Annotated in this window: 51 protein-coding genes, 1 pseudogene and 1 riboswitch (1 of these 53 running past the window's edge); of the genes and pseudogenes, 23 read left to right on the plus strand and 29 right to left on the minus strand. The window is 71.7% G+C overall.

The window, feature by feature from the left end:
* Nucleotides 1-261, minus strand: a 261-nt coding sequence (locus tag Air01nite_RS07980) for a response regulator (RefSeq protein ID WP_203701315.1), incomplete at its 3' end; no start/stop codon positions are given.
* A 76-nt stretch (nt 262-337) separates the two neighbouring features.
* Between Air01nite_RS07980 and Air01nite_RS07985 the strand changes: the two genes are divergently transcribed.
* On the plus strand, nt 338-1,306 hold the full coding sequence (locus tag Air01nite_RS07985; RefSeq protein WP_203701316.1) for an Acg family FMN-binding oxidoreductase: 969 nt from the start codon (nt 338-340) through the stop codon (nt 1,304-1,306).
* 3 nt (nt 1,307-1,309) lie between these two features.
* On the opposite strand, the gene Air01nite_RS07990 is transcribed toward Air01nite_RS07985, so the two are convergent.
* Nucleotides 1,310-2,266, minus strand: a complete 957-nt coding sequence (locus Air01nite_RS07990; RefSeq protein ID WP_203701317.1) for an Acg family FMN-binding oxidoreductase — start codon at nt 2,264-2,266, stop codon at nt 1,310-1,312.
* Nucleotides 2,267-2,431: 165 nt separating this feature from the next.
* Between Air01nite_RS07990 and Air01nite_RS07995 the strand changes: the two genes are divergently transcribed.
* The gene (locus Air01nite_RS07995) at nt 2,432-3,226 is read left to right on the plus strand and encodes a universal stress protein (RefSeq protein WP_203701318.1); all 795 of its coding nucleotides are present in this window, start codon (nt 2,432-2,434) and stop codon (nt 3,224-3,226) included.
* A gap of 42 nt (nt 3,227-3,268) precedes the next feature.
* Here the strand turns inward: Air01nite_RS07995 and Air01nite_RS08000 are convergent, their stop codons facing one another.
* Nucleotides 3,269-3,820 carry a hypothetical protein gene (locus Air01nite_RS08000; RefSeq protein WP_373310348.1) on the minus strand — a complete coding sequence of 184 codons (552 nt, stop codon included), beginning with the start codon at nt 3,818-3,820 and terminating at the stop codon, nt 3,269-3,271.
* 254 nt (nt 3,821-4,074) lie between these two features.
* Between Air01nite_RS08000 and Air01nite_RS08005 the strand changes: the two genes are divergently transcribed.
* Nucleotides 4,075-6,996, plus strand: coding sequence for a putative bifunctional diguanylate cyclase/phosphodiesterase (locus Air01nite_RS08005; RefSeq protein ID WP_203701320.1), 2,922 nt, complete (start codon nt 4,075-4,077; stop codon nt 6,994-6,996).
* On the opposite strand, the gene Air01nite_RS08010 is transcribed toward Air01nite_RS08005, so the two are convergent.
* Both Air01nite_RS08010 and Air01nite_RS08015 read right to left on the minus strand, forming a co-directional pair.
* Nucleotides 6,980-8,632, minus strand: coding sequence for a RecQ family ATP-dependent DNA helicase (locus Air01nite_RS08010; protein WP_239090586.1), 1,653 nt, complete (start codon nt 8,630-8,632; stop codon nt 6,980-6,982). The genes Air01nite_RS08005 and Air01nite_RS08010 overlap by 17 nt on opposite strands.
* Before the next feature lie 16 nt (nt 8,633-8,648).
* Complete coding sequence (locus Air01nite_RS08015) at nt 8,649-10,037, minus strand: short-chain fatty acyl-CoA regulator family protein (protein WP_239090570.1); 1,389 nt, start codon at nt 10,035-10,037, stop codon at nt 8,649-8,651.
* A 225-nt stretch (nt 10,038-10,262) separates the two neighbouring features.
* Here Air01nite_RS08015 and aceA point away from each other — a divergent pair, with 225 nt between their 5' ends.
* The gene (gene aceA / locus Air01nite_RS08020) at nt 10,263-11,528 is read left to right on the plus strand and encodes an isocitrate lyase (protein WP_203701323.1); all 1,266 of its coding nucleotides are present in this window, start codon (nt 10,263-10,265) and stop codon (nt 11,526-11,528) included.
* Between the two features lie 2 nt (nt 11,529-11,530).
* Nucleotides 11,531-13,069: a malate synthase A gene (aceB, locus tag Air01nite_RS08025; protein WP_203701453.1), complete on the plus strand. Its 1,539-nt coding sequence runs from the start codon at nt 11,531-11,533 to the stop codon at nt 13,067-13,069.
* 61 nt (nt 13,070-13,130) lie between these two features.
* Here aceB and Air01nite_RS08030 read toward each other — a convergent pair whose 3' ends face one another.
* On the minus strand, nt 13,131-13,499 hold the full coding sequence (locus tag Air01nite_RS08030; protein WP_203701324.1) for a hypothetical protein: 369 nt from the start codon (nt 13,497-13,499) through the stop codon (nt 13,131-13,133).
* Between the two features lie 37 nt (nt 13,500-13,536).
* Between Air01nite_RS08030 and Air01nite_RS08035 the strand changes: the two genes are divergently transcribed.
* Nucleotides 13,537-14,115: a cadmium resistance transporter gene (locus Air01nite_RS08035; RefSeq protein WP_239090571.1), complete on the plus strand. Its 579-nt coding sequence runs from the start codon at nt 13,537-13,539 to the stop codon at nt 14,113-14,115.
* Between the two features lie 3 nt (nt 14,116-14,118).
* Here Air01nite_RS08035 and Air01nite_RS08040 read toward each other — a convergent pair whose 3' ends face one another.
* The 4 genes from Air01nite_RS08040 to Air01nite_RS08055 are packed head-to-tail and all read right to left on the minus strand — an operon-like array spanning nt 14,119 to nt 21,127.
* Complete coding sequence (locus tag Air01nite_RS08040; protein WP_239090572.1) at nt 14,119-14,985, minus strand: aldo/keto reductase; 867 nt, start codon at nt 14,983-14,985, stop codon at nt 14,119-14,121.
* 44 nt (nt 14,986-15,029) lie between these two features.
* On the minus strand, nt 15,030-15,548 hold the full coding sequence (locus tag Air01nite_RS08045) for a 2'-5' RNA ligase family protein (protein ID WP_203701326.1): 519 nt from the start codon (nt 15,546-15,548) through the stop codon (nt 15,030-15,032).
* Entirely contained in the window at nt 15,549-17,159 is a 1,611-nt protein-coding gene (locus tag Air01nite_RS08050; protein ID WP_203701327.1) for a SpoIIE family protein phosphatase, read from the minus strand.
* Between the two features lie 59 nt (nt 17,160-17,218).
* Nucleotides 17,219-21,127: a ThuA domain-containing protein gene (locus Air01nite_RS08055; protein ID WP_203701328.1), complete on the minus strand. Its 3,909-nt coding sequence runs from the start codon at nt 21,125-21,127 to the stop codon at nt 17,219-17,221.
* Between the two features lie 202 nt (nt 21,128-21,329).
* Here Air01nite_RS08055 and Air01nite_RS08060 point away from each other — a divergent pair, with 202 nt between their 5' ends.
* Nucleotides 21,330-22,223: an oxidoreductase gene (locus Air01nite_RS08060; protein ID WP_203701329.1), complete on the plus strand. Its 894-nt coding sequence runs from the start codon at nt 21,330-21,332 to the stop codon at nt 22,221-22,223.
* 287 nt (nt 22,224-22,510) lie between these two features.
* The gene (locus tag Air01nite_RS08065; RefSeq protein WP_203701330.1) at nt 22,511-24,871 is read left to right on the plus strand and encodes an SGNH/GDSL hydrolase family protein; all 2,361 of its coding nucleotides are present in this window, start codon (nt 22,511-22,513) and stop codon (nt 24,869-24,871) included.
* 48 nt (nt 24,872-24,919) lie between these two features.
* On the opposite strand, the gene Air01nite_RS08070 is transcribed toward Air01nite_RS08065, so the two are convergent.
* Genes Air01nite_RS08070 through Air01nite_RS08130 form a run of 13 tightly spaced genes read right to left on the minus strand, consistent with a single transcriptional unit; the run spans nt 24,920 to nt 37,332 of the window.
* A complete protein-coding gene (locus tag Air01nite_RS08070; protein ID WP_203701331.1) occupies nt 24,920-25,807 on the minus strand; it encodes an NAD(P)-dependent oxidoreductase in 888 nt (295 codons plus the stop codon).
* Nucleotides 25,798-26,775 carry a phytanoyl-CoA dioxygenase family protein gene (locus Air01nite_RS08075; protein WP_203701332.1) on the minus strand — a complete coding sequence of 326 codons (978 nt, stop codon included), beginning with the start codon at nt 26,773-26,775 and terminating at the stop codon, nt 25,798-25,800. Before Air01nite_RS08075 ends, Air01nite_RS08070 begins: the two co-directional genes overlap by 10 nt.
* Nucleotides 26,772-27,854, minus strand: coding sequence for an amidohydrolase family protein (locus Air01nite_RS08080; RefSeq protein ID WP_203701333.1), 1,083 nt, complete (start codon nt 27,852-27,854; stop codon nt 26,772-26,774). Before Air01nite_RS08080 ends, Air01nite_RS08075 begins: the two co-directional genes overlap by 4 nt.
* Entirely contained in the window at nt 27,847-28,590 is a 744-nt protein-coding gene (locus Air01nite_RS08085; RefSeq protein ID WP_203701334.1) for a sugar phosphate isomerase/epimerase family protein, read from the minus strand. Before Air01nite_RS08085 ends, Air01nite_RS08080 begins: the two co-directional genes overlap by 8 nt.
* Nucleotides 28,590-29,390: a VOC family protein gene (locus Air01nite_RS08090; protein ID WP_203701335.1), complete on the minus strand. Its 801-nt coding sequence runs from the start codon at nt 29,388-29,390 to the stop codon at nt 28,590-28,592. Before Air01nite_RS08090 ends, Air01nite_RS08085 begins: the two co-directional genes overlap by 1 nt.
* Nucleotides 29,387-30,346: a 2-hydroxyacid dehydrogenase gene (locus tag Air01nite_RS08095; protein WP_203701336.1), complete on the minus strand. Its 960-nt coding sequence runs from the start codon at nt 30,344-30,346 to the stop codon at nt 29,387-29,389. The genes Air01nite_RS08090 and Air01nite_RS08095 overlap by 4 nt, the downstream gene beginning before the upstream one ends.
* A 57-nt stretch (nt 30,347-30,403) precedes the next feature.
* Complete coding sequence (locus Air01nite_RS08100; protein ID WP_203701337.1) at nt 30,404-31,417, minus strand: tripartite tricarboxylate transporter substrate binding protein; 1,014 nt, start codon at nt 31,415-31,417, stop codon at nt 30,404-30,406.
* 49 nt (nt 31,418-31,466) lie between these two features.
* Nucleotides 31,467-32,960, minus strand: coding sequence for a tripartite tricarboxylate transporter permease (locus tag Air01nite_RS08105; protein WP_203701338.1), 1,494 nt, complete (start codon nt 32,958-32,960; stop codon nt 31,467-31,469).
* A 9-nt stretch (nt 32,961-32,969) separates the two neighbouring features.
* Nucleotides 32,970-33,503, minus strand: coding sequence for a tripartite tricarboxylate transporter TctB family protein (locus Air01nite_RS08110; protein WP_203701339.1), 534 nt, complete (start codon nt 33,501-33,503; stop codon nt 32,970-32,972).
* Nucleotides 33,503-35,191, minus strand: coding sequence for a UGSC family (seleno)protein (locus Air01nite_RS08115; protein WP_203701340.1), 1,689 nt, complete (start codon nt 35,189-35,191; stop codon nt 33,503-33,505). The genes Air01nite_RS08110 and Air01nite_RS08115 overlap by 1 nt, the downstream gene beginning before the upstream one ends.
* Before the next feature lie 2 nt (nt 35,192-35,193).
* Complete coding sequence (locus Air01nite_RS08120) at nt 35,194-36,243, minus strand: Ldh family oxidoreductase (protein WP_203701341.1); 1,050 nt, start codon at nt 36,241-36,243, stop codon at nt 35,194-35,196.
* A 10-nt stretch (nt 36,244-36,253) separates the two neighbouring features.
* The gene (locus Air01nite_RS08125; RefSeq protein WP_203701342.1) at nt 36,254-36,526 is read right to left on the minus strand and encodes a NifU family protein; all 273 of its coding nucleotides are present in this window, start codon (nt 36,524-36,526) and stop codon (nt 36,254-36,256) included.
* 2 nt (nt 36,527-36,528) lie between these two features.
* A complete protein-coding gene (locus Air01nite_RS08130; RefSeq protein WP_203701343.1) occupies nt 36,529-37,332 on the minus strand; it encodes an IclR family transcriptional regulator in 804 nt (267 codons plus the stop codon).
* 86 nt (nt 37,333-37,418) lie between these two features.
* Here Air01nite_RS08130 and Air01nite_RS08135 point away from each other — a divergent pair, with 86 nt between their 5' ends.
* Complete coding sequence (locus Air01nite_RS08135; protein ID WP_203701344.1) at nt 37,419-38,150, plus strand: RraA family protein; 732 nt, start codon at nt 37,419-37,421, stop codon at nt 38,148-38,150.
* Here the strand turns inward: Air01nite_RS08135 and Air01nite_RS08140 are convergent.
* On the minus strand, nt 38,143-38,967 hold the full coding sequence (locus tag Air01nite_RS08140; RefSeq protein WP_203701345.1) for an SAM-dependent methyltransferase: 825 nt from the start codon (nt 38,965-38,967) through the stop codon (nt 38,143-38,145). The two genes, Air01nite_RS08135 and Air01nite_RS08140, sit on opposite strands and share 8 nt — an antisense overlap.
* A gap of 562 nt (nt 38,968-39,529) precedes the next feature.
* On the opposite strand from Air01nite_RS08140, the gene Air01nite_RS08145 reads away from it, so the two are divergent.
* Nucleotides 39,530-40,051 (plus strand): hypothetical protein, encoded by a 522-nt coding sequence (locus tag Air01nite_RS08145; RefSeq protein WP_203701346.1) that lies wholly within the window; start codon nt 39,530-39,532, stop codon nt 40,049-40,051.
* A 154-nt stretch (nt 40,052-40,205) separates the two neighbouring features.
* Entirely contained in the window at nt 40,206-40,592 is a 387-nt protein-coding gene (locus Air01nite_RS08150) for a VOC family protein (RefSeq protein ID WP_203701347.1), read from the plus strand.
* A 317-nt stretch (nt 40,593-40,909) separates the two neighbouring features.
* Here the strand turns inward: Air01nite_RS08150 and Air01nite_RS08155 are convergent, their stop codons facing one another.
* The 4 genes from Air01nite_RS08155 to Air01nite_RS08170 all read right to left on the minus strand — a co-directional run bounded on the left by Air01nite_RS08155 (nt 40,910) and on the right by Air01nite_RS08170 (nt 45,751).
* A complete protein-coding gene (locus Air01nite_RS08155) occupies nt 40,910-42,079 on the minus strand; it encodes a barstar family protein (RefSeq protein WP_239090573.1) in 1,170 nt (389 codons plus the stop codon).
* A 9-nt stretch (nt 42,080-42,088) separates the two neighbouring features.
* Entirely contained in the window at nt 42,089-42,745 is a 657-nt protein-coding gene (locus Air01nite_RS08160) for a DUF1275 family protein (protein ID WP_203701348.1), read from the minus strand.
* Nucleotides 42,746-43,112: 367 nt separating this feature from the next.
* Entirely contained in the window at nt 43,113-44,228 is a 1,116-nt protein-coding gene (locus Air01nite_RS08165; protein WP_203701349.1) for a DUF1996 domain-containing protein, read from the minus strand.
* A gap of 161 nt (nt 44,229-44,389) precedes the next feature.
* The gene (locus Air01nite_RS08170) at nt 44,390-45,751 is read right to left on the minus strand and encodes an MFS transporter (RefSeq protein WP_239090574.1); all 1,362 of its coding nucleotides are present in this window, start codon (nt 45,749-45,751) and stop codon (nt 44,390-44,392) included.
* Between the two features lie 189 nt (nt 45,752-45,940).
* On the opposite strand from Air01nite_RS08170, the pseudogene Air01nite_RS08175 reads away from it, so the two are divergent.
* From Air01nite_RS08175 to Air01nite_RS08185, 3 genes and pseudogenes are all read left to right on the plus strand, one after another.
* A pseudogene (locus Air01nite_RS08175) lies at nt 45,941-46,948 on the plus strand (glycoside hydrolase family 5 protein); the annotation flags it as partial.
* A gap of 11 nt (nt 46,949-46,959) precedes the next feature.
* Nucleotides 46,960-48,765, plus strand: coding sequence for a glycoside hydrolase family 15 protein (locus Air01nite_RS08180; protein ID WP_203701467.1), 1,806 nt, complete (start codon nt 46,960-46,962; stop codon nt 48,763-48,765).
* A complete protein-coding gene (locus tag Air01nite_RS08185) occupies nt 48,765-49,247 on the plus strand; it encodes an MSMEG_6728 family protein (protein WP_203701351.1) in 483 nt (160 codons plus the stop codon). The genes Air01nite_RS08180 and Air01nite_RS08185 overlap by 1 nt, the downstream gene beginning before the upstream one ends.
* Here Air01nite_RS08185 and Air01nite_RS08190 read toward each other — a convergent pair.
* Complete coding sequence (locus Air01nite_RS08190) at nt 49,160-49,750, minus strand: hypothetical protein (RefSeq protein ID WP_203701352.1); 591 nt, start codon at nt 49,748-49,750, stop codon at nt 49,160-49,162. The genes Air01nite_RS08185 and Air01nite_RS08190 overlap by 88 nt on opposite strands.
* Nucleotides 49,751-50,000: 250 nt before the next feature.
* Nucleotides 50,001-50,113: riboswitch (TPP riboswitch) on the plus strand.
* On the opposite strand from Air01nite_RS08190, the gene Air01nite_RS08195 reads away from it, so the two are divergent.
* From Air01nite_RS08195 to Air01nite_RS08235, 9 genes are all read left to right on the plus strand, one after another.
* Entirely contained in the window at nt 50,103-51,422 is a 1,320-nt protein-coding gene (locus Air01nite_RS08195) for a cytosine permease (RefSeq protein WP_203701353.1), read from the plus strand. Its footprint overlaps the riboswitch before it by 11 nt.
* A complete protein-coding gene (gene thiE, locus Air01nite_RS08200) occupies nt 51,419-52,030 on the plus strand; it encodes a thiamine phosphate synthase (RefSeq protein ID WP_203701354.1) in 612 nt (203 codons plus the stop codon). Before Air01nite_RS08195 ends, thiE begins: the two co-directional genes overlap by 4 nt.
* Nucleotides 52,027-53,133 (plus strand): glycine oxidase ThiO, encoded by a 1,107-nt coding sequence (thiO, locus tag Air01nite_RS08205; protein ID WP_203701355.1) that lies wholly within the window; start codon nt 52,027-52,029, stop codon nt 53,131-53,133. The genes thiE and thiO overlap by 4 nt, the downstream gene beginning before the upstream one ends.
* Nucleotides 53,130-53,327, plus strand: a complete 198-nt coding sequence (gene thiS, locus Air01nite_RS08210; RefSeq protein ID WP_203701356.1) for a sulfur carrier protein ThiS — start codon at nt 53,130-53,132, stop codon at nt 53,325-53,327. Before thiO ends, thiS begins: the two co-directional genes overlap by 4 nt.
* Complete coding sequence (locus Air01nite_RS08215; protein WP_203701357.1) at nt 53,320-54,099, plus strand: thiazole synthase; 780 nt, start codon at nt 53,320-53,322, stop codon at nt 54,097-54,099. The genes thiS and Air01nite_RS08215 overlap by 8 nt, the downstream gene beginning before the upstream one ends.
* Before the next feature lie 17 nt (nt 54,100-54,116).
* Nucleotides 54,117-54,671 carry a thiamine phosphate synthase gene (locus Air01nite_RS08220; RefSeq protein WP_275408188.1) on the plus strand — a complete coding sequence of 185 codons (555 nt, stop codon included), beginning with the start codon at nt 54,117-54,119 and terminating at the stop codon, nt 54,669-54,671.
* Nucleotides 54,668-55,480, plus strand: coding sequence for a bifunctional hydroxymethylpyrimidine kinase/phosphomethylpyrimidine kinase (thiD, locus tag Air01nite_RS08225; protein WP_203701359.1), 813 nt, complete (start codon nt 54,668-54,670; stop codon nt 55,478-55,480). Before Air01nite_RS08220 ends, thiD begins: the two co-directional genes overlap by 4 nt.
* 74 nt (nt 55,481-55,554) lie before the next feature.
* Entirely contained in the window at nt 55,555-56,277 is a 723-nt protein-coding gene (locus tag Air01nite_RS08230) for an alpha/beta fold hydrolase (RefSeq protein ID WP_203701360.1), read from the plus strand.
* Between the two features lie 8 nt (nt 56,278-56,285).
* Nucleotides 56,286-57,671, plus strand: partial view of an FAD-dependent oxidoreductase gene (locus Air01nite_RS08235; RefSeq protein ID WP_203701361.1) — the 5' portion only. It continues 210 nt past the right edge of the window; only the first 1,386 of its 1,596 coding nucleotides appear in the window; it begins with the start codon at nt 56,286-56,288; its stop codon lies beyond the right edge, outside the window.

Here is a 57,671-nt window from a genome sequence, read left to right on the forward strand (position 1 = left end):
ATCATCCTCGTACGACGTCAGAATCAAGCCCTTGATCGTCGGGTCGACCGCCCGCACGTCCCGACAGACGTCGATACCGCTCCCGTCCGGGAGCCGGGCGTCGAGGATCATCACATCGGGCCGCAACGCCGGGATCCGCGCGGTCGCCTCGTGCGCGAGCCCGGACTCACCGACCACCTCGATGTCACCCTGGCTCTCCAACAGGTCGGTCAGGCCACGACGGACCACCTCGTGGTCGTCGAGCAGGTAAACGCGAATCACGCCCCCACCTTAGGTCCCTGGGCGTCGGGACTTCCGCCCCTGACGGGTCGCCGAACGCGCGGCGCAGGCTGGGGTCATGCAGGCGACGACGACCGGGTACGCCATGGACGAGCTGACCGAGGCGGCCGCGCTGGCCGTCCGGGCGCCGTCCATGCACAACAGCCAACCGTGGCGCTTCGCCCTCAACGACGGCGCGATCGAGGTCCGCCTCGACCCGGCCCGGCTGCCCGACATCCCGGCGCGGGCCTGGGCGGGCCGGGTGAGCTGCGGTGCGGCCGTGTTCAACCTGCGGCTGGCGCTGGCCGCGCTGGGCCGCCCGCCCGCCGTGGTGGTGCGGCCGGTCGACCGCGACGTGATCGCCGAACTGGTGCCCGACGTCCCGCGACCGCCCTCCGGCGCCGAACGTGCCCTCCACGCCGCCATCCCCCGCCGGTGCAGCAACCGCATGCCGTTCCGCACCGAGGCGGTGCCGGCGGACCTCCGGGCCCGCCTGGTCGCCGCCGCCCGCGCGGAAGGCGGCTGGCTCGACCTGATCATCGGTGCCAGCGCGGTCAACGCGCTCGCCGAGGTGGTCAACGCCGCGAACCGGGTGCTGCGCCGCGACCCCGCCTACGCGGCCGAGCTCGCCCGGTGGCGCCGGGACGGCGGCAGCGCGGAGGACGGCGTCGCCGAGCGGGCCGCGGGCTACTCCCCCGAGCCGCAGGACCTGTTGCCGATGCGCGCCTTCGGCGCCCGCACCCGGCCGCCGGGCCGGGACTACGAACCCGAACCGCTCGTCGCGGTGCTCGGCACCGCCACCGACCGCGAGGCCGACCAGGTGACCGCCGGCCAGGCGCTGGAGCGGGTGCTGCTGACGGCGACCGACGCCGGCCTGGCCGTGTCGATGTTCTCGCAGGCGATCGAGGTGCCGACCGCCCGGGCCCGGTTGCGGGCCGCGCTCGGCCGCCAGGGCGTGCCCCAGCTCGTGCTCCGCATCGGCTACGGGCAGCCCGGACGGCCCACACCACGCCGGCCGGTCGCCGCCGTCATCGACCCCGATGTCTGACCCTCAGCCGCGCTCCACGGTCTGGTCGACGGGCAGGCGGGGTGTCCGCGGTGTCTCACCCGGAGCGCCGACACCGAGCCGGATCACCAGGTACGGGTATCCGACGCCCGACAGGATCCCCCGCAGCACCGTCCGGGTCGTGGCGACCTCGACGACGCCGCTGAGCGGCACCACCGACACTCCCCGCTGGACCGCGGTGAGCCAGACGGCCGCGAGGGCCATGCCGGCGCGCAACCAGGACGCCGGTGCGTCGTCGTCGCCGTAGAGGAGCACGTACTCCGCGTCCTTGTCGTGGCCGGGGCCGATCGGCAGCGTGCCCTCCACGCCGAAGTCGCGCGCCGGGACCGTCGTCTCGGGCGCCCGCCCCGGCAGCACGTCCGGCGGCAGACCGGTGCCCTCCGGCGCGGACCGGCTGGTCCAGTAGGCCAGCTCGGCCCGGATCAGTGGGTCGTCCGCCTCGATCTCGGCGGCCCGGTGTGCCGCAGCGGCCAGCTCCAGGACCTGGTCGCCGGTGAGCCGGTGCAGTCTCGCCAGACCGTGGGCCGCGGAGACGATGGCCGCGTCCGCGTCGGCCGGCAGCGCGGCGGAGACCGGCCGCCGGTCCGTGTGCCGGACTGGCATCGCGTCCACCATGCGCACCGCTTCCGGCGTGACGTCGACCCGTTCGCCCGGCACCAGTTCGGCGAGCAGGTCCGGCCGCGCCGGGTCCGGCAGGTAGTCGACCCGTGCGGCCCAGCCCTGTGCCAGCAGCGCGAGGCGGGCGTGCTCGAGCGCGGTGCCACAGCTCAGCAGCATGAGCCGGCCGTCCGGGTCCGTGGCGGCCAGTTGCCGGCCGCGGTCGGCCGACAGCGCCAGCCGGTCCGGCAGCACCCGCCAGGCCCACGGTTGGGTGTTGTGGATCGACGGCGCGTAGCCCGCCGCGTCGGCGGCCGCCGCGAGCGGCTCTGCGATGCCCGACATCGTCCTGTCCTTTCCTCGGCCTCACCTCCAGCCAACCCCTTCGGCGGCGGTCCCGGCAGGGCCGGGCGGCATCGGTTCGCGGGCCGGATGGCCCACGCCCGGGCCCAGAGTTGCCGCTGGTGCCGACGGTTCCGTGCCACGCTTGAAGAAGAGGGGGCGACGCCCGTGGACCACCGAGAGATCGTCGTCGGTACGGACGGTTCCGCCTGCGCGGCCGAGGCCGTCCGGTGGGCCGCCGCGGAGGCCGCCCTCCGCCGCGTCCCGCTGCGCGTGCTGTCCGCGCACGAGCCCGACCAGCCGGCGACGACCGCCGAGGAGGCGGCGGCCCGCGTGCGGCGCGGCGTCCGGGTGCGCGCGCAGGACGTGGCCGGGCCGGCGGTCCAGACGCTGCTGGACGCGGCCCGCGATGCCGCGATGCTCGTCGTCGGCAGCCGCGGCCGTGGCGGCGTCCGCAGTCTCCTGCTCGGCTCCGTGAGTTGGCAGGTCGCCACCCGCGCGCCCGGCCCGGTCGCCATCGTGCGCGGCGGCGAGCGCACCGGCCCGGTGGTCGTCGGCTGCGACGGCTCCGACGCGTCGCGACCCGCGGTGGAGCTCGCCTTCGACTTCGCGGCCGCACACGGCGCCGCGCTGGTGGGCGTGCGCGCCTACTACCCGCCCTCGCCGGCGCTCGGCTTCGGCTACCAGTCGCTGGTGTACGCGCTCGACGACCGGGACCAGTCGGTGGCCGCGGACCTGACCCGCGAGCTCGACCCGTGGCGGGAGCGGTACCCGACGGTGGACGCCCGCGTCCTGGTCACGCACGGCGGTGCGGCGGACGCGCTGGTCGCGCACTCCCGCAACGCGCGGGCGGTGGTCATCGGCAGCCACGGCCACGGTCCGGTCGCCGGCACGCTGCTCGGATCGGTGTGCCCGCAACTGCTGCACCACGCCCGGTGCCCGGTCGTGGTGACACACGACTGACGGGGCACCGCCGGCCGGCGGTGCCCCGAACGTGGTGCGGTGCTACTTGAGCCAGGGCAGTCGCCGCACGATCGGCAGCGTCTCCCAGTAGCCGCCGAGGCCCAGCGTGCGGCCCGCGCCGACGAGCGCCAGGCCGACCATCACGGCCGCGCTGATCAGGTGCTCGTCCAGGAAGGGGTTGCTGGCGGGCGGCAGCGCGACCGACCACATCAGCACGTAGAGCAGGGCGCCCGAGACCGCCGCGACCCGCATGCCGATGCCGAGAGCGAAGGCCAACCCGATGCCGAGCAGGCCGAGCATGAACGCCCAGTTGGCGAAGGCCGTGCCGGCCAGGTTGTGGTAGAGGCCGGCGAACGGGCCCTCGGCCCCGCTCAGGAAGCCCTTGGTGGGGCTGCCGCCGTTGAGCCAGGAACGCTCCGCGGGGGTGGCGAAGCCGAGCCCGAAAACCTTGTCCAGGAACGCCCACAGGAAGGTGAACGCGAACGCCAGGCGGACGCCCGCCCACACGTACCGCGCCGCCCTCCCCGCGGTCGTCTCGCCGGTGACCGCCGGAGCGGTCGTCCGCGCGGTGTGCCGCTCTGCCATCGCGGTCATGGTGCCCACGTCCTCTCGTGTCCTCCGGGTCCTGTCTGGACCCACGTCGATTCCACGCCCTTCACGGCCGGCACAGCAGTGCCGCTGGACCACACCTGCACGGGACTCCCGTCCCGTACCCGCCGGGACCTTCGCCCCGCGCCGACATTGGCCGGACGGGCCCGGAGGCATGCGAGGACCATGGGACGAGGGGCCTTGTCGCCCAGCCCCGCGTACGAGAGGAGGCCCCGTCGTCGATGTGGGGCCGATGGTCCATGGCCGTCTACGCGTGCCTCTGCCTGGCAGGCGTGTTGCTCTACGCCGTCGGGCAACTCACCAGCGGGGTGGCAGTGGTCGGTGTGACGTCGACGGCCGCGGTCCTGCTGGCCGTCCGGCACTACCAGCCGCGCCGGCGAAACTCGTGGCTGGCCCTGGCCGCCAGCCTGTTCCTGACGATGCTCGGCAGGATCGTCTACGACGCGCTGCCAGGCCAGTACGGCCAGAAACCACTGACGTGGATCGTCTGGCTGATCCACCTGACGACACTGGTCCTCTTCACGGCCGGCATGGTCGGGCTCGCCCGGCACACCCGGGAGCGCACCGTGACCCTGGTCCTGGACACCGCGATCGTCGTGCTGGGAGCGGGGCTGCTCTTCGGCATCCTGATCGGCGTGCCGTACGCCATCGCTCCGGCCGGTGGCATATGGGCGGCGGCCCGGATCGGCTACGTCGCGCGTGACGTGGTCGTCATCGCCGCCACGATCCATCTCGTCACGTCGGCCCGGTGGAGTGTCTCGTCGGCGCTGCTGGCGACCGGCCCGGTCGGCCTCGTCGTCTACGACGTGCTGTACCGACTCGGCCGGGTCCGCGGTGACTTCCTCCAGCAGAGCCCGATCCTGCTGGGCTTCCTGGGGTTCTTCGTCGCGATCGGGGCGGCTGCCCTCGTCCCGTCGATGCGCTCGTTCGACGAGCCCGACGGCGAGCAGGACCTCGATCGGGACCCCAGGCTCCGGCTGGGGTTGGTGGCGCTGCTGGCACTGCTCCCGTCCGCGCTGCTGCTGTCGAGCGCGGTCGACATGGCGCCATGGGTGCGGCCGCTGGTGACCGCGGTGTCCACGGTGATCCTGGGGCTGGCGCTGTTCCGGCTCGTCGATGTGTCGTACCAGTTGCGCCGACGGGTCGCCCGGGAACGGATCGCCGGCCGGGCGACAGCCGATCTCGCGGACGCGCGCGACTCAGGTGGCGTGACAGCGGCGACCGAGCGCGCCGCCGGCGACCTGTTGGCCGGCCCGGTCCAGGTGACGGTCGGCGGGGACGTGCCGGACGTCCAGCCGGCGGCCGGGGTCGTGCTGGTCGGTGGGCCCACGGACGACGGCCGGCCGGCCGTCTCGATCAGCGGCGACCCGCAGCGGATCAACCGCGTCCGCGCGCCGCTCGCGTCACTCGCGCAGCAGGCGAGCGACGCGCTGGAGCGGATCCGGCTCAACCAGTCCGTGATCAAGTACGCCAGCGAGAGCTACTTCCGCACGCTGGTCCAGAACGCCACCGACGTGATCATGATCGTCGACCAGTCGACGGTGATCCGGTACGCGAGCCCGTCGTCGCTGGCGATCTTCGGCGCCCACGTCGCGCCGTCGCTGCGGGTCACGGACCTGCTCGGCCCCAAGGACGAGGCGGACGCGCTCGCCCTCTGCGACCGCGCCGCCACGGCCGCGCCGGGCGAGGAGGTGCGGGCACAGCACGACTGGACGGTCCGGGCGCCGGACGGCCAGGTCTCGCACCTCTCGGCCACCTGCCGTGACCTTCGCGAGGAACCCTCGATCGGTGCGTTCGTGCTCACGCTCCGGAACGTCACGGCGCAACGCACGCTCGAGCGGGAGCTGACCAGGCAGGCGTACGTGGATCCGCTGACCGGTTTGAGCCGGCGGGAGTACTTCAGCGAGCGGCTCGAGTCGCTCGGCCGCCACGTCCGCGAGGACGGCAAGCTCGGCGCGGTCTTCTTCATCGATCTCGACGACCTGAAGCTCGTCAACGACAGCTACGGACACAACGTCGGCGACGAGGTGCTGCGCGTGGTCGGGCACCGCTTGCAGGGTTTCACCAGCGGCATGCCGGACGGGGTCGAGTCCATGGCCGCCCGCATCGGTGGTGACGAGTTCGCCGTGCTCCTGGGTGGCGCGTCGACCGAGGCCGAGCTCGCCGGCACGGCGGACCGGCTGGTGCAGCTCCTGGGGCAGCCCGTCCAGGTCGGCGGCCAGGAGATCCTGTGCGCGGCGAGCCTGGGCCTGGCTACCACCGACGACGCCAGCGACGGCGTCGAGTTGCTGCGCGACGCGGACATCGCGTTGTACGCGGCCAAGAACGCGGGCAAAGGCCAGTGGCGGCGGTTCCGGCGGTCCATGCACGACTCGCTGGCGGCGCGGATGGAACTGCGCACCGCGCTCGACCGGGCGATCCGGCACGACGAGCTGCGCCTGGCGTACCAGCCGATCGTCGGGCTGTCGGACCGGTCCGTGGTCGGCTACGAGGCGCTCGTGCGCTGGCGGCATCCCCGCCGCGGAGCCCTGCGCCCCGCGCAGTTCATCGGTGTGGCCGAGGAGTCTGGGCTCGTGCTGCGGATGGGCGAGTGGGTGCTGGACAACGCCCTGCGGTTCGCCAGCGGGTGGCGGGGCAACGGGCGACGGCCGGACCCGTACCTGGCCGTGAACGTGTCGGGCCGCCAGCTCGTCAACACCGGCTTCGTGGACATGCTGCGCGGCAAGCTGGCCGACCACGGTATGCCGGCGGAACGGGTGGTCATGGAGATCACCGAGAGCACGCTGCTGCGCGAGGGCAACGCCGTGTGGAACGACCTGAGCCGGTTGCGCCGCGCCGGGATCCGGGTCGCCGTCGACGACTTCGGCACGGGCTACTCGGCGCTGAGCCACCTCACCGACATCCCGCTCGACATCGTGAAGCTGGACCGCTCCTTCGTGAGCTCCCTCGTCACGTCGGCCAAGCAACGACAGCTCGTGCGCGGCATCGTCGACATCGCCGACGGCCTGGACCTGACCGTGGTCGCCGAGGGCATCGAGACCGAGCCCGAGTCCGCGGCCGTGACGGAGGCCGGCTGCCGGTTCGGGCAGGGCTACCTGTTCGGCCGCCCGATGCCACCCGACGCCGTCGCCGCCGACATGTCCCCTAACTCTCGACGGTGAGGATGCCGTTCTCCAGGACCGCCGGGGTCAGGTGGCGGTAGCCGACCGTGTCGAAGGCCACCGTCAGCTCGTGGTCGTCGCGGGACAGCAGCGTGCCCTCGCCCCACAGGCGGTGCCGGACCCGGGTCGCCGTCGCGGCCGGCTCGTGGTGCCGGCGGCCCACCTGGGCCTTCGACGGCTGGCGGCGCGCCGCCGCGGCCGCCTCGTCGTTGTCGCACGCGCCGCACGGCGGATCGTAGTGCTCGCCGAAGTAGCCCAGCAGCTCCGCGCGGCGGCAGCGGTCGGTCTCCGCGTACTCGCGGGCCGCCTCGATCCTCGACCGCAGGATCGACTGCTGGCGCCCGCCCTCCTTGGACACCAGGGCGAACGCGTCCGGCGGGAGCTGGTCGGGCTTGACCACGCCGTCGCTGCCGTCGGGTTCCAGGAAGCCCAGCTCCACGAGCTCCTCGACCACCCGCAGCACCTGCTGGCGGCTCACGCCGCTGGTGTCCACCACGGACTTCACGGTCAGCCGGCCTGGCGCCGCCTCCAGGGCGTCGACCACCTTGTGCACCGTGGCCGGCGCCATCCGCGAGCGCGCCGCGAGCAGGCGCGGGATGCGGATCGTGCGCGGGTCGTAGACCACCACCGCGCGGGACGGCTGCCCGTCCCGGCCGGCGCGGCCGATCTCCTGGTAGTACTCGTCCAGGCTGCCGGGCACGCCCGCGTGCACGACCGTGCGCACGTCCGGCTTGTCGATCCCCATCCCGAACGCGCTCGTCGCCACCACCACGTCCAGGCGCCCGGCGAGGAAGTCGTCCTGCACCTGCGCGCGGCGCGCCGCCGGCAGGCCCGCGTGGTACGGCGCCGCCTGGTACGCGTCGAGGTCCAGCCGCGACGCCAACTCCTCGCAGCGGGCGTGCGTCAGTGCGTACACCAGCGCCGGCGAGTCGTGCGCCAGCACCACCTCGACCGTGCGGTCGTCGATCGCCCGGTCCTCCGGCAGGTCGTGCCGCGCCCGTCGGACCGCGAGATGGATGTTCGGCCGGTCGAAGTCGGTGACCACGACGCGCGGCGAGCGCATCTTCAGCTCCCGCGTGATGTCGGCCTGCACCGGCGGCGCCGCGGTCGCGGTCAGCGCGACGATCGTCGGGCCGCCGAGCGCCTCACCGACCATCGGCAGCCGCAGGTACTCCGGCCGGAAGTCGCGGCCCCACTGGCTGACCAGGTGCGCCTCGTCGATCGCGAACAGGTTGACGCCCGAGAGCGCGCCGACGGACTCCTCGTTGGCCAGTTGCTCGGGGCCGAGCATCACGAAGTCGACCTGCCCGGCCCGCAGCGCCGCGAGCGAGGCCCGCCGCTCCCCCGCGTGCAGCGACGAGTTGAGCTGCACCACCCGGACCGGCTCGCCGGACGGCTTCGACCGGCGGCCGAGCGCGGCGGCCTGGTCGCGCTGCAGGGCGATCAGCGGCGAGACCACCACCGTCAGCCCGCCCAGCACCAGCCCGCCCACCTGGTAGATCGCGCTCTTCCCGCTGCCGGTCGGCAGCACGGCGAGGGTGTCGCGGCCGGCGACGATCGACTCGACGGCCGTGCGCTGGCCCGGCCGCAGGTCGAACCCGAACACCGCGCGGGTGACTTGGTCGACTGCCTCCATCACGTCCCGAGGCTACTCAGCCCATCAGGGGGTACGGGATGAAAGTGCTCCGGTTCTCGTCGAGATCGAGCCGGCGGCCGATGGGCGCCGCGGCGCGCTGCGGGCAGGTCAGCCGCTCGCAGGTCTTGCAGCCCGGCCCGATCGGGGTGGCGCCGTCGACCGAGTCGAGGTCCATTCCCGTCGAATAGACCAGCCGCCCCGCGTGCCGGATCTCGCAGCCCAGCCCGATCGCGAACGCCTTGCCCGGCTGGCCGTAGCCGGCGTGCTGGTGGATCACCGTGCGGGCGATCCACAGGTAGCGCTGGCCGTCGGGCATCGCGGCGATCTGGGTGATCACCCGGCCGGGCGCGCTGAACGCCTCGTAGACGTTCCAGAGTGGACACGTGCCGCCCGAGCGGGAGAACGGGAATCCCGTCGCCGACTGGCGTTTGGACATGTTGCCGGCCCGGTCGACGCGGACGAACGAGAACGGCACGCCGCGCGCCTTGGGCCGTTGCAGCGTGGACAGCCGGTGGCAGACGCTCTCCCAGCCCATCCCGAAGTGCTCGGTCAGCAGCCCGATGTCGTAGCGCATCCGCTCGGCGGCGGCGAGGAACACCTCGTAGGGCAGGATCAGCGCCGCGGCGAAATAGTTGGCCAGCCCGACCCGGGTCAGAATCTGCGTCTGAACGTCGTCGAACTTTTCTTCCTCGATGATTTCGTCGATCTCGTCGGCATATTCCAACATGCCGATCTGGGCGCCCATCCGAATGGCCTGCTGGCCCGGTCGCAATGACAGCGACAAATGCAACGTGCGGGTCTGCGGTTGATAGCGGTGCAGGTCGCCGCCGAGCCGTTCGTGGTCTTCCCGGACGATGCGCACCCCGTGGCGGTCGGCCAGCCGGGCGCGCAGCGCCTCGAGGATCTCGCCGCGCCCGGCGCCGATCCGGCCGGCCAGCTCCTCGGCGGCCTCGTCGAGCGGGGGCACGTAGTTCTGGCGGCGGTAGAAGAAGTCGCTGACCTGGTCGTGCGGGCTGCGGCCGGCGACCAGGTCGCGGTCGCCGACCACCTCGGCGAGCTGGTCGTCGGTCTGCCGGTAGCGCCGGTAGAGGTCGATCACCGCCTCGGCGACCTCGGGCAGCTTGGTCGCCAGCTCGGTCAGGTCGTGCAGCCCGGCCCGGGCCGGCAGCGCCTCGCGCAGGTCGGCGACCAGCCGCGGCGTGTCGTGCGGCGCGAAGAACGCCGGGTCGACCCCGAACACCTCGGTGATCCGCATCAGCACCGGAACGGTCAGCGGCCGCGTGTCGTGCTCGATCTGGTTGAGATAGCTCGGCGAGATGCCCAACTGGCGGGCGAGATCGATCTGGGAAACGCTGCGATCCTCGCGCAGGCGGCGCAGGCGGGCACCCGCGAAGGTCTTTGCCACTCCCCCTCCCTCGGGTTTGCGCCGACCGGAGGTCCAGGCGCCTTTTAACCGCAGCCTCACCTCCACCATCCGTCGCGATGTTAGCACGTTGCCAATTGGTCATTCGCAACTTCGCAAAAACGGGGTCGAGACTTTTCAAGAATTGGCTGTTTCCGTACCTCGCGCGCTCAATTCCCGCTGTGGGACGGTGACCGGCAGGAGCCTTTTCGACGTAAGGAGTCGGCGATGACCCAATCGGCGGAGCAGCTGCGGCGGGAGTGGGCGACCGCGCCGCGGTGGCACGGTGTGGAGCGCACCTACAGCGCGGACGACGTGGTCCGGCTGCGTGGTGCCATCCAGGAGGAGCACACGCTGGCCCGCCGGGGCGCCGAACGCCTCTGGACCCTGCTGCACGACGAGGACTACGTCAACGCGCTCGGCGCGCTCACCGGCAACCAGGCGGTGCAGATGGTGCGGGCGGGGCTGAAGGCCATCTACCTGTCGGGCTGGCAGGTCGCGGCGGATGCCAACCTGGCGGGACAGACGTACCCGGACCAGAGCCTCTACCCCGCCAACTCGGTGCCCGCCGTCGTGCGCCGGATCAACAACGCGCTGCTGCGGGCGGCCCAGATCACCACGGCCGAGGGTGACACCGAAACAGAGTGGCTCGCGCCGATCGTCGCGGACGCGGAGGCCGGGTTCGGTGGCGTGCTCAACGCGTACGAGCTGATGACCGCGATGATCACCGCAGGCGCGGCCGGTGTGCACTGGGAGGACCAGCTCGCCTCCGAGAAGAAGTGCGGCCACCTGGGCGGCAAGGTGCTGATCCCGACCGGGCACCACATCCGCACGCTGGAGGCGGCTCGCCTCGCGGCGGACGTGGCCGGCGTGCCGACGCTGATCGTGGCCCGCACCGACGCGCACGCGGCGAACCTGCTCACGACCGACATCGACGAGCGCGACCAGCGGTTCCTCACCGGTGAGCGGACGGCGGAGGGCTTCTACCGGGTGCACGCCGGCATCGAGCCGTGCATCGCGCGCGGTCTCGCGTACGCGCCGCACAGCGATCTGATCTGGATGGAGACGAGCACGCCGGACCTGGAGGAGGCGCGCACGTTCGCCGAGGCGATCAAGCAGCGTTATCCGGACCAGCTCCTGGCCTACAACTGCTCGCCGTCGTTCAACTGGCGCAAGCACCTCGACGACGCGACGATCGCCAAGTTCCAGCGGGAGCTTGGGCACATGGGGTACGCGTTCCAGTTCATCACCCTGGCCGGCTTCCACGCGCTCAACTACTCGATGTTCGACCTGGCGCGGGGTTACGCGGCCGACGGCATGCCGGCGTACGTGGCCCTGCAGGAGAAGGAGTTCGCGGCGGAGGAGCACGGTTACACCGCCGCCAAGCACCAGCGCGAGGTCGGCACCGGCTACTTCGACCTGATCAGCACGGTGCTCAACCCGGCCGGCGAGACCACGGCCCTACGCGGATCGACCGAGGAGGCGCAGTTCTGATGATGCGGATCGAGGTCCTGGGCAATGGATACGAGGACATCCTTGACCCGAAGGCGCTCGACTTCCTGGTCGCGCTCGACAGCGAGTTCGCCGGCCGCCGGGTGGCCCTGCTGGACACCCGGCGGGCCCGCCGGGCCCGGTACGCGGCCGGCCAGTTGCCGCACTTCCTGCACGAGACGGCGCACATCCGCAACGACCCGAGCTGGCGGGTCGCGCCGCCCGCGCCGGGTCTGGAGGACCGGCGGGTGGAGATCACCGGCCCGCCCGAGCGGAAGATGACCGTCAACGCGCTCAACTCGGGCGCCCGGGTCTGGCTCGCCGACTTCGAGGACGCGCTGGCGCCCACCTGGGACAACCTGATGGGCGGGCAGGCCAACCTGATCGCGGCCCTGGACGGGGAGATCGACTTCACGGACCCGGCCGGCAAGGCGTACGCGCTCGGCCCCGACCCGGCGACCATCGTGGTGCGCCCCCGTGGCTGGCACCTGGCGGAGAAGCACATCGTGGTCGACGGCCGGCCGATCTCGGCGAGCCTGGTCGACTTCGGGCTCTACTTCTTCCACTGTGCACAGCGGCAGATCGACGCGGGCAAGGGCCCGTACTTCTACCTGCCGAAGCTGGAGAGCCACCGCGAGGCCCGACTGTGGAACGACGTGTTCGTCTTCGCGCAGAACTACCTGGGCATCCCGCAGGGCACGATCCGGGCCACGGTGCTGATCGAGACGATCACCGCGGCGTTCGAGATGGACGAGATCCTGTGGGAGCTGCGCGACCACGCCGCCGGGCTCAACGCCGGCCGCTGGGACTACATCTTCAGCATCATCAAGCAGTTCGGCAACCGGGCGGACTTCGTGCTGCCCGACCGGGCCGACGTGACGATGACGGTGCCGTTCCTGCGGTCGTACACCGAGCTGCTCGTGAAGACCTGCCACCGGCGCGGCGCGCACGCGATCGGCGGCATGGCGGCGTTCATCCCGAGCCGCGACCCGGCGGTCAACGAGGTCGCGTTCGCGAAGGTCCGCGCCGACAAGGAGCGCGAGGCCGGCGACGGCTTCGACGGCTCGTGGGTGGCGCACCCGGGCCTGGTCGACACGTGCGAGGCGGCGTTCACCGCCGTGCTCGGCAGCCGGCCGCACCAACACGAACGGCGCCGGGACGAGGTCGCGGTCAACGTCGACGAACTGCTCGCTGTCGACCTGACACCGGGCGCGGTCACCGCCGCCGGGCTGCGGTCCAATGTGGCCGTCGCGCTGCGCTACTTCGACAGCTGGCTGCGCGGCACCGGCGCCGCCGCCATCTTCGACCTCATGGAGGACGCGGCGACCGCGGAGATCGCGCGGTGCCAGGTCTGGCAGTGGGTGCACCACCGGACCCCGCTGGCCGAGGGCGGTGCGGTAACCGAGGACCTGGTGCGGTCCATCGTGGACGAGGAGGAGGCCGGGCTGCGGCCGGCGGCCGCGCGGATCTTCCTGGAGACCGCGCTCGCCGAGGAGCTGCCGGCGTTCTTCACGCCCGACGCGTACGCCCGATATCTGGTCTAGCCGGCAATCCCGGCGGCAGTAGCCCTGGCGGAAACGGCAGTCGCCAGGGCCGCTGCCCCGGTCAGCTCGGCAGCGCCGTCAGAACGGCCTCGTCGATCTCGCTCGGGTCGAGCCAACGGTGGTACGAGGCCAGGGCGGCGCCGTGGTCGGCGACCCGGACGTACACCGTGGTGGTGGCGCCCTTGCCCGCCGCCGCCGCCCAGACGACGGCGATCTCGTGCTGCTCGTGCCGGCCGTCGACGACCGCGACCGGCAGCGCGACCACGGGCAGCCACTCGACCTCCGCGGGGGTCGGTGCCAGCCGCCAGCCGGCGCCGTCGGCCCAGGAGCGCAGGGCGTGCCACCTGCGGGCGGCGGCACCCTGACGCCAGGCCGCCACCGCGACGCTCACCGCGAGGGCGGCCACCAGTGCGATCACGGCGAAGGCCACCACCCGAGGGTACGCGCGGTCGCGTATGGTGCGGGCGGTGACGGATGTGGTCGGCACGGTCGCGGCGGCGGCCGGCGTGTTCGCGGGCACGAATATCGACGACCTGCTCGTGCTCACGGTGCTGTTCCTGGCGGCCCGCAGCGCCGGGCGGCCGAGGCCGTGGCAGATCTGGGTCGGGCAGTACGCGGGGATAGGCGCGCTGGTCGCGATCGCGGGCGCGGCGGCGCTCGGCCTGACGTTGCTGCCGGACCGGTGGGTCGGCCTGCTCGGCCTGATCCCGCTGGCGCTGGGCGTCCGTGGCCTCCTGGCCGCCTTTCGCGCAACCGGGGACGGTCCCCCGGTGGTCGCCTCCGGGCTCGTCTCGGTCGCGGCTGTCACGATCGCCAACGGCTCCGACAACATCGCCGTCTACACGCCGGTGTTCCGGACGATCGGCCTGGTCGACTCCCTGCTCACGATCGCGGTCTTCGCGGTCCTGACGGCGGTGTGGTGCGTCGTCGGCTCGTGGCTCGGTGGGCACCGGTCGGTCGTCGCCGCGCTCGGGCGGTTCGGGCACTGGCTCGTGCCGCTGGTCTTCGTGGTGATCGGCCTGGTGATCCTGTCCGGGCTGCTCTGAGGGCTACGACCACGGCAGGGCGGCCCGGTGCCGCCAGTACTCGTCGGGTGTCTCGGGCGCCGGCAGCGGCCCGGGGTCGGTGACGTCCAGCGCCCGCAGGTTGCTGGCGAGCTGCGCGGTGGTCGCGGCGCCGGAGAGCACCACGTCGACCCAGGGCTGGGCGAGCGCGTGCGCGAGCACGTCGGCGTCCCGGTCCGCGAGCCGCCCGTTGGCCACGGCCTCCTTGATGATCACGTGCCGCCCGTCGGCGTGCGCGTCGGCGAGCGCCGGCCCGGCGGATGGTTCGAGCGGGTTCCAGGTGGCTTGGAAGCTGTGGAACAGCGGCGCGCCGTCGACCTTGATCTCCATCGCGGCCCGGATCGCGTCGGCCTGCCGCGGCCCGCTGGTCGACACGCCAATCGTGACACCGCGGGCGCCGAGGTCGGCGAGGTGGCGGTGCAGCGTCGGGTCGGTGAGCGCGCCGCTCTCGGGCGTGAGGGAGTGAATCTGGTAGAGGTCGAGCCGCTCACCGAGCAGCTCACGGGTCTCGGTGACCTGCCGGTCGAACGTACCCACGCTGTGGTCCTTGGTCTCGTGCACCTTGGCATCGACCCGCCACCCGGCGACGTAGGTGTAGCCCCACTTGGACCCGACCACGACGTCCGGGTGGTCGACGACCCAGCCGGCCAGAAACTCCTCGGCCCGCCCGTAGGACCGCGCGGCGTCGAAGTAGCGCACCCCGGCGGCGTACGCGGCATCGAGCACGTCATGGGTCCGCCGCCGCATGGCCTCGACGGTCCGCTCGGCGGGCAGATCCCGATCCCGCCCGAGATTGATGTAGCCCGGCCGCCCGATCGCGGCCAGCCCGAGTCCGATCCGATGAACGGGCACGCTCAGATCCAGTCGATCAAAACCCACCCGGACAGCATGGCACCCTAGCTGGGTAGGGCGTGGGCGATGTCGTTGGCGTGGTCGGTGATCGAGGCGCCGGTGATCGTGGCGTGCAGCGGGAGGATTTCCAGGCAGCGGCGGACCGCCGGGCCCATCAATGGGTTCGGCACCCGGAGCGAGACCGTGCAGTGCGGCACCCAGCGGCCCGGTCGGTAGTGCTCCCAGACCTCGACCCCGCCCTCGGCCAGTCGGTCGTGCACCGCCCGGTGCAGGTCCAGGAGCTCGGGGGTCGGTGTGATGCCGAGCCAGACCACCCGGCCGACGAACTGGCCGACGAAGTCCATGTCCAGCTCCAGGCCGCGGCCGAGCGGGACGGCGCCCAGGGCCTCGGCCACCGCGTCCGGTGACAGGCGCGCCGCGGCGGCCAGGGAGACGTGCGGGCGGTGTTTCGAGTCCTGCAGCGACGCCAGCGTCGGGATGCCCTCGGCCTCCAGGGCGTGCCACAGCGTCCGGAGCCGCCGGGTCGCATGGGTGTCCAGGTAGAGCTCGAGGGCCGCGACCATTCAGTGAGCCGCGGTGATCCGGACCAGCGTGCCGGCCGGGCCACTCTCGATGTGCAGCGCGTGGCTGGTCTGTTGGGCGATCCACAGGCCCATGCCGCCTGTCGACGACGGGGTCGGCCGCACCTCGCGGGCCAGGAATGCGGCCGCTGGGAAGCCGTTGCCGTGGTCGCGGACCTCGCAGACCAGGCCCGTGTGGTCGGCGAGCAGGCGCAGCGCGCCGGCGCCGCCGCCGTGCCGGATCGCGTTGGTCATCACCTCGTTGACCGCGGCGACGAAGTCGTCGGCGACGTCGTCGGCCAGGCCGTGCCGCTCGGCCTCGTCGGCGACCCGCCGGCGCAGCGTCGCCACGCCCGCCCGGTCGAACTCGGCCGCCAGGAGCAACCGCGGCTCGGGGTGGGGCGGCGGGCCGAGCCGGCGGATGGCGAGCAGCGCGGTGTCGTCGGTCGGGCGCTCCTCGCCGACCGCGAACATCAGCGCCGTGCAGACCTCGTCGGGCTCGCCGGGCCAGACTGTGGCGAGCAGGCGTTCGATGCCCACGTCGATGGATTCCTGCCGGCGTTCGATCAAGCCGTCGGTGTAGCAGACCAGCACCGCACCGGGCGGGAAGTCGACCACCGTGGTGCGGCGGGTGCCGGCCGGGCGGCCCATGCCCAGAGGCACGTCCGTCGGCGCGGGCAGCAGCTCGGCGCGGCCCGACGGGTCGACCAGCACCGGGCGCGGGTGGCCGGCGACCGAGACGTGCACCTTGTCGCGCTCGGGCGGGATCACCGCGTAGAGCACGGTCGCCAGGCTGCCGGTCTCGAAGTGGTGCACCTTCGCGTCGAGGTGCTCGAGCGCGTCGGCGGGGTCGGCGCAGACCAGGGCGTACGCCCGCAGCGCGCTGCGCAGCCGGCCCATCACCACGGCCGACTCCAGGCCGTGGCCGGAGACGTCACCGACCACCACGCCGAGCCAGCCGGACGGCAGGGTGAACACGTCGTACCAGTCGCCGCCGACGCCGGAGTCGTGGCCCGGCAGGTAGCGGGCCGCCATGTCGACGCCGGGCACCTCGGCCAGCGCCGTCGGCAGCAGGCTGCGCTGCAGGGCGAGGGCGGTCTCGCGGTTGACCGTGCCGGCCCGCGTGTGGGTGGCCACGCTGGCCCGGTCGGCGACCATCTCCAGCAGGCGGGCGTCGTCGGTGTTGAAGGCCCGGGGCGACCGGCTGCCTACATAGAGCACGCCGGCCAGTTCGCCGCCGCCGAAAATCGGCACGCCGAGCAGGGACCGCACTCCCCCGCCGCGTACCAGCGGGCTGGTGTCGCTCTCCTCGGTGATGTCGTCGACGATCACGGGCCGGCGGTCACGGGCGACCCGCCCGGCGAAGCCTCGGCCGATCGGGACGCGTACACCAACCTTGAAATGGTCGTCGAGGCCCTTGGCCGCGGTGGCGACGAGCTGCCGGGCGTGCGGGTCGAGCAGGAGGATCACGACGGTGTCGACACCGAGCAGCTCGCGGACCCGGTCGAGCAGCTCGTCGAGCAGGGCATCGACGTCGAGGTGCGACAGGGCGGCGTCCGTGACGGCTTCGAGCCGCCGGAGCCGCTCGTCGCTGTCGGTGGCCGCGTCGATCACGTGAACAGCCTAAACCGGGAAGCGGCGGGGGGCGCGCGCACGCACCCCCCGCCAAATGGTCAGCTTCCGAACACCTCCAGGTTGAACAAGGAGTATCCGTATGCTGTACCCCGGGCGGTGCCGTAGATCCGGAGATACCGGCCACTCGCGCTCAATCCGGTGTTGTCGTCCTCGCCGCCGTTACCGCCTGTCACCGTCCGCGCGACGGTCCAGGTGGTGCCGTTGGTCGAGGTCTCTATCCGGTACGCGGAGCCGTAGGCGGCCTCCCAGAGCAGCCGCACCCTGCTGATCGAGTACGTCTGGCCCAGGTCGACCTGGATCCACTGCGGGTCGCTGAACGCGCTCGACCACCGGGTCGTGGTGGACGCGTCGACCGCCAGCGAGGCCGGGAACGCCGCGTTCTCGACGCTCGACGCCGTCGCGGGCTTGTTCAGCGCCACGTTCGTCGCCGTCGGCGGCTGGCCGCCACCGCCGTACACCTCGAACGAGAACAGCGAGTAACCCCACGCCGTGCCGCGCGCGGTGCCGTTGATCCGGACGTACCGGCCGCTGGCGTTGAGGGCGGTGTTGTCGTCCTCGCCGCCGTTGCCGCCGGTCACCGACCGGACCGTGGTCCAGGTGGTGCCGTTGGTCGACGTCTGGATCTGGTACGCCGAGCCGTACGCCGCCTCCCAGAGCAGCCGCACCCGGTCGATCGAGTACGTCTGGCCCAGGTCGACCTGGATCCACTGCGGGTCGCTGAACGCGCTCGACCAGCGGGTGGTCGCCGAGGCGTCCACGGCGTTCGACGCCGGGAACTCCGGGGCCTCGACGCTCGACGCCGTCGCCGGCTTGTTGAGCGCCAGGTTGGTCCCGGTCGGCGGGGTGGTGCCCGTGGTGAACGCGAACGAGTCGACGTTGAACAGCGCCGCGCCCGTGCCGCCGGTGAACACCAGGAACAGCGGTCCGGACGTGGTCGGCGCGGTGATCGTGCCGGTCACGTCGGCGAACGTGTCGAACGAGCCGGTCGCCGCGACGGTGGCCGTGCCGACCACCGTGCCGGTAGCCGAGCCCGAGCGGATCGTGATCGTCCCGCCGCCGCCCGCCGGTGCCGACACCCGGGCGGTGAACCCGGTGGCCAGCCCGGACAGGTAGTACGGGTTGAACGAGATCCAGTCACCGTTGCTGATGTTGCCGACCGCACTGCCGCCCTGTGCCGCCGTCGAGGTCACGATGGCGACGCCCTGCTGGCCGCCGAAGTGCTCGGCCTGCCGTGCGCGCGGCTGCAGGACCACCGGGGTCGCGTTGATCGCGGTGGTCGAGCCCGGCGGGGTGTACGCGGCGTTGATGATCCCGAAGATGTTCGCCGACACGTCGTGCTCGCCGTCGACCGTCGTCTGGATGTTGCCGCTGCACCCGTTGACATTGGTGATCGGGTGGCCGTGCGCGTCGTGCCCGAGCACGTAGGTCACCGTGACCCGGGAACAGTCGATCGTCGGGTTGGCCGGGTCGGTGACGTTGACCGTGAACGGCACCTGGTCACCGAAGTTGAACAGCCGGCCGGGTTGCGGCAACGACACGCTGATCGTCGGGCCGCCGACCCCGATCACCACGCTGGCCGTCGCCGAGGCGCCGGACGGGTCGCGCACCGTCAGCGTCGCCGTGTACTGGCCGTTGGCGGTGTAGGTGAACGACGGGTTGGCCGCCGTCGAGTCGACCGAGCCGTTCGTCTGGAAGTCCCAGGCGTACGTCAACGGGTTGCCGTCCGGATCGGTGGAGCCGGCCGACGAGAACTGGACCGTCAGCGGTGCCGTGCCGCCGGTCGGGTTGCCGCTGGCGACGGCTACCGGTGGCCGGTTGCCCCCGGTGACCTGGTACTCGATGCGGTAGACGGCCGAGTTCGCGTCGCCGCCGAACCAACCGGTGCCGTAGTCGAGCACGTAGAGCGCGCCGTCCGGGCCGAACTCGTAGTCCATCACCTGGGTGCCGGTCCAGGGGAAGCTCGTGATCGTACCCGGCGTGCCGTTGGCGTTGATGTTGATCGTCTTGATGAACCGGCGACCGAACTCGGTGGCGAAGAACTTGCCGTCGTACGAGGGCGGGAACTTCACCGACGAGTTGAGGGCCGCGTTGTAGCGGTAGACCGCGCCGCCCATGGGCGAGAGGCTGCCGCAGCAGATGCCGGGCGGGTCCTGGCCGCCGCCGTAGCCGAGCCACGCCGCCCGCGACGCCGGCAGGGTGGTCAGACCGGTGTTGTTGCGCGAGTTGTTGGTCGGTCCGCCCGCGCAGTTGTACAGGCCCAGCGACGGTCCACTGGGGAACGTGTACTCGTGGTACGGGGTGTTGTAGTTGGAGCAGTACGGCCAGCCGTAGTTGCCGGGCTGGGTGATCCGCTCGTAGGAGACCGTGCCGGCCGGCCCGCGGTTCGGGTCGGCGGTGCCCGCGTCGGGCCCGTAGTCGCCGAGGTAGACGATGCCGGTCGCCTTGTCGACGCTCATCCGGAACGGGTTGCGGAAGCCCATGGCGTACACCTCGGGCCGGGTGTTCGCGGTGCCGGGCGCGAACATGTTGCCGGCCGGGACCGTGTAGCCGCCGGCCGCACTCGGCTTGATCCGGAGGACTTTGCCGCGCAGGTCGTTGGTGTTGCCGGAGGAGCGCTGCGCGTCGAAGGCCGGGTTGCGGTCGGTCCGCTCGTCGAGCGGCGCGTAGCCGGCCGAGTCGAACGGGTTGGTGTCGTCGCCGGTGGACAGGTAGAGGTTGCCGGCCGCGTCGAAGTCGATGTCGCCACCGACGTGGCAGCACTGGCCGCGGCTGGACGGCACCTCGATGACGGTCACCGCCGACGCCGGGTCGATCGTGTTGTCCGCCCGCACGGTGTAGCGCGCGAGCCGGTTGACGCCGTTGAACGGCGCGAACTGCGCCGCGGTGCCGGTCGTCGGCGCGTCACCGGCCGGTGTGGACAGGGGTGGCGCGAAGTAGAGGTAGACCCAGCGGTTCGTGGCGAACGCGGGGTCGGCCTTGATGCTCTGCAGGCCCTCCTCGTCGTGGGTGTAGACCGGGATGGTCAGCGCCACCTTGGTGTTGCCGGCGGCGTCGGTGTAGCGCACGGTGCCGTCGCGCGACGTGTGCAGCACGCCGCGGTCAGGCAGCACGGTCAGGCCCATCGGCTCACCGGTCTCGGCCACTCCCTTGGCGAGGGTGACCTGTGCGAAGGCGCCCGGCGGGTCGACCGGCCCGGAGCCGACCGTGCAGTTGCCGGTGCCCTGTGCCGCGTACCGGATGCCGCCCAGGAGGTGGTTGCGGAAGTTGGTGTCCGCGTAGCTCTCCTGCGTGTGACCCATGCCGGAGTACCAGGTGCGCCCGCCGTCGTAGGCGCGGCACCAGGCGATGGGGTGGTCACCCATGCCACCGCCGGAGTACGTGGACTCGTCGAGGTTGGCCAGCACCCGCACGTTGGCCCGCGGGTTGGTGCGGTAGCTGTACCACTCGTCGGTGCGCACCCAGTTGGCCGGCAGGCCGGCGGTGGACGGGTGGCTGCTGTCCTCGATCCGCACGGTGGCCTGCTGGATCGCGGGGTGCTGGAGGAAGTACGCGCCGACCAGGCTGCCGTACCAGGCCCAGTCGTACTCGGTGTCGGCCGCGGCGTGCACGCCCGCGTAGCCGCCGCCGGCGCGGATGTAGCCTTCGAACGCGGTCTGCTGAGCGGCGTTGAGCACGTCGCCGGTGGTGGACAGGAAGATGACGGCCTGGAACCTGGCCAGGTTGGCCGTGGTGAACGCGGTCGCGTCCTCCGTGGCTTCGACGGTGAAGTTGTTCTGCGTGCCCAGTTGCTGGATCGCGGCGATGCCCGCCGGGATCGAGTCGTGCCGGAACCCCGCCGTCTTGCTGAACACAAGCACGGTGAAGTCGGCCGCGAGAGCGGGGCTCGCCGGAATGCCGACGAGCGTCGCTGCCGCCAGGGCCACGCAGAGCAGCGCTCTGCGCAACATGATCGGACCTTTCTCATGGGGACGGTCATGAAGCGTGCGCCGACCACGCCGTGCCCACACGATGGCCGATAGAGCGCTCTCCGTCAATACGCAAGAGGCCGCTTCTGACGCCATGTCGAATAGGAAAGAACCCTGTCAGCGGCGTGGATCGCGGCGGAGTGGGTAACCGGCGTCTGAGATCGAGCGGCAGGCAGGTTCGGGCATGAGCCGACGCGGATGGACTCCCGACGACATCGGTGACCTGGCTGGCATGACGGCGATCGTGACCGGCGCCAGCTCGGGGCTCGGGATGATCGAGGCGCGCGAGCTCGCGCGTGCCGGCGCGGGTGTCGTCCTCGCCGTCCGCAACATGGACAAGGGCCGTGAGGTGGCCGCCGCCCTGCCCGGCAGGACCGAGGTCCGCCACCTCGACATGTCCAGCCTCGCGTCGATCCATTCGTTCGTCGACGCCTGGACCGGTGAGGTCGACATCCTCATCAACAACGCGGGCGTCATGCTCATCCCCGAGGACCGCAGCGCCGACGGCTTCGAGCTGCAGATGGGCATCAACTACCTCGGCCCGTTCGCGCTGACCAACCTGCTGTTGCCGCGCATCCGTAACGCGCCCACCAGCCGCGTCGTCTCGATCACCTCGCAGACCAACCGTCGCGGGCGGATCCAGCTCGACAACGTCGACGGCACCAGACGGCCCTACAGCGCCTTCCAGTCCTACGCCGATTCGGAGCTCGCCACGGTCTACTTCACCGCCGAGCTGCAGCGCCGGCTCGACAACGCGGGCTCAAGCATCCGGGCCGTCACCGCACACCCCGGCATCGCGCGCACCGACCTGCTCCGGCACGCCACCGGGATCGGCAGAGCGGTCTTCCGCTCGACACTGTGGATGTTCAACGACGCCGAACACGGCGCCTGGCCGGCCCTCTACGCCGCCACCGCGGACGTTCCCGGCGGCTCTTACGTCGGCCCGGACGGCATCGGCCATCTGCGCGGCAACCCGGCGCTCCACCGACCCGCCCGCGCGGCCCGGCAACCTGGAGTGGGCCCGAAGCTGTGGGAGGCCTCCGCGCGCCTGACCCACACGGACTTCGCCCTCGCCTGACCGCTGCCGCTCGTCCACCGTCGGCGACCGTTCGGCGCAACCGCCGTTCCGCTGAACGACCTTCCCGGGCCACTCATCGTCACGCGTTGATGTGAGGGTTTACTTCGATCTGGAGCCTTTCTAGGTTGGGCCTACAAAGGCGCGCCAGCCGTCGGTCGCTCCGCTCCGGCGATCGATTCCCACCGCATTCCCCTTTTGCCATCCATCCTGTTCGGACACGCGAACAATGGAGGAGCGTAATGACGCCTGTCACCCGACACCTTTCGAGACGGCAATGGTTCGCGGCATTGGTCGCGACAACTCTGGCGGCGCTCAGCGCGGTGCAGGGCACCGCGTCCGCCGAAGAACTGACGGCCGGCACCGTTCCGGCCGGAAAGCCGGCAATCGGCACGTGGGCGACCGCCCCGGTCTCGGCCGCCCCCGCCGAAGCCAACCGCGTCAACAACCAGACCCTCCGGCAGATCGTCCACATCAGCACGGGCGGTGAGCAGGTCAGGGTCAAGCTCTCCAACCGGTACGGAACCGCACCCCTCGTGGTGCAGGCGGCCCATGTCGCGCGCCGCGACACGGGCGCGCGCATCGCCGAGGGATCCGGCGGGCAGCTCACCTTCAGCGGCCGGACGGCGTTCTCGATCCCGGCCTTCGGCGAACTCTACAGCGACTGGCTGCCATTCCCGGTGCCCGATTTCGCCGATCTCGCCATCGACGTCTACATCGCGTCGGACACGCTCGCCTCGACCTCGCCGATAACGCTCCACAATGCGCGGCCGGCGGGTCAGACTCTCGCCTATCTCGCGGACGGCAACCAGATCGGCGCCGCCGAATTTCCGACCGTCGCGACGCGTACCATGTGGTATTTCCTGACCGGTGTCGACGTCACGATGCACGCAGACGCCGGTGGCACGGTCGTCGCTTTCGGCGACTCGATCACCGACGGCTCGGCGTCCACGGTGGACGCCAACGGACGCTGGCCGGACTACCTCGCCCAGCGGCTGGCCGACAAACCGTCTCTGCAGCCCACCGGCGTGGTCAACCTGGGCATCGGCGGCAACCGGGTGCTCATCGGCGGCACCGGAGAGAACGCGCTGGCCCGGTTCGACCGCGACGCGCTGGTGGCGTCGGGCGCGCGCCAGGTCATCGTGCTCGAAGGGATCAACGACATCAGCGGCGGCAACACGGCCGCGCGCATCATCGAGGGGCACCGGCAGCTCATCAAGCGCGCACACGACCGCGGGCTGATGATCTACGGCGGGACGCTGACCCCCTACGGCAACGCGCCAGACGCCCGCGAGGCGGAACGGCAGGCGCTCAACACCTGGATCAGGACCAGCGGCGAGTACGACGCCGTGATCGACTTCGACGCCGCCGTCCGCGACCCGGCGAACCCGCGGCGCATGCTGGCCGCGTACGACAGCGGCGACAGCCTGCACCCGAACAGCGCGGGCTACCTGGCGATGGCGAACGCGATCGACCTCGGGCTGTTCAAGCGGGACTACCGCGCCGACGCGGCTCCCGTGGCCACCTGGGGAGCGCCGATGGTGTCGGCGAACCCGTCCGCCACCAACCGCGTCAACAACCAGACGCTGCGGCAGGTCGCCCACGTCAGCGTCGGCACCGACCGCGTACGCGTCCGGCTGTCGAATCGGTGGGGCACGGCACCGCTGGTCGTCGAGGCGGCGCAGGTCGCTCTGCGGGCGGCCGACGAGAAGATCGTGGCGGGCACGGGCCGGGCGCTGACCTTCAGCGGCAACCCGTCGTTCACCATCCCGGCCGGCGCCGACGTGCTCAGCGACTGGGTCGACCTCGAGGTCGGCGCGCTCGCCGACCTCGCCGTCGACATCCACCTGCCCGGTGACACGTCGGCGGGCACGTCCCCGCTGACCGTCCGGAACGGCGCGCTGCAGACGACCTACGTCTCGGCGCCCGGCAACCACGTGGGTGCGGAAGCCTTCCCGGTGGCCTCGACCCGGCTCCAGTGGAACTTCCTCTCGGCGATCGACGCGAGCGTCCGCAGGCACACCGGCACCGTCGTCGCCTTCGGCGACTCGATCACCGAGGGGCTCCGCTCGACGGCCAACACCAACCGGCGGTGGCCGGACGTGCTGGCGGCCCGGCTCGCCGCGCTGCCGACCTCCCGGCAGTTGGGGGTGGCCAACGTCGGCATCAGCGGCAACCGCGTCTGGGTCGGTGGCGGTGCCACGAACCCGAGCGCGCTGGCGCGGATGGACCAGGACGTGCTGGTGCGGGCCGACGTCACCGACATCATCGTGCTGCTCGGCATCAACGACATCAGCGGCGGAGCCACCGCCGCGGACGTCATCGCCGCGCTGCGCCAGGTGATCGTGCGGGCACACACGCAAGGGGTCCGGATCTACGGCGGCACGCTCACCCCGTTCGGCAACGCACCCGACGTGCGGGAGGAGCACCGGCTGGCGGTCAACGAGTGGATCCGCACCAGCCACGAGTTCGACGGCGTCGTGGACTTCGACGCCGCGGTCCGCGACCCGGCGAACCCGCGCCGGATGCTGGCCGCCTACGACAGCGGCGACAGCCTGCACCCGAGCGACGCGGGTTACCAGGCGATGGGTGACGCGATCCCGCTCAACCTGCTCCAGACGATGGAGTCGTCGCTGGTGCCGGCCGCGTAGCCGACCCCGACCATGGCACGCCCCGGAACCCCGGGGCGTGCCATGCGGTCAGGGGGTCGGTTCGCGGCCGGAGAGAAGTTCGACGACCGTGAGCACCGCCGCGTGGTCGAGGTCGCCGTTGCCCCGGGCGACGACGGCATTCATCAGCTGGGCGGCCGTCGAGACCGTGGGCAGCACCAGCGACGACCGCCGGGCCAGGTCGGCGACGATGCGCAGGTCCTTGGCGTGCAGGTCGGCGCGGAAGCTCGGCGCGAACGACCGTGCCAGCATCGCGCCGGACTTGCGGTCGAGGACCGTGCTGCCGGCGAGGCCGCCCGCCAGCACCCGCAGCGCGCCCTCCGGGGCCACGCCCGCCGCCTCCAGCAGCAGGATCGCCTCCGCCAGGAGAGCCAGGTGGCCGCCGACCAGGAGTTGGTTGGCCGCCTTCACCGTCTGGCCGGCGCCCGCCGGACCCACGTGGACGATCGTCGTGCCGAGGGCGGCGAACAGCGGCTCGGCGCGGGCGAACGCTTCGGCGGTGCCACCCACCATGATGGACAGTGAGGCCGACCGGGCGCCCGGCTCGCCGCCGCTCACCGGTGCGTCCAGCACCTCGACGTCGCGCTGGGCCCCTGCCGCGGCCAACGCGACCGCGACCGCCGGGTTGATCGAGCTCATGTCGACATAGAGCGCACCGGCCGGCAGGTGGGCCAGGAGGCCGTCGGGGCCGAGTGCCACCGCCTCCACGTCCGGCGAGTCGGGCAGCATCGTCACGGCGACCTCGGCCGACGCGACCGCCTCGGCGACCGAGGACGCGGCCCGGCCGCCGGCCGCGACGAGGTTCTCGACCGCGGGCCGGCTGCGGTTGTATCCGACGACGTCGAAGCCGGCTTTGACGAGGTTCGCGGCCATCGGGGCGCCCATCGTCCCCAGGCCGATGAACGCGATCACGCGCATCCGGGCGCGTCCTCGCGCCAGCGCGTGAACGCCGGCACCAGCTCCGGGTGGGCCGACATCCGTGCCCGGGTGTCGAGCCAGCTCTCTTTCCACGCGACCGGGTCGCGGAGCTGGGTCGCCGGGTCGCGGCGGCTGCGCGCGACGAAGCCCGGGAACTCAGGGCGGCCCGTCGGCTGGCCGATCGGGTTGAACCGCAGGTCCATGCTGACCCGCACGTCGTCGCTGTGGTTCTCCAACGACGAGTGCGGCGTCATCTTGTCCATGACGAGGATGCTGCCCCGGCGCATCGGCAGCGGCTTCGCCCGGTCGGCGTCGAACTTGGCCGTCGGCAGGTACTTGCCGCGCAGCGCGTCGATGCAGTGCTGGAGCAGGCCGCGCTTGTGGTTGCGGGGCACGACGCACAGACAGCCGTTGCGCTCGTCGACGTCGACCAGCGGGATCCAGACGGTCAGGATCTCGGTGTCGTCGGCCTCCTCGACCACGACCGACGCGTCCTGGTGCCACTCGGTGGCTCCGAGCAGACCCTTGCCGATCCGCGGGTCCGACGGCACCAGGTGCTGCGGCGGCTTGAGCCGCACGTGCTGCACCGGGTTGGAGTAGATCTCGGGCCCGATCAGCGACTCGACCACGTCGAGGATCCGCTCGTTGCTCAGCATCGCGAAGACCGCCGGCCCGAAGTGGCAGGGCTCGTCGGGCTTGACGCCCTTGAACGGCAGCGAGAAGTCGAAGTGCTGCGCCCAGCTGCGCCCGGTGTCGGCGTAGAGCCGCGTCAGCTTGCTGCCGAACGGCAGGCCCGCGTAGGCTGCAGGCCCCGCGAGCCCCGCCACGATCTCGTCGAGCCGTTCGGCGTACTCGGCCACCAGCGGGTCGAGGTACCGCTCCACGTCGATGACGTCCTCCACCACCAGGTAGCCCTGGTCGCGGAACTGTTTGATCTGGTCTCTGGTCAGTCCGGACACGTCGGTCACTCCCCTTTCCTCTCGGCGGTCCACGCCACCTCGCCGGCCCGCAGCGTCAGCCAGGGCACGAGTCGCTCCCCGGCGTCGTCGTCGAACACCGCCACGTCGGCGGCCGCGCCCACGCGCAGCCGCCCGATCTCGTCGTCCTTGCCGACCGCCGCCGCCGGTGCCGACGTCGCCATCCGGAACACGTCGGCGAGCGGCAGCCCGAGCGCGCGCCACTTGTCGAGCACGGTCACGAGACCGGGGCGCAGCGCGGCGAACGACGTCGCGCTGAGGTCGGTGCTGATCACGTCGGGCGGGAAGCCCTGGTCGAGCAGGCCGCGGGCCACGTCGGCGCTCCAGTGGGTCTTGCCGTGTCCACAGTCGAACAGGACACCCCGCTCGCGGGCGTCGCGGGCCGCCGGGTGGACCTTGCCGGCCGGGTCGAGCAGCCCGTTGGCCTTGGGCGTCTGGAAATGCGTGACGATGTCGCCCCGCCGCAGCAGCGCCAGGATCGTGTCGATCGGGTCGACGGACCCTCCGATGTGCACCATCACCGGGTGCGAGCCGGCCGCGTCGACGGCGGCGCGCAGCACGGTCAGGCACGAGCCACCGACCACGTCGGCCGACGCGCGCAGCTTGACCCCGACGGCCACGTCGGGGAAGTCGCGCAAGACGGCGGCGACGCCGGCCGGGTCGGCGTAGGAAGGGTTGACCAGCTCTCCGGCGCCCTGGAAGCCGGTCATGCCGAGCCGGGAGAGGTTCACGAAGCCGAACACGCGCGTACGGGCGGTGCCCGCGATGAACCGCGCGAACCCGGCGAACGTGTCGGGGCCGGCGCTGCCGCCGTCGGCCGTCGCCGTCACCCCGCTGCCCAGGCAGACCTCGTCGGGCCAGGCGCCGAGCGTGGTCGCGCCCCAGTAGACGTGGGAGTGCAGGTCGAACAGCCCGGGCGAGACGAGCCGGCCGCCGAGGTCCACGACCCGCGCACCGCCCTGCGCCGCGAGCGACGGACCGACCGCGGTGATCCGCCCAGCGGAGACGGCGACGTCGAGGCGGCCGCTCCCGTCGACCGCCCGCCCGTCCCGGAGCAGCAGGTCACTCATGGCGGCGCACGTACTCCAGCCCCGCCCGGATCGCGGACTCCGGGTCGCCCTCGCCCGGGTACTCGAAGCCGAACGGCACGTCGGGGTCGAGCGCCGCCAGCACCGCCGGCAGGTCGACGAAGCCGTTGCCGGGATAGGTGGCGACCGGCCCGTCGTCGCCCATCCGGACGTCTTTGAAGTGGCAGTAGACGGTCCACGGGGCCAGGGCGGCGGCGGCCGCGACGGGGTCCTGCCCGTTCTTCACGTAGTTGCCCACGTCGACGTTGACGCCCAGGGCCGGCGAGTCGAGCGCACGCACCGTCCCGATGACCTCGGCGAGCCGGTTGCCCGGTGCTTTGACGAAGTTCTCCAGCGCGAGCGTGACACCGGCGGCCTCCGCCGCGGCGAGCACCGCCCGCGCCACCGTGTCGTCGTCTCCCGCGCCGCGGAAGACCCGCAGCAGCGGCGAGCCGAGCGCGCGGGCGTGCGCGATGTCGCGGAGCAGCCCCGCCTCCGTGTCCTCGTCGCCGCCGTAGAGGGTCGCGAAGCTCGCGTACGTGACGCACAGCCCGAGGGCGGCGGCCTGGTCGACGACGGCCGGAAGCTCCGTCTCGACGTCCTGCCAGTAGACCGTCCGGTACTCCACGCCCGCCGCGCCGACCTTCGCGGCGATCGGGCCGAGGTCGAGGACGGACATCTCCCCGGATCGCAGTGCCTTCTCGTACGGTGTGCCGCAGACGTACACGTCGTGGCTCATCACGGTCTCCAGATGATGTGGACGAGGTTGCCGGCGGGGTCACGGTCCTTCAGGTAGGCGAGCCGCGACGCGGGAAACGTCACCGGCTCCTGGAGCTCCCGTCCGCGCTCGCCGAGGTCGGCGACGGCGGCGTCGAAGTCCCAGACCCGCACGCCGACGTGACACGGCTCCCCGACCGGCGCCTTGAGCACCTCGATGCGGCCGAAGACGTCGCGACCCGCGTAGAGCGTGCGGCCCACGGTGACCGGGTAGTCGAACGTGTCGGCGTACCACTGTGCGATCTCGGCGTCGCTCACCCCGGGCCGCGCGTAGAGGCCGACGTGCTCGACGGCCCCGTACAGCGGCCAGCCGTTGATCCTGCGCACCTGCCACAACGCGTCGGTGAACCAGGTGTCGGCCGCACCGGCCGGTGCCGCGACGGCGACGCCGTCGGCGCCGGCGGCCAGCCAGTCGCCGATCTCGTCTGGCGTCCCGAGCCCGATGAACCGCGACCGGGTCGGCCGCGGCACGGTGAGCAGCACCAGGTCGGCATCGGCGTCGTCATAGGGCACGTAGGCGATCCGGCGGTCGTCGCACTCGCGGGCGATGTTGGCGTCGAAGGGTCCCACGACGAAGTCGGCGTCACCGGGCGGGCCCTCGACGCCGAGCAGCACGTCGGGGTGCTGGGCCCGAGTGGGGGCGACCGCGTGCGGTGGCACGACCGCGACGGTCGCGCCCGACGGGAGGCCGGTGCCGGCCCGGTCGACCGCGATCGCGCCGGCCGTGACGATCCGGTGGAGGGCCTCGATGCGGTGGGTCACGGCGCCACCACCACGTCGATCGGGTCGAGGTCGCCGCCGGCCAGCGCGGTGCGGATGTTCGCGAACGCGCGTCGGACCATCAGGGCGCGGGAGTCGTCGGTCACCCCGCCGATGTGTGGCGTGAGCACGACGTTGGGCAGCGAGCGGAACGGGTGGTCGGCGGCGGGGGGCTCGTCCTGGAACGCGTCGAGCCCGGCCGCGGCGATGCGGCGTGCGCCGAGGGCGGCGGCGAGCGCGGGCTCGTCGACGATCCCGCCGCGCGCGGTGTTGACGAGGATCGCGCTGCGCTTCATCAGGCCCAGCTCGCGCGCGCCGAGCAGCCCGGTGGTCGCCGCGGTCAGCGGCACGTGCACGCTCACGAGGTCCGAGGTGGCGAGGAGCTCGTCGAGCGGGACGTGGCGGGCGCCCCGTTCGGCGTCGGCGGGCAGCCGGTGGCGGCTGTGGTAGACCACGGTCGCCTCGAACGCGCGGACCCGGGCGGCGACGAGCTGGCCGATCTTGCCGAGGCCGATGATCCCGACCTGTTTGCCGCGCAGCTCGTGGGTGCCCTCCCGGACCGACCACTTCTCCCACCGGCCGTCCACCATGGACGCGTGTGCCGCCGGCAGCCGGCGCAGCGCCGCCAGCATCAGCAACACCGTGAGCTCGGCGCTCGACGTGGCGTTGATGCCGGTGGTCCGGGCGACCAGAACACCCAGCGAGCGGGCGGCGTCGAGGTCCATCTTGTCGGTGCCTTCACCGATCCGCTGCACGATCCGCAACGCCTTGGCGGTTTCCAGCATGTCGGCCGTCAGCTTGGCCGACCACAGCAGGATCGCCGGTGCCGTGGCGAGCACGCCCGCCCGCTCCTCCGCTGCAAGGTCTTCGTAGTGGACCAGTGGAAGGTCCCCGTTCTCGACCGCCCGGCGCGCGTCCGGGTCCGGTATGCCCATGCAGAGCACCCAGTCCTCCGCCACCGTGCCTCCTTTCACCTCGGAGGGTGCGCGGCGGGTCGCGCCGCGCACCCCCGCCGGTCAACCCTTGGCGACCTGGTCCAGGAAGACCTGTACCTGCTGGTCGATCGTCTTGACGTAGGCGGCCGTCGCCGCCGGGTCCATGTAGCGCTGGGTCAGGAACGCCTTGTCGAAGTCGCCGCGGGCGGCCTCCTGGTCCGAGGCGTCCTTGATCGCCTTGGTCCAGACGTCGATGACGTCCTGCGGCGTGCCCTTCGGCACGACGAGGATGCGCGACGAGCCCCACTCGACGTCGTACCCCTCGGACTTGGCCGTCGGCACGCCCGGCGCGAACTTCGACTCGGTGCCGTCGAACAGCGTCAGGCCCCGGACCTGGCCGCTCTGCAGGGCGCCGGCGGCCTCGGAGATCGAGCCGGACTCGACCGCCACCTGCCCGCCCAGGAGGGCCGAGCGCTGCTGGCCGGCGGTCTCGAAGTAGACCGTGCTGAACTTGACGCCGGCCGCCGCCTCCAGTGCCCGGATCACCATGTCACCGGGTGCGAGCACGGCGCTGGCCGAGATCGCGATCTTCCCCGGCTGCGCCTTGGCCGCGTCGATCAGATCCTTCAGCGACTGGTACGGCGAGTCCTTGGGCACGACGAGCAGCGCCGGGTCGAAGACGTAGTTGCCGAGCGGCACCAGGTCCTCCGACTTGAACGCCGCCTTGCGCGACGGGTCGAGGTAGATCGGGCTGGTGATCGGCGCGTTGGCCCACGCGATCGTGTAGCCGTCGGGCTTCGACGAGACCAGTTCGGTGAGCCCGATCTGGCCCGACGCGCCGACCTTGTTCTCCACGTTGATCGTGGTGTCGAGCAGCTTGCTCATGTCGTTGGCGAGCAGCCGCGCGCCGATGTCGGTGCCGCCGCCGACGCCGTACGGGACGATCATCGTGACGACCTTGCCCGGCTCGGGGAAGTTCGTCTTCGGGCCGGCGCTGGCGTCGCCGCCGGACGCGGCCGGCTTCTCCGCACAGCCGGCCAGGGCGAGGCCGAGCACCAGGGTGACACCTAACAGCTTGGAAGGGATGCGTCTCATCTTCGAGAACTCCTTGCTGTGCATGGCTTTCGGGGGATGGGGTTCGCGCTCACGCCTCGGCGTCGCCCTCCGACCGGGGAACCGACCGGCGGGCGGTGAAGACGATGACGACCGCCGTGATGGCGAAGATCGTGAGTGCGATGGGGTGCTTGAAGAAGCCGGTGACGTCGCCGTCGAAGATGGCCATCGACTGGCGGATGGCGTCCTCGAGGATCGGACCGAGGATCAACGTCAACACGAGCGGGGCGATCGGCAGGTCGAGCTTCTTGAAGAGATAGCCGAGGAGCCCGAAAGCGATCATGACCCATACGTTGAACATGGAGTTGTCGATGCTGTAGGCGCCCACGAGCGTGAACACCAGGATGACCCCGATCAGGATGGAGTACGGGATCTTCAGGATCTGCACCCAGAGCCCGATCAGGGGCAGGTTGAGTACGAGCAACATGACGTTGCCGATATACATGCTGGCGATGATCGGCCAGACGACTTCGGGGTGCTGGGTGAACAGTTCCGGGCCCGGGTTGAGCCCGTTGACGATGAACGCCGTCATCAGCACCGCGACACCCGGTGAGCCCGGGATGCCGAGCGTGAACATGGGGATGAGCGCCGCGTTGGCGTGCGCGTTGTTGGCCGTCTCCGGCCCGGCGACACCCTCGATCGCGCCCTTGCCGAATCGCTCGGGCGTCTTCGAGACACGCTTCTCGACGATGTAGGACGTGAACGCCGCGATCGTCGCGTTGACGCCCGGGAACATGCCGAGGACGAAACCGACGCCGGTGCCGCGGGCGATGGCGCCGGACGCCTGCCGCGCCTCCACTTTGGAGGGTACGAGCGAGCTGACCTTCTCCTGGGAGACCTTGGTGAGCCGGGCCTCCATGTTGATCAGGATCTCGCTGATCCCGAAGAGACCCATCAGCACGGGCACGACGTCGAGCCCGTCGAAGAACTGCGGGATGCCGAACGTGAACCGGGCCGCGCCGGAGATCGGGTCGAGCCCGACGGTGGCGATCAGCATGCCGACCGCGCCCATGATGAGCGCCTTGACGATCGACTTTCCCGCGAACACCAGGATCAGCGACAGGCCGAGGATGACCAGCGCCACATATTCGGGCGGACCGAAGTTGAGCGCGAGCGTGGCGACCGGTGCGGCGACCGTCACCAGGACGATGCAGGCGACCGTACCCCCGATGAAGGATCCGACCGCGGCGACGCTCAACGCCGCACCCGCCTTGCCCTGTCGGGCCATCGCGTGGCCGTCCAGGACCGTGACGGCCGACGACGCCTCGCCCGGGATGTTGAGCAGGATCGTGGTGATCGTGCCGCCGTACTGGGAGCCGTAGAAGATCGCCGCGAGCATGATGATCGCGCCGACCGGTGGCAGGTGGAACGTCAGCGGGATGAGGATCGCCATCGCCGCTGTCGGTCCGAGCCCCGGCAGCACGCCGACGAGGGTGCCGACGGCGGCGCCGATGAGCGCGTACATGAGGTTCTCGGGGGTCAGCGCCGTCCCGAAACCGTCGACGAGGTTGGTGAACGCGTCCATGTCGCCGCCCTACAAGCCCAGGTCGACGAGGAACGGGATGCTCGACACCGGCAGCGAGACGTCGAGCAGCCGGGTGAACGCGGTGAAAAGGCCGAAGCTCGCGCCGAGCGCGACCGCGGCGGTGACGACCCAGTGGTGGCGGCCGTAGACGCCGAGGAAGAGGGCGACGAAGACGAAGGTGGCGAGCTGGAAGCCGAGGATCGGCAGGGCGACGGCGAGCAGGATGATGCCGCCCGCGAGCAGGGCAACCCGCCGCGCGCCGTCGAGCGAGTCGAAGAACCTGCCCTCGGTGCCGGCGCTGCGGCCGGTGGTGATCTGGACGAACCAGACGGCCGACAGGACGGCCCAGCCGATCGCGACGACGAAGGGGAACAGGCCGGCGCCGGGACCGCGGCCGTCGTACAGGCCGAGGCCCGGTGCGGTGGCGGCCACGTAGACGGCGGCCGCGACGAAGACGACGGCGGTGGCCTGGTGGACCAGCCGCGCCCGGCCCGTCGCGGGCGGTGCCGCCGGCGGCGCGCCGGCCTCGGTCACGGCGTCCATCAGAACTCCTCGATCCGTACGGTCGAGATCTCGCTGCCGCCGTAGTAGAACTGGCTGCGCCCGCCGTCGCCGCCGGTGACGAACACCTCGAAGCACTCGGGGCGCTCGGCGATGCTGACGAGCGTGTCGGGCTGGTCGAGCAGCCAGCTCAGCTCCGGCTTGGCGGCGGCCAGCGCGGCCTCCTGCGGCTTGACGATGTTGAGGCCCAGCCGGCGGAACGGGATGCGACTGCCGCGGTGGAGGTACTGCCGCACGTCGTCGAGCGACCAGCCGTGGCTCGCGACGAGGGCGGCGTGCACGGGCGCGAGCAGCAGCACATGGTGTTCGCGGTACTTCTGGCCCGTCGTCGGGTCGCCCCGGCCGCCGAAGAGCCAGCGTCCGGCGCTCGCCGTGCCGTTGTAGCTGCCGGTCATCGAGATGAGCGTGTCGAGCAGTTCCTCGGGCCGCGTCGCGGTGATGTCGTAGATGTCGGGACCCGGGTAGACACAGGCGATCGACAGGGTGCTGTCGCCCTGCGCGTACCCCTTGGACTGGTTCCAGGGTTCGAAGGGGTTGGCACCGGCGTTCTCGGCCAGGCAGAAGCTGTATTTGTTGGGGCTGCCGATGGTGTCCATGTCGAGGACGTTCGGGTACGCCTGACCGATGTTCATCAGGATCAGTCGCAGCGCCCGACCGATCACGGTGTTGACGTGGCTCGGCGAGCCCGGCCCGGCGCCGCAGGTGCCGAAGTTGAGGCCCAGGCGTTCGACGACCGGGCCGCTGAGCAGCACCATCGGGGCGTTGGGGCCGGTGGAGATCGCCTGGGTCTTGCCGAGGATGCCGAGCCCTTCGTAGGCGCGGACGAGCGCGATCAGCACGGGCATGTGTTCGGGCCGGCAGCCGGCCATGACGCCGTTGACGGCGATCTTCTCCACGGTCGCGACGCCGAGGCCCGGGTAGAGCGCCTTGGCGACGACCGTGCCGGGGGCCAGCTTGGTGCCGGCGAGCATCCGCGCGACGCTCGCCGGAGTCGCCGGCACCAGCGGCAGCCCGTCGCTCCAGCCGCGTTCGACCAGCAGCGCGTTGTAGCCGGCGGCGCAGTCGAGCAGGTCGTCGCCGTCGAGCGTCTCGGTTTCGGCGGGCGCGACGGCGGGCCGCGCGTCCTCGACCACCGGCTCGGTGAGCGCGGTGACGAACCCGGGGACGGCCGGCTCGAGCATGCCGCGGATGTCGGCCTCGGTCGCGTTGTTGAGGGTGTGGTCGATGACGACCATCGGCAGTCCGGCGAGCCCGAGCACGGAGGCCGACCGCTGCGCGTCGTCGAGGAAGTGACGCGCGACGATGCTGGCGGTGGCGACGCCCCGCTCCTCCAGCCCGACCATGCTGTGGATCAGCCAGGAGGTGCAGCCGCCGCAGTCACCGGTCGTGCCGATCACGACGTCACACTCGGCTGCCATCCGGTCCTGGTCCTCGGGCGTGGCGAGCCGCACGGACGAGCCGACCGAACCGACGTAGTCGCGGAAGGCGGCACCGGGGAAGCGCGCCGCGAGCTTCTCCCGGACGACGCGCAGCGCGACGTCGCCGCCGGGCTTCATGTTCCAGAAGAGGCCGACGGTCCGGCCGTCGAGCCCGGTGCCGGCGCGGGCGGCCGGCGGGACGTGGTGGAACTCGGTCTCGGCGACCGGGTTCAGGAACTCCAGCGTGGCCATACCTAGCGCTCCTGTGGCAGGTCGACGTCGAACCGCTTGGCGACGGTGGCGAGCTCGCCCCAGGTGGCGTCCTCGACCGGGATCCCCTCGGCGGCACGGCGCACCTCGGTGCGGTGTTCGAGCTCGCCGGGGTAGAGGATCTCGTCGAAGCCCGCGGCGAGCGGTGTCTCCTTGAGATAGGTCATGAACTCCTCGATCTCGGCCTTGAACTCGTCGAGGGGGCGGAAGATCGACGGGTCCACGACGACGAGGAACAGGCCGTCGTTGTGGCGGCCGAGCGGGTCGATCCCGAAGCCGAGGCCGGGCAGCAGGGCCGCCATCGTCTCGACCATCACCGAGAGGCCGTAGCCCTTGTGGCCCTCGTTGCCGCCGACCGGGAGGAGCACGCCGCCCGCGAAGAAGTCGTTGGGGTCGGTGCTCGGGTAGCCCTCCTTGTCGAGCAGCCAGCCCGACGGGATCGGCTCGTTGCGCGCCCGGGCGACCTTGAGCTTGGCGAGCGCGGCGGCGCTGGTCGCCATGTCGAGGCAGACCGTGCCGGGCAGGTCGCTGGGCAGCGCGATGCAGATCGGGTTGGTGCCGAGGCGCGGCTCGCGGCCGCCGAACGGGGCGACCTGCTTCGGGCCCTGCCCGGAGTCGCACATCATGATCGCGACGAGCCCCTCGCGCGCCGCCATGGACGGGTAGCCGGCGAGGCGGCCGACGTGGCTCTGGTCGCGGATGCTCGCGACCGCGACCCCGCTGGCCCGGGCCTTCTCGATCGTCTTGCGGGTGGTCCACTCCGACACCACCGGGCCGAAGCCCCACCGGCCGTCGACGAACGTGGAGGCCGGCGTCTCCCGGATCACGACCGGCGTCGCCGCCGGCACGATGTGACCCCGGTCGATGCGTTCTACATAGGACGGCAGGAGCTGGAGGCCGTGCGAGTCGTGACCGGCGAGGTTGGCGCCGACCTGATGGCGGGCGACCGTCTGGGCGTGACTCTCGGGCGCACCGGCGGCGACGTAGATGTCGTGCGCCAGGCGCAGGAGGTCCTGATGGTGCAGGAGGGGCATGGTCTCTTCTTCACTTCGGGTCGCGCGTCCGCTCCCGTGGATCGTCGAGCCGCACTTGCCTGACTCGGGGAAGCTTTTCGCGCAGAACGGAAAGCAGCACGGTTTCGAGGTGGTCCTTGGGCATGACGCAGTCGGCACACGTCTCCGGGGAGAAGACGAGCCGGAGTTCGGCGACGCCGCCGTCGAGCCGGACGAACCGGATGTCGGCGTGCTCGGCCTCCAACGACAGGCGGACCGTCTTCAGCGCACTGTGTACGAAGCCGGCGAGCTGGTCCTCTGCCACGGTCACTCCTGTGTGGCGATGTATCCCAGGGCTTTCGAGATCTCCGCGGCGCCGTCGACGACCAGCTTGCGTGCCGTCAGGCCGATGCGCGGCCAGACGGGCAGCAGGGCCGCCACGTTGAGCGCGGCGATGGTCTCGCCGTTGCGGTCGATGATGGGCGCGGCGACGCCCGCTCCGCCGATGAAGCGCTGGTTGAGCGTTTCGGCGAAACCCTGCGCGCGCACGGTCGCGATGGTCTCCGCGAGCTCGGCACGGGTCGGTCGGGGCTCGGTGTTGGGCGGATCGGTCGCCAGCCAGTCCGCGTAACCTTCGATCTCCTTGTCGGGGCGCGACGCGAGCAGCACGAGGCTCGGACCGCCGAGGTGGAGCGGGATGTGCTGCCCGATCCCACCGGTGCGGCGGAACTCCTTGAACCCCTCGACCTGCTCGATGACGACCCGGTAGTTGCCCGATCGGACGCTGAGCAGGACGGTCTCGTCGAGCTCGTCGCGGATCCGCTTCATCGTGGGCAGCGCGTAGTCGCGCACGTCGAGCTGGGAGATGTAGACCCCCGACAGCTCGACGACCTTGGCACCGAGCGTGAAGCTCATGTCGGCCCGCCGCTCGAGGAGGCGGGCGTCGACGAGCGCACGCGTGTAACGCAGCGTGGTGGTCGGGTCGAGTCCACATCGCTCGGCGAGCTCGCTGAGCGTGAGGACCGGCTCCCGATGGGTGAACGCGGACAGCACCGCGATCGTCCGCTGGACGGTGCGCGGACCGGCAGCGGCCGACGGCTCGGGCTCTTCGTCGGGCCCCGTCCGTCGCACTGGATGCGGTATCGATGTCACGAGGTGAAACTAAGTTCGTGTCAGACTCTTGTCAAGAAGATCTCGGTGGGCGCAGCATCGTCATCATGTCCGTCGGCTTTCGAGTCTTCGGCCGCGGCGCCATGCCCACCGCGGCCCAGGTCAAGGCATACTTCGGCATGGAGTCGTCCAACGTGGCGGACGCGATGCACGGGCTCGGCGCGATGAGTGCGGACGTCGCGCCGGTCTACCGCCCGATGCGGGCGTTCGCCGGGCCGGCGCTGACCGTCACGGTCTCTCCCGGCAACGGCATGATGATCCGCAAGGCGATCGCGGCGTCCCGGCCGGGCGACGTGATCGTCGTCAACGCGGGCGGGGTTCGGTCACGCGCGGTGTTGGGCGGCAACGTCGCGATCGACATCGTGGCGCACGGCATCGCCGGCGTCGTGATCGACGGCGCGGTCCGCGACGTCGACGAGCTACGCGCGCTCGATCTGCCGGTCTACGCGGTGGCGGTGACGCCGCGGTCGGGCTCCGACCCGAGCGGGCGGGGCGAGGTGCTGGCCCCGACGGCGTGCGGCGGGGTGGCGGTCGTGCCCGGCGACATCGTGGTGGGCGACGCCGACGGGGTGACGGTGGTGCCGCTGGCCGACGCCGACGCGGTGCTGTCTGCGGCGTTGGCGGTCAGGGCGCGCAAGGGCGGCGCTGATGATCTGGACGCGCGGTTGGCGTCGGCGCGCGCGGGCACGCTCACGGCCTATGACCCGGCGGCGGTGGCGCGGGCGCTGGCCGCCGCCGGTTGCGCGGATCTGACCTCGCCGTGGCGGGACCTCAGTTGATCTTGCGGGCGACGGCGGCGTACTCGGAGGCCGGGGTGGTGTCGTTGCCGTCCGGGCGCCATTGCGAGCAGGTGACGAGGCCTGGCTCGACCAGCTCCCAGCCGCCTGCGAAGAAGCGGGCGATCTCGGCCGGGTCGCGCACGGTCATCGGGGCCGCGCCGCCGTCGTTCCACATCGCGACCGCGCGGTCGACCGCCTCGGGGCTGACCTCGCGGGTGGGGTGCGAGATCACCAGGTAGCTGCCGGCCGGCACCGCCTTGGTCAAGGTGGCGACGATCTCGCGGGCCTGGTCGTCGTCGGTGACGAAGTTGAGGATGCCTAGCAGCATGACGGCGACGGGACGGTCGAAGTCGAGGGTGCGGGCGGCGGCGTCGAGGATCGCGGCCGGATCGCGCACGTCGGCGTCGATGTAGTCGGTGGCACCCTCCGGGCTGCTGGTGAGCAGGGCCCGGGCGTGGACGAGCACCATCGGGTCGTTGTCGACGTAGACGATGCGCGCGTCGGGCGCCGTGGCCTGCGCGACCTGGTGGGTGTTGTCGGCGGTGGGCAGACCGGTGCCGATGTCCAGGAACTGCCGGACGCCGGCCTCGCCGGCCAGGAGGCGGACGGCACGACCGAGGAACTCACGGTTGAACCGGGCGGACTGCACGAGCTCGGGCAGGAACGCGAGCACCTGCTGCGCCGCCTCCCGATCCGCGGCGAAGTTGTCCTTGCCACCGAGCAGGTAGTTCCACAGCCGCGCGGAGTGCGCGACGCTGGTGTCCAGCATGGCCAGTTGGTCGTCCGTGCCCGCCGTCTCCACCGGATCCCCCTCCATCGCCGACAATCAACACTCCGGCGGCCAGCATAGACGGACGAGCCGCCTCGGCGCCCACCAGAGAGGGGACACCGGACGATGGCCCTTCGGCTCGTGCCCCGCCGCTGGACGACGCTGCTCCGACCACGAAGCGGCGACGTGGACGATCGGGTGGTCGGTGCCCTGCTCACCTACCATGCCCTGATCGAGATCCGGCACCACGCCGGAGCGGCGCTGAGCGGCCGAGAGCCCGTTCCTCCCGCCGCGGAACCATCAGCAGGCGGGAACTTTCAATGCGGACCCGGCCGATGAGTTGGACCTGGCACACGACCGGGGCGGCTGGGCGGGAATGGCTGCTGGCCCACCTCGCTCGGGCCGGGTACCGGTGGACGCCACTGGCACCACTCCCCACGGCCCGCACGTTGACCGTCCCGCAGCGCCTGCGCGCGCTGGCGGGGTGGCCCGTGCGCACACCGCCGGGACGGAAACGCCTTCCGCGGCAGGCCCGCACTCTCAGGGCTGTCGACCGCGACTCGCTCTACGCTCTGGACAGATCGTCCGAGGGCGATGTTCCATCGACGGGGTGACTGATGGCGACGACTTTCTGGTTACGAAGAAGGGCAGGGCGGCGGTCGTCGTGCTCCTGTTCGGCTCGTTGGTGGTCGTCGACGCGATCGTCGCGGGTCTGGCGGCCGTCGTCGCGCTCGGCACACTCGACCTGGCGGCGCCCGACCTGCTCGAAGGCCCGGCCCCGCTAGCAGCGGCGTGGCGGATCGCCACGGTCCTGACGATCCTCGAGCTTGCGTCGCTGGCCGCAGTGGCCCCGTTCTTCTGGCGGCGAGGTCTCGGCGAGATGATCGCGAGCGGTCTTCCCGGAACCTCCACCCCGCCGATCTCCACCACCCTGACGGCAGTCTGGGCTGTCGTGGAGCGGGCGGCCGCCGTAGGAATCGTCTTCGCTTGGCAGTTCCGGGGATCCGTCGGTGCCTTCCTGCTATCGGCCGCCGTCACCGTCGCCGCCCTGGTCGCCGCGAGAGCCCTGTTCCGTCACTGGCTCCGACGGCGAGAAGAACAACGCCACGAAGATGCACCGGCTGAACTCTGACCGCGATGTGCGGCAAGGGTGACGCGACTACGCGCACGCGCCGGATCCGCTGTTACCTCGACAAGGCCCGCGAGCGCCCGGACAGCCCGCGCGGGACTGGGGGTCGATGGTGAAATCCCTGCTGATCATGGTCGTGGCACGGCATGTTTGAACGATGGAGGTACTCACCAGCCGCATCCTGCTCCGCCCGGTCGATCGCGAGCGCAGTCAGCGCTTCTATCGTGACGTACTCGGGCTCGCGGTCTATCGCGAGTTCGGGCCGCCAGAGCATCCAGGGCTGGTCTTCTTCCTCGGCCAGGGGCTGCTCGAGGTGTCGGGCACCGCAGACGGTGGCCCGACGGGACCACTTCAGATCTGGCTACAGGTCCGTGACGCCAGGGCCGAGCATGAGCGGCTGGTGGCGGCGGGGGTGACCGTCACGCGTGAACCCCGGCTGGAGCCGTGGGGGCTGATCGAGATGTGGATCGAGGACCCGGACGGCGTCCGTATAGCCATCGTCGAAGTACCCGCCGACCACCCGCTACGACGCGACCAAAGATGACCTTTTGAGCTCCCCGCCCTGCCGCCCGACGCCGTCCGGAGGTCGAAGGGCAGGAGTTCCGGGTTCGTGCTCCTTGGTCCCGCCGTCTTGGTGCTCGTCGCAGGGGCGCCTTCGTGGCCAGCCGGGACTGCGGTGTCCTCGTCCTCGGCACAGGTGCCGACAGGGCGGACGTGTCCGTCGGCCGCAACGTCCTCGTCGAACGCGGCGTCGTTGACGCGGGCGGATCGAACGCCGGCAACCCGTTCACGCTGCTGGCGGTGACGCCGTGCGGCGGCGGCGTCGGGCCGCTGCCCCGTGCGACAGCTGAGGCGGGCCCCTCAGCGGAGGTCGACCTCGACGTCGTTCTCCGTGAAGATGCCGAGCAGATCCGCCAGGGTGACCGCCGGGGCAAGCCGTCGCCGGTCGTAGCCCGCGGCGAGGTGTTCGCGGGCGACGGCCGAGTCGTGCCACACCAGCCGGAACGGCGTGCGGGCGCCGAATTTCCCGACGAGGCAATCGTCGAGGGCGTCGAGGTTCCAGCCGAAGTAGCCACCGGGACCGTTGATCGCCTCGCCGATCGCACAGTAGAAACCCTCGATGTCGGTCACGAACCGGCCGTCGAGGTCATAGGTGGTGCCGGCCGGTCGATCCGGGGCGCCCGACATGTGTGTCAGCGCCACGCCGGCCCAATGGTGGCGAGTTTCCCGGTCATAGCCCGCCCACAGGTTCCTTCGGGCGGGGCGCCCTTCGTGCCAGTGTTCGAGGATGCCGAGGATCCCCGTTGGCAACGGTTCCTGCGCATCGCTGTCGACGGTCACGTCGACGAGGCCGGCCCCGCGCGGCGACGGTTCGACAGCGCCCACCGTTCCGGACACCACCGCGCCGATCACCCGGCCGGCCGAACCGTCGGCGGCGATCGCGAGGACCTCGGCGCGAATACGGCGGCGACGCAGGCTCGCTTTGGACGACTGCCCGACGGCGTCGAGTGCGGTCAGCAACGGCGTTTCCGGTCGACAGCCGAGGAGCCGGACCTGCGGAACCGGTGGCGGGGCCTGCACGCGGAACACACCGGTGACGGCTCCGCATGTGCCGTACGGCGTCTCGCCCGGACCCAGCAGGACGAACCGGCTGACGTCTCCCGGACTCGGCACCCCGTCCGTGCGGTCGTAGCCGCGGACGAACCCATCGAGATCGATGTCTCCGTTTGCCCGTCGGGCGAGCACGACGACGTCGCCGAGGTCCTCGCCCCACCACGTCGGCGGTGCGAAGGGCGGAGACGCCACTATCGACACGTTGCCGAGCCAGGCCCGCTCGGTGCCGAGCGCCTCGGCGGGCAGCCGATCGAGCAGGTCGGCGAACGCGCCCTGCGCGGCGCACCCGACAAGCGTGAACCGCTCCCGCGGCCGCGGCGGCAGGTCGACGAACAACCCTTCGATCTCCGTACACCGCGCGAGCGGGATGCCGTCCTCGCCAAGAAGCAACCACCGCGCACGGTCTGCACTCGCCACGCGGGGAGCCTAGCGATCCGGGACTTTCCAGCGTGCCGGCCGCAGGCGGTGGGACAGCATCGCCAGCACCAGGAGGGCCAAGGCGAGCAGTGGTGCCGACCAGCGGGCCGCCGTCAACAGGGCGGCCGCGACGGTCGCGCCGGCGGTCAAGGCCGCCAACTGGCCGAGGGCCGCGGCCCGGGTGCCCGAGCGGCCGGTGACCAAGTCGTGCACCGCGCCGGTCAACGTGCCGGTCAGGTATGTCGTCGACTCGTGCAGCCAGCGCGCCACCACGCTCTGCACGCCCATCGCGACGCTGCCCGTCGCGAGCAGCAACAGCCGTGCGGTCCGGCCCGGTGAGCCGTCGGTGGCGATCCAGCCGGCGGTCAGCGCGCCCAGCAGCGCAAGCTCGATCACCAGGTGGCCCGGCCAGCGAAACCGCGGCAAACGCAGGGCCACCGCGACACCCGCCGCATAAGCGCCGACCGCCACGGCCGGCGCCGCGAACGCGTGGTCGTCAGTGGCGCCGATGCCCAGGCCGGCCGTGACCAGGTTGCCGGTCACCACGCTGGCGAACGCGCCGCCCAGGCCGACGATCGCGGTCAGGTCGACCGCGCCGGCGCAGGCGGCAAGGGAGAGCGGGGTGACCCGGCGCCCGCCGCGCCGGGCCAACCCCGCCAGCACCACGAACACACACGGTACGCGGTGATCCGGACTAAAGGGTCGAAACCGAACTAACCCACGCGGCGGGGTGGGCGGCGGCAGGCCGCGGGGCGACGGCGGCGCGGGCGGCGGGGCGGGCGTGCGCGGCGGCGTCGGGGGTCCGGTGGCCGGGCGTTCACCGGGCCGACCAACGTGGACGGAGCATCGAGGGGCCGCTCTTGATCGGGTTGTGCCGCCCGACAATACGAGGCCCCTGTCAGAACCGGTGTGTCCTTAATCCGAACCTAATGCCGACTTGAGCCCGAGGATGCCGTCGCCACGGCCACAGGGACGGCGACGGCCGTGGCGACGGACACCCCCGCGGCCGCCAGTCGGCGCGTGGCGGCCGGGCTCAGAACTTTCCGTCGGAACCGCACTTGTAGCCCTGGTCCACGCAGTCGCGTACCCGTTGGGCGAGCGCCGCCGGCTCCCACGCGTTGAAGAAGTCCGCGTGCATCGAGTAGCCCGTACCCGATGCGAGCTTGATGCCTGTCGTGTTGGTGTTCAGCGGGTAGCCGATGACGAACGAGACCGACGGGATCGCGACCGGGAACTTGCCCGAGCACTTTCCGTCGCGGTCGGCGGGCCCGACGTGCGACTTGTGGTCGGGGCTGTCCAGGTGCTTGCCGTCCCAGCAGTCCGGGAACGTCACCTGGCGCACCAGGTTGGCGGTCTTCGCGCAGACCGGCCACTCCCCGTCGGGCGTGCGGCCGGTCTCGCCGCCGATCCCCGCGCACCAGAAGTGGTTGCCCTGCTTGTCGGGCGTGTCCGTCTGCCGCTTGGCGTCACCGGTGATCATCCGGAACCCGAACGGGAACGGCACCGTCTTGCTCGGGTCCTTCAGCCGCGATCCGTAGTAGACGGTCACCCCGCTCGGCAGCACCGGCTTGCCGTCCTTGAGCAACGTCGGGATCCAGTACGCGGAGTGGTCCTGCGCCGGCGCACACGTCGTCTTCTTGTTGGCGTACAACGACTTCGCGGTGGAGAAGGCGTTCGTGCTCGTGTTGCCCATGAACGTGTGGTTGTGCGAGGCGCCGACCAATCCGGGCGCGACGATCGGGTCGTCGCTGTTGCGGTGGCTGACCGTGCACGAGGCGTTGAACTCCGGCACCTTCACCGGGTTGTTCGTGATCTTCCGGGGCGTACGCGCGAAGAACGCCTTCACGTCGGCCGCCTGCTTGGCCTGGTCGACCGGCACCCAGCCGGGCCGGGCGGGCGGCGGCGCCCCCGGCGTCTTGGTGGTTGGCGGCGCAGTGGTCGGTTGCGCCGGCGGTGTGGTGGTCGGCCCGGCGGACGGCGTCGCGTCAGGCGCGGCAAAGCTGGTGCCGCCGTCGTCGGTCAGGGACTCGGCGGCCGCGGCCGGTGCCGGGTCCGCCGCGGCGGAGCGTGAGCAGGCCGCCGACACGGCGACGACGAGGACGAGCGGCAGGGCGACGACGAACCGCCGCCGGAAAACGTGCTTGGGCATCGGGGCCTCTCGGAAAACCGATTCAGGGGCAGCCCGAACTGTAGGTACGCGGTAAAGCCGCGAGCCGTTCCTTAAGCCGAAGATAAGCAGGCTTTACAGATCACTCGACTGGCATTCCGGCACCGGCACATGGATAACAGAAATCCACCTGGAACTTTGTGTTATTCGGTCGGCTCGCGCACGTCGCCGCGCGGGAACAGGGCCGCGGCGATCGCGATCACGACCGCCACCGCGAACACGCCGACGAACACGTTGTGCACCGCACCGACGAGCCTAGCGGGCGCGGCATGGTCGCCGCGGAGCTTCGCGTTGGCCACCGCGCCGAACACCGCCGTGCCCAGCGAGCTGCCGACCGACCGGAGGAACAGGTTGTTGGCGGTGACGACGCCGCGCTCGCGCCAGCCGACGCTGGACTGCGAGGCAATCAGCGTGGGGCTGACGGTCAGGCCCATCCCGAGGCCGATCACCAGGCTGGTCGCGCCCACCTGCCAGATCGAGCTGCCGCCGCCGAGCAGGAGCAGCAACGCGCTGCCGAGGACGATCAGGCTCGCACCGGCCAGGGCACAGCGGCGGAAGCCGTAGCGCAGGTAGAGCCGGCCGGACTGGGACGCCGCGATCGGCCAGCCGATGGTGAGCGCGGCGAGCGCTAGGCCCGCGACGAGCGGACCAACCCCGATGACCTCCTGCGCGTACGTGGGTACGTAGGAGCTCAGGCCGAGCAGGATCGCGCCCGCGCCGGCCGAGACGACGCCGCTGGCCACCAGCAGCCGGCGGCGGAACACCCACAGCGGCAGCACGGGCTCGGTGGTCCGGCGCTCGGCCAGCAGGAACGCGCCGAGCAGCAGCGCGCCGATGCCGAGGGTGGCGGCGCTCGCCGGCGAATCCCAGGCCCAGGCCTGCCCGCCCTCCAGCACGCCGAGGATGACCAGCGTCAGGCCGGCGGTCAGCAGCACGGCACCGCGATAGTCGATCACCGGGCGGGCCGGCGTACGCCGCTCGTGGTAGTTCTTCATGATCATCGCACCGGCCAGCAGGCAGAGCGGGATGTTGACGAGGAAGATCCAGCGCCACGACACGTACTCGCTGAAAACGCCGCCCAGCGTCGGACCCACCACCGACGAGATGCCCCAGACGCTGGCCACGTACCCCTGGACCTTGGCCCGTTCCTCGACCGTGTAGAGGTCGCCGACGATCGTCACCGTCATCGGCGCGATGGCGCCGGCACCGAGACCCTGGACGACCCGGAACACGATCAGCATGGTCATGCTGGTGGCCACGCCGCAGAGCACCGAGCCGACGAAGAACGTGGCGATGCCGAACAGGATCACCGGCTTGCGGCCGAACAGGTCCGCGAGCTTGCCGCACAGCGGCACGGTGACCGCCTGGGCCAGCAGGTAGACCGAGAAGAGCCAGGGAAACTGGGCGAACCCGCCGATGTCGTCCACCACCGAGGGCACGGCGGTTGCGATAATGGTGGAGTCGATGGCGACCAGGGCCGTCGAGAGCATGACCGCGCCGAGCACGGGTCCGCGTTCCGAACGGAAACCGACGCCAGCAGTTGCAGAGGGGGTGGCAGGCACGTTTTCCCACCTTCCACCCGGACGGGTGACAGCGCCAGCGTGTGTCCGATCACTCCGAGGTTCGCGTGATCTCTTCACATCATGCGGAGCTGGCTACTTTCGGTCGTTACCACCCTCACCGTCTGTGTAGGACAGGCGGTGGCGGAGCCCACGGAGGGGCCGATCGCCCCGCCACCGTCGTCGCCGGTCGCGACGCACGGCGCGCTGCGGGTCTGCGGCCTCCAACTCTGCGACCGCGCCGGGCAGCCGATCCAACTCCGCGGCATGTCGACCCACGGCATCCAGTGGTACGCGGGCTGCGCCAGCGGGCCGGCGCTGGACGTGCTGGCCAGCGACTGGCAAGCCAACCTGCTGCGGATATCCATGTACGTGCAGGAAGACGGCTACGAGACCGACCCGGAACGGTTCACCGACCTGGTCGACACGCTGATCGCTCGGGCGACCTCGCGCGGGCTCTACGTCATCGTCGACTGGCACATCCTCACCCCCGGCGACCCGGCGAAGAACCTCGACCGTGCCAAGACCTTCTTCGCCGAGATCGCCAGCCGTTACCAAGGCGCGGACAACGTCCTCTACGAGATCGCCAACGAGCCCAGCGGCGTCTCCTGGAGCGAGATCCGGTCGTACGCCGAGCAGATCATCCCGGTGATCCGGGCTGAGGACCCGGACTCGGTGGTGCTGGTCGGCACCCGGGGCTGGTCGTCGCTGGGCGTCTCGGACGGCGCCGACGAGCAGGAGGTCGTCGACGACCCGGTGCGGGCCGACAACGTGATGTACACGTTCCACTTCTACGCGGCCTCACACGGCGACGAGTATTTCGACGCGCTGTCCCGTGCCGCCGACAAGCTGCCGATGTTCGTCACCGAGTTCGGGACGCAGAAGTACACGGGCGACGGCTCCAACGACTTCGACCGCGCGGCGTCCTATGTGGACCTGATGGACGCGAAGGGCATCGGCTGGGCCAACTGGAACTGGAGCGACGACGAGCGCTCCGGCGCGGTGTTCAAACGCGGCACATGCGAATCGATGGACTACGCGAACACCGACCGCCTCAAGCCCGCCGGTGTGTGGGTGCGCGACCGCCTGCGTACACCACCCGTGTTCGCCGGTTCGGCACCGTCCGGAAAGCCGGTCGCGTAGCGTCGGATCCGGTGGACGAAGAACGGTATCTACCCATCGGCGAGCATGGCCTCATCGGCAACTTGAGAACCGTGGCCCTCGTCGGCACTGACGGGACCATCGACTGGTGTTGTGTCCCGCGTTTCGACGCGCCGAGCATTTTCGCCTCTGTCCTGGACCGGGACAGGGGTGGGTTCTTCTCCCTCACCACCGACGTGCCGGCGATCACACGCCAGTTCTACTTCCCCGACACGAACGTGCTCATCACCCGTTTCATGTCGGACGACGGTATCGCCGAGGTACAGGACTTCATGCCCGTGCCGGCCGACCGGCACGAGGCGGAACGGTTCCAGCTGATCCGGCGGGTCAGGTGTGTCCGCGGCGAGCTGCCGTTCCGGGCACACGTGGCCCCCCGGTTCGACTACGGCCTCCAGCCGCACACGCTGCGTGAGCACGAGGGCCGGGCCGTCTTCGAGTCGGCGTCGCTGAGCGTGGCACTCAACTCGACCGCGCCGTTCGAGCTGGTCGACGGCGACGTGCTCAGCTCGTTCCGCCTCAAGCAGGGCGAGGACGTGGTGTTCTGCCTCGACCGGGCGGAGATGGGAACACCACCGATGTACGGCACCGCCGAGCAGGCGGAGGCGGCGTTCACCGAGACCGTCGAGTACTGGCGGCGCTGGCTGTCCGCGTCGCGCTACCGGGGCCGGTGGCGGGAGGCGGTGCACCGTTCGGCGCTCACGCTCAAGCTCATGACGTACGCGCCGTCGGGTGCGATCGTGGCCGCACCGACGACCAGCCTGCCGGAACGCGTGGGTGGCGAGCGCAACTGGGACTACCGCTACGTCTGGGTGCGGGACGCCGCGTTCTGCGTGTACGCGATGCTGCGGCTCGGCTTCACCGAGGAGGCCGACCAGTTCATGGAGTTCCTGTCCGCGCGCGTGCGGGCAAGCTCACCGGACCCGGAGGGCCCGCTGCAGATCATGTACCGGGTGGACGGGAGCGAGTCGCTCTCCGAACGCCGCCTCGACCATCTCGAGGGGTACGAGGGCTCGGCGCCGGTGCGGGTCGGCAACGACGCGGTCAACCAGCTCCAGCTGGACATCTACGGCGCGCTGGTGGACTCGATCTACCTCTACAACAAGTGGGGCCAGCCGATCTCCAGCGGCGTCTGGGAGGGCGTCACCACGTTCGTCGAATGGGTCTGCGAAAACTGGGACCAGGCGGACGAGGGCGTCTGGGAGACCCGCGGCGGCCGGCGCGACTTCCTCTACTCGCGGCTGATGTGCTGGGTCGCGATCGAACGGGCGATCCGGGTCGCGCACCAGCGGGGCCTGCCGGCGGACCTGGTCCGCTGGGGTCGCGCCCGGGACGCGATCTACTACCAGATCATGGACCGCTTCTGGGACGCGGACCTGAAGGCGTTCGTGCAGCACCGCGACGGCCACGTACTCGACGCCTCGGTCCTGATGATGCCGCTGTCGAAGTTCGTCGCACCGTCGGACCCGCGCTGGCTGAGCACCCTGGACCTGCTCGGCGACAAGCTGGTCTCGGACTCACTGGTCTACCGCTACGACCCACACCTGAGCCCGGACGGCCTGCAGGGCGAAGAGGGCACGATGTCCATCTGCACCTTCTGGTACGTGGAGGCCCTGTCCCGGGCGGGCCGGGTCGACGAGGCCAGGCTGGCCTTCGAAAAGATGATCACGTACGCGAACCACCTGGGCCTTTATGCGGAGCAGCTGGGCCCGACGGGCGAACAGCTGGGCAACTTCCCGCAGGCCTTCACGCACCTGTCACTGATCAGCGCGGCCTTCAACATCGACCGCGCGCTCGGTTGATGCAGACGTTCCTGCCGTTCCCGGATTTCGCCCGCTCGGCGGCGGTCCTGGACCCGCCGAGGCTGGGAAAGCAGCGGGTGGAGAACGTCCAGATCCTGCGCGGCCTGACGGTCGCCGGCCACGGCTACCGCAACCATCCGGCGGTGAAGATGTGGGCCGGGTACGAGGAGGCACTGGTCCGCTACGGCCTGATCGTCTCGTCGACCTGGACCGCGGGTGGTCGCGCGGACACGACGGCGACGACCCTGACCACGGACCTGGCAGCGGCGTGCGGCATCACGTCGGTGAGGTCGGTGCCGGCGTTACGGTCGGCCGGAGACCTGCCACCGTGGCTGGGCGACGAGGCTTTCCACCGGTCACACCAGTCGGCCCTGATCCGGAAGGACGCGGCCTTCTACGGCCCGATCTTCGGCGACGTCCCACCGGACCTCCCGTACGTCTGGCCACCGTCGGACCGCCCCAACGGCTGCACCCCCCGTTGAGCCGGCGTCGGCCGCACACCGAGGTCGGCCCGAACGGCCGTGTAGAAGTCCTCGCGGGCGGCCCACACGCCGTCGAGGGCCTGGCGCCAATCCTCGGCCCCGCCCTTCTTGCGCCCCTGCACCAGATAGGCAAGCTCCCAGGCCGCCCGATGCCAGGTGCGGGCGGCCCGGATCGTCGCCTCGTCGCCGAGCAGGAGCACGTTCTCGAACTTCCCCGACCGGTCCTCCTCCGCCGCGTCGGCGAGCGGGACGCCTTCCTCGCGCCCGATCGGATGTGCGACGTCGTCAAGCCCCATGCTCCCGGCGATCCGCCGAAGAATGGTCACGTAAGCCTTGACGGTGAGCGCATAGTCCGAGTACGCGGCGATGCGCCGCTCATCCCAACGACTCTGTTGGTGGCGCAGCCACTTGTCGCGTTCCATCCGCGCCGTTACCACGTAGGTCGCGAGCGCACCCACGATGACGCCGATCAGGGCAGGCAGTTGAGCGACCACCAGATCCATTTCGGAACGGTACGGCGCACCACCGCACGAGCGGTGACCGCTGTCACCTCTTGGACAACCCGGGCCGCCGCCGTCAGACCTGGAAGATGCGGACGCCGTCCGGGTCGTCGATCCAGATTTCGATGAGCCCCCAGCGCCATCCGTCACCCCGTCGATGGAACATCTTCCTCAGACGATCTGTTCAGCGATCGCGCGACGCGCGGTGATGTCCGTAACGATGGCGTAGCTCGTTGGTTTGTCGTAACCTGCCGCTAGTCACAACGGGAGCTCGGAGCACCGGGCTGAGAGGGCGGCTGACGCGCCGCCGACCGTCGGAACCTGGTCCGGGTAATGCCGGCGTAGGGAGCGTCTCGTGTCAGTGTCCTCGTCCAGCGCCGTCGCCGTCGAGCCCGGTGCCGACCCCGCACGTACCCTCGGATTTCGCGATACCGCCGGGCTGTTCGGCAGTCTCGGTGTCAGCCTGTTGTTGCCCGTTGCGGCAACCTTCGCCGTGCTGCCGGGGCGGTCGCTCTGGGTGACCGTGCTCGCGATCGTGGTCGGTGCCGTGATCGGGTCTCTGCTGCTCGGGCTCGGTGCCGCCGCCGGCGCTCGCGAGGGCGCGCCGACCATGGTGCTGCTGCGCGGGCTGCTCGGGCGCCGGCTGTCGTACCTGCCGACCGTCTTCAACCTCATCCAGTGCATCGGGTGGGCGACCTTCGAGATCTTCATCATCGCGACCGCCGCCGCGCAGGTGCTCGACGCGCCCAAGTGGCCGTTCGTGCTGGTCGCGGGGGTTGCGGCAACCTTCATGGCGATGCGACCGCGCGGGGCCGTGCGGCTGCTCGCCCGCTATGCGGTCTGGGCCGCGTTGATCGCCGGCGCCTACCTGTTCGTCGAGGTGCTGCGGGCCGGGCCGCAACCGCTGACCGGCGACGCCGGCTCGTTCTGGACCGCGGTCGACGTCGTCATCGCGATGCCCGTCTCGTGGTTTCCGCTGGTCGCCGACTACACCCGGTACACACGCAGCGGGCGGGCCGCGTTCGCCGGCGCCGCGGTGGGCTACGGCGCCGCGACGATCGCCTGCTTCCTGCTCGGCGCGCTCGCCCTCGCCGCGTACGGTGCCGGCGGGCTCGACGTCGTCGGCGCCCTCCTGGCCGTGCCGCTCGGCGCCGTCGCGCTGGCCGTGCTGGTCGTCGTCGAGGTCGACGAGGCGTTCGCCAACGTCTACTCGACCGCCGTCTCGGCCGGCAACATCGTCGAGCGGATCGACCGGCGGTTGCTCGCCGTCGTCGTCGGCGCCGCCGCGACGCTGCTCGCGCTGGCCGTCGACATCGTCTCGTACGAGCCGTTCCTGTTCCTGATCGGCGCGGTCTTCGTGCCGCTCGTCGGCGTGTTCGCGATCGCCTACTTCGTGCTGCCGCGCGGCCGCTGGGACGTCTCCGCGACCGCGCCCGCCAGGCCGTGGCTGCTGCTCCCCTGGGCCGCCGGGTTCGTCGCGTACCAGCTCACGTTGCCGACCTTCTTCCCGGAGGTCGGGCACGGCTGGACCGCGTGGTGGACCGCGCGGCAGGCGGATCTCGGCATCGACGCGGCCAACGGGTGGTCGGCGTCGTTGGTCAGTCTGGCGGTGGCCGCACTGCTGACGTTGTTGATTCTGCTGCCGGGACGGCGGCGCCGGGAGGTGGCGGCATGATCGGGCGGCTGCATGTGTTGACCGACGCGGCCGGAGGCCCGCCGGCTCTGGAGGCGGTGCGGGCCGCGCTGGCCGGCGGCGCGCCGGTGGTCCAGGTCAGGACGAAGACCGGGACCGATCGTCAGCGGTACGCGTTCGCGCGCGAGGTGGTGCTGCTGTGTCGCGCGGCCGGCGCCCAGTGCATCGTCAACGACCGGGTCGACCTGGCGCTCGCCGCCCGGGCCGACGGGACGCACATCGGCGCCGACGACCTGCCGGTCGAGGTGGTCCGGCGGATCGCCGGGCCGGCGCACCTGATCGGCGGCACGGCCCGGGATCCGGAGCGGGCGCTGGCGCTCGTCGCGGCCGGTGCGGACTATCTCGGCGTGGGGCCGGCGTTCGCGACCTCCACAAAGGACGGCCTGCCGGATCCGATCGGACCCGAGGGCGTCGCCGCGGTCGCGGAAGCGGTACGCGTACCCGTGATCGCGATCGGCGGGGTGACCGCGGAGCGGGTGCCGTTGCTGCGAAAGGCACACGGCGTCGCCGTCGTCTCCGCGGTGTCGGCCGCGGACGACCCGGCCGCGGCGACCAAGGAAATCCTCGCCGCCCTGGCAGGCCGGTCATGAGCGTGCTCGTGGCCGGCGGCGGTTTGATCGGGCTCGCGGTCGCCTGGCGGGCGGCCCGGCGCGGGCTGTCGGTCATCGTGGTCGACGAGGACCCCGGCAGCGGCGCGTCGCGGGCGGCGGCCGGGATGCTGGCCCCGCTGACCGAGGCGGCCTACGGCGAGGAGGCGCTGCGCGCGCTGAGCCGGACCTCCCTGGACCGCTACCCGGCCTTCCTCGCCGAACTGGCCGCCGACGGCGGGGGCACCGTCGCGCTGCGTACCGCCGGCACGCTCGAGGTCGGTTTCGACGCCGACGACATGGCCGCGCTCGACCGGCTGCACACCTACTATCTCGAGTCCGGCCTGCCGGTCGAACGGCTGACCGCCAGCCAGGCCCGGCGCCGCGAGCCGGCGCTCAGCCCGCGGGTGCGCGGCGCCCTGCACGCGGCCAGCGACCACTCGATCGACCCACGCGCGTTGCACGCGGCCCTGTTCGAGGCCGCCAGCGCCGTGGGTGTCCACATCGTCCGGTCGAGGATCGCGGAACTGGTCGTCACCGACGGGCGGGCAACCGGCCTGCGGCTGGCCGGCGGCTCGGAGCTGACGGGTTCGCCGGTGGTGCTGGCGCTCGGCGCGTGGAGCGGCACCCTGCCCGGCGCTCCCCCGCTGCCGGTGCGGCCGGTGAAGGGCCAGATCCTGCGGTTGCGGGGCGACGAGGGACTGCTGACCGGGACCGTCCGGGCGCTGGTCCGCGGCCGGAGCGTCTACCTGGTGCCCTATGCGGCCGACCGGCTGGTCGTCGGTGCCACGACCGAGGAGCTCGGCTTCGACGCGACCGTCACCGCGGGCGCCGTGCACGACCTGCTCCGGGACGCCATCGAGGTCGTGCCCGACGTCGCCGAGCTGGAGCTGGTCGAGACGCTGGCCCGGTGGCGGCCCGGCACGCCCGACAACGCACCGCTGCTGGGCCCGTCGCCGCTGCCGGGGTTGGTGCTGGCCACCGGCCACTACCGCAACGGCGTGCTGCTCACCCCGGCGACCGCGGACGCGATCGCCGACTTGTTGACCGTGGGTGCGCTGCCGGACTACGCGGCACCGTTCACCGCGGACGGGAGGATGCCATGACCCTGACCGTCAACGGCGAGACCGTGGACCTGGCGCCGGAGGTGACCGTGGCCGCGCTGGTCGCGGAACGCACCGACCAGCGCCGGATCGCGGTGGCCCGCAACGGCGAGGTGGTGCCGCGCGGCGAGTGGGCGACCACGACGCTGGCCGACGGCGACGAGGTGGAGATCCTCGCGGCGGTGGCCGGTGGCTGAGCAGGACGCGTTCCGCCTCGCGGGCCAGGAACTACCCTCGCGGCTCATCCTCGGCACCGGCGGCGTGCCCAGCCTCGACGTGCTGGCCCGCGCGGTCGCGGCGTCCGGCACCGCGCTCGTCACGGTCGCGCTGCGCCGGGTGGAGGCGTCCACCGGCGGTGCGCTGGCGGACGTGCTGGAGCGCGCGGGCGTGCGGCTGCTGCCGAACACGGCGGGCTGTTTCACGGCGCGCGAGGCCGTGCGTACCGCCAGACTGGCTCGGGAGGCCTTCGAGACCGACTGGGTCAAGCTCGAGGTGATCGGCGACGAGCGGACCCTGCTGCCGGACCCGGTCGAGCTGCTCGACGCGGCCGAGCAGCTCGTCGCGGAGGGCTTCACGGTGCTGCCCTACACGAACGACGACCCGATCACGGCACGCCGGCTGGCCGACGCCGGTTGCGCGGCGGTGATGCCGCTGGGCTCGCCGATCGGCAGCGGCCTCGGCATCCGGAACCCGCACAACATCGCCCTGATCCGCGAGGCGGTCGACGTGCCGGTGATCCTGGACGCCGGTCTGGGCACGGCGTCGGACGCGGCGCTCGCGATGGAGCTCGGCTGCGACGGGGTGCTGCTGGCGTCGGCCGTGACCCGCGCCCGCGATCCGGAGCGGATGGCGCTGGCGATGCGGCACGCGGTGGACGCCGGGCGGCTGGCGTTCGGTGCGGGCCGGATCGAGAAGCGCTGGCACGCCGCCATGGCGTCCACACAGGACGCCGGCCTGGCGGCGCTGTGAGACTGCCGCGGCTGCTGGTGCTGACCGACCGAGGCAGGTGCACCGGCCCGCTGGTGGCGACGGTCGCGGCGGCGGTGGAGGCGGGGGCGCGCGCGGTGATGCTGCGGGAGAAGGATCTGCCGGCCGCGGAACGTGCCGTGCTGGCGCGCGCGCTTAGGCGTATCCTTAGTCCTGTGGACGGGACTCTGATCGTGGCCGGCGGCGGCGCCGACGCGGTGCACCTGGCCGCCCGGGACGCGTTCCCGGCGCAGCGGCCGGCGCTCGTCGGCCGGTCCTGCCACGACGAGGCCGAGCTGGCCGCGGCGACGGCCGAGGGCTGCGACTACGTGACGCTGTCGCCGGTCTTCCCGACACCGTCGAAGCCGGGTTACGGCCCGGCGTTGGGCGTCGACGGCCTCGCCGCGCTCACCGCCGGCGCACCGCCGGTCTACGCCCTGGGCGGCGTGCTGCCCAGCAGCGTCAAGGCGTGCCGGGCCGCCGGCGCGTACGGCATCGCGGTGATGGGCCCCGTGATGCGCGACCCCGAGGTCGTCAGATCCTATGTGGACGCTCTAGAGGAGGAGAAACCGTGAACCCGCCTGTCGCGCTGACCATCGCCGGCTCCGACTCCGGCGGCGGCGCCGGCATCCAGGCAGACCTCAAGACCTTCGCGGCACTGCGGGTCTTCGGCACGAGCGCGATCACGGCGTTGACCGCGCAGAACACGCTGGGCGTACGCGGCGTGCACGCGGCGCCGACAGAGTTCGTGGTCGCCCAGATCGCCGCGGTCCTCGACGACCTGCCGGTGGCCGCGGTGAAGACCGGCATGCTGGCGACCGCGGCGACGGTGACGGCGGTGGCCGACCTGGCCGCCCAGGGCCGCCTCCCCCACCTGGTCGTCGACCCGGTGATGGTCTCGTCGAGCGGCGACCGCCTCCTCGAACCGGAGGCGGAGGCGGCTTACCGTGACCGGCTGTTCCCCCACGCATCGGTGGTCACACCCAACCTGCGCGAGGCGGAGGCGCTGCTCGGCGCGACGATCCGCAGCCGGGCGGACCAGCACGAGGCGGCCCGCGCCCTGGGCGACCTGGGCGCGGCGGCCGCGGTGGTCAAGGGCGGCCACCCGGCCGGCGACCCGGACGGCGAGGCGGTCGACGTGGTCTGGGACGGCAAGGAGACGCACGAACTGCGGGCCCGCTGGGTGGACACCCCCAACAACCACGGCACGGGCTGCTCCTTCGCCTCGGCCACGGCCGCCTTCCTGGCCCAGGGCGACGACCTCCGCACGGCCCTTGCGGGCGCGAAGGCCTTCGTCACGAAGGCGATCGCCGGCGGCGCCGCCTGGCGCCTGGGCGCCGGCCACGGGCCGCTCGACCACTTCGCCTGGGCGCAGGTCAAGTAATCGTTCAGTGCCCTTTCACAACGCGCTCCTAGCGTCGGTCTCGACAAACCCAGGTAGTGGAAAGGGACACCATCATGTCGCCCAAACACGGTCTGCCGACCGTCGTCCTCGTGCACGGCGCCTTCGCGGACAGCAGCGGCTTCAACGCGGTCGCTGCGCGGCTGCTCGCGGACGGCTACCCGGTCGCCGCCGCGCCGAACCCACTGCGCGGAGTCGCGTCCGACGCGGCGCAGGTCAAGGCGCTGCTCGACAGCATCGAGGGGCCGGTCGTGCTGGTCGGTCACTCGTACGGCGGCGCGGTCATCTCCGCCGCCGCCGCGGCGAGCGAGAACGTGCGGGCGCTCGTCTATCTCGCGGCGTTCGTGCCCGACACCGGAGAGGCGGTCGGTGACCTGGTCACCAGGTTCCCGGGCAGCACGGTGAACGAGTCGCTGAAGGTCGTGCCGCTGCCCGGCGGTCAGGTCGACCTCTACATCGAGCCGAGTGTCTTCCACGCCCGGTTCGCGGGCGACGTGCCCGCCGAGGAGGCCGCGCTCTTCGCGATCGCGCAGCGGCCGGCCACCGGCAGCGCCTTCGGCGAACCCGCCGCCGGCCCGCAGGCGTGGCACACGATCCCGAGCTACAACCTGATCAGCGGCGCCGACCTGATCATCCCGCCGGCCTTGCAGGACTTCATGGCCAAGCGGGCCAACTCCACCGTGCAGACGGTCGAGGGTGCCTCGCACATGGTCTTCGTCTCCCACCCGGACACGACCGTGGCTTTCATCGAGCGGGCGGCCCACGAGACGGCCGGCTGAGGACGACCGTGGAGGCGCCCCGCGGGCCGACCCTGGACGGCGACCAGTTCGACCGGCTGGCCGACTACGGCGAGCCCGAACACGCCGAGGCCGGCCGGGACCTGTTCCGGACCGGAGACACGGCGTACGACTTCTTCCTGCTCCGGACGGCGACCGTCGACATCGTCAGGGACGCGACGGCGATCGAGCCTGAGCGCCTGATCTACCAGGGCGGTCCCGGCGACTTCCTCGGTGAGCTCAACCTGCTGACCGGCCAGCACGTCTACCTGACCGGGCGGGTGGTGTCGGCCGGCACCGTGGTGCGGATCGGGCCCGCCCAGTTGCGGCGGGCCCTCGCCGAGCAGGTCGACATCGCCGACGTGCTCCTCGCGGCGTTCCGGGAACGACGGGAGGTGATCCGCGACGCGGCCGGCAACGTCCTCGAGGTCGTCGGCCGGCCGGACGCCGCGCGGACGCGGGACCTGCGCGGCTACCTCACCCAGATGCTGCTGCCGCACTCGTGGCTCGACGCGGCCTCGGAAGCGGGACAGTCGCTGATGAGACTCGCCGGGCTCGGCGTGGACGAGCTCCCGGCGGCGACCGTCAACGGGTCGACGCTGCGGCGGGCGACCCCCGGGGCGGTCGCCGAGGTGCTCGGGCTCACCTATCGCGACGACGGGCGTCCCGTCGACGTCGTCGTGGTAGGCGCCGGCCCCGCGGGCCTGGCCGCCGCCGTCTACGCGGCGTCCGAAGGGCTCGCCACGGTGTTGCTGGACCGCACCGGGCTGGGCGGTCAGGCGGCCAAGAGTGCCCGGATCGAGAACTACCTGGGCTTTCCCGCGGGCGTCAGCGGCGCCGACCTGACCCGGCTGGCGATGGTGCAGGCGCTCAAGTTCGGCGTGCGGATGCACGCACCCTGCGCGGTGGCCGGCCTGGACCTGTCCGACGACCGGCGGCCCGCCGTGCTGCTGGCGGACGGCGTGCGCATCGAATGCCGTGCGGTGATCGCCGCGACGGGCGCGCACTACCGGCGTCTCGACGTCCCGGGGTGGGCGGCGTTCGAGGAGGCGGGCTGCATCCGGTACGCGGCGACCGAGCTGGACGTCCGAGGCTACGAGAACCAGCGTGTGACGGTCGTCGGCGGCGCCAACTCGGCCGGGCAGGCCGCCTTGTCACTGGCGGCCCACGGCGCGACGGTGGACCTGGTCATCCGCGGTGCCGACCTCGGAGCAGGCATGTCGTCCTACCTGACCGACCGGATCCAGGCGCATGCCAGGATCCGCACGCACGCCGGCTGCGTCGTCGGCGAGCTCGGCGGCGACGACACCCTTGACGCGGTCGTCCTGCGAAGATCCGAAAGGTCCGACGCACGCCAGCACACGATCGAGTCCCGCGCCCTGTTCTGCTTCATCGGC

It is taken from the genome of Asanoa iriomotensis (assembly GCF_016862515.1).
GTDB classification, from domain to species: Bacteria; Actinomycetota; Actinomycetes; order Mycobacteriales; family Micromonosporaceae; genus Asanoa; species Asanoa iriomotensis.

Excerpts from the sequence above, each read along its gene's own strand:
- Air01nite_RS07985 (WP_203701316.1), top strand. The coding sequence starts at position 338 with ATGCAGGCGACGACGACCGGGTACGCCATGGACGAGCTGACCGAGGCG.
- Air01nite_RS07990 (WP_203701317.1), bottom strand. The coding sequence starts at position 2,266 with ATGTCGGGCATCGCAGAGCCGCTCGCGGCGGCCGCCGACGCGGCGGGC.
- Air01nite_RS08000 (WP_373310348.1), bottom strand. The coding sequence starts at position 3,820 with ATGACCGCGATGGCAGAGCGGCACACCGCGCGGACGACCGCTCCGGCG.
- Air01nite_RS08005 (WP_203701320.1), top strand. The coding sequence starts at position 4,075 with ATGGCCGTCTACGCGTGCCTCTGCCTGGCAGGCGTGTTGCTCTACGCC.
- Air01nite_RS08010 (WP_239090586.1), bottom strand. The coding sequence starts at position 8,632 with ATGGAGGCAGTCGACCAAGTCACCCGCGCGGTGTTCGGGTTCGACCTG.
- aceA (WP_203701323.1), top strand. The coding sequence starts at position 10,263 with ATGACCCAATCGGCGGAGCAGCTGCGGCGGGAGTGGGCGACCGCGCCG.
- aceB (WP_203701453.1), top strand. The coding sequence starts at position 11,531 with ATGCGGATCGAGGTCCTGGGCAATGGATACGAGGACATCCTTGACCCG.
- Air01nite_RS08045 (WP_203701326.1), bottom strand. The coding sequence starts at position 15,548 with ATGGTCGCGGCCCTCGAGCTCTACCTGGACACCCATGCGACCCGGCGG.
- Air01nite_RS08055 (WP_203701328.1), bottom strand. The coding sequence starts at position 21,127 with ATGTTGCGCAGAGCGCTGCTCTGCGTGGCCCTGGCGGCAGCGACGCTC.
- Air01nite_RS08060 (WP_203701329.1), top strand. The coding sequence starts at position 21,330 with ATGAGCCGACGCGGATGGACTCCCGACGACATCGGTGACCTGGCTGGC.
- Air01nite_RS08070 (WP_203701331.1), bottom strand. The coding sequence starts at position 25,807 with ATGCGCGTGATCGCGTTCATCGGCCTGGGGACGATGGGCGCCCCGATG.
- Air01nite_RS08080 (WP_203701333.1), bottom strand. The coding sequence starts at position 27,854 with ATGAGTGACCTGCTGCTCCGGGACGGGCGGGCGGTCGACGGGAGCGGC.
- Air01nite_RS08085 (WP_203701334.1), bottom strand. The coding sequence starts at position 28,590 with ATGAGCCACGACGTGTACGTCTGCGGCACACCGTACGAGAAGGCACTG.
- Air01nite_RS08100 (WP_203701337.1), bottom strand. The coding sequence starts at position 31,417 with ATGAGACGCATCCCTTCCAAGCTGTTAGGTGTCACCCTGGTGCTCGGC.
- Air01nite_RS08105 (WP_203701338.1), bottom strand. The coding sequence starts at position 32,960 with ATGGACGCGTTCACCAACCTCGTCGACGGTTTCGGGACGGCGCTGACC.
- Air01nite_RS08110 (WP_203701339.1), bottom strand. The coding sequence starts at position 33,503 with ATGGACGCCGTGACCGAGGCCGGCGCGCCGCCGGCGGCACCGCCCGCG.
- Air01nite_RS08115 (WP_203701340.1), bottom strand. The coding sequence starts at position 35,191 with ATGGCCACGCTGGAGTTCCTGAACCCGGTCGCCGAGACCGAGTTCCAC.
- Air01nite_RS08120 (WP_203701341.1), bottom strand. The coding sequence starts at position 36,243 with ATGCCCCTCCTGCACCATCAGGACCTCCTGCGCCTGGCGCACGACATC.
- Air01nite_RS08135 (WP_203701344.1), top strand. The coding sequence starts at position 37,419 with ATGTCCGTCGGCTTTCGAGTCTTCGGCCGCGGCGCCATGCCCACCGCG.
- Air01nite_RS08140 (WP_203701345.1), bottom strand. The coding sequence starts at position 38,967 with ATGGAGGGGGATCCGGTGGAGACGGCGGGCACGGACGACCAACTGGCC.
- Air01nite_RS08150 (WP_203701347.1), top strand. The coding sequence starts at position 40,206 with ATGGAGGTACTCACCAGCCGCATCCTGCTCCGCCCGGTCGATCGCGAG.
- Air01nite_RS08165 (WP_203701349.1), bottom strand. The coding sequence starts at position 44,228 with ATGCCCAAGCACGTTTTCCGGCGGCGGTTCGTCGTCGCCCTGCCGCTC.
- Air01nite_RS08185 (WP_203701351.1), top strand. The coding sequence starts at position 48,765 with ATGCAGACGTTCCTGCCGTTCCCGGATTTCGCCCGCTCGGCGGCGGTC.
- Air01nite_RS08190 (WP_203701352.1), bottom strand. The coding sequence starts at position 49,750 with ATGGATCTGGTGGTCGCTCAACTGCCTGCCCTGATCGGCGTCATCGTG.
- thiE (WP_203701354.1), top strand. The coding sequence starts at position 51,419 with ATGATCGGGCGGCTGCATGTGTTGACCGACGCGGCCGGAGGCCCGCCG.
- thiO (WP_203701355.1), top strand. The coding sequence starts at position 52,027 with ATGAGCGTGCTCGTGGCCGGCGGCGGTTTGATCGGGCTCGCGGTCGCC.
- thiS (WP_203701356.1), top strand. The coding sequence starts at position 53,130 with ATGACCCTGACCGTCAACGGCGAGACCGTGGACCTGGCGCCGGAGGTG.
- Air01nite_RS08230 (WP_203701360.1), top strand. The coding sequence starts at position 55,555 with ATGTCGCCCAAACACGGTCTGCCGACCGTCGTCCTCGTGCACGGCGCC.